We start from the raw sequence: 57,671 nt of genomic DNA, 5'->3' as shown, positions 1-57,671 counted from the left end.
GACCGCTGATGCGCAGGTAGGAGACGATCGACCAGCCGAAGTCCCAGATGCCCAGCGCACTCTGGCCGATAGTGTCGTCGATGATGCGCGGCATGATGAAGCCGGCGATGATGAAGACCAGATGGCCGGCCCAGCTGACCAGCGTATTCTTTAGCAGCGACTGGCGTCCGGTGACGTCGCTGCCCTTTTGGGAGTTGGATTCGCTCATCGGCGGCGGGCCCTTCCTTAATTCGATTGCGGGGGGGAGTGAGTGCTTATTTAGGGCGCCTAATCATGCCCCCTGTACCGGGCAAAATCTATAATTGTGAACGGCTACAGAGAACCTGGTTCCAGTTTGGCGAGGAGAGCGTCAGATCACCGGGGTTTTGCTTGGCGCACCGACCTCTTCTCGCACCAGTTTTGGCACCAGATATCCTGGCAGTGCGGCCAGCAGCGCCTGGTAGATCTGCTGACTCTTTGCCGCCGGGAGCTCGAAATGGGCCGCGCCATCGACCCGGTCGAGCAGGTGCAGATAGTAGGGCATCACGCCAGCATCAAACAGCTGTTCGCTCAACTCCGCCAGCGTCTCCGCCGAGTCGTTCACCCCCCTGAGCAGCACCGACTGGTTGAGCAGGCGGATGCCTTGTTCGCTCAGCTGCTGCAGGCCATCGGCCACCGCTGCGCTGATCTCCCGTGGATGATTGGCGTGGATCACCATTACCGTCTGCAGTCGGGAAGCGGTGAGCAGGTGGGCGAGCGATTCGCTGATCCGCTCCGGCAGCACCACCGGCAGGCGGCTGTGCAGACGCAAACGCCGCAGATGGGGGATCGCTGCGAGGTCATCAAGCCAGCCGGCGAGACGCCGGTCGTCCAGCAGCAGCGGGTCGCCGCCGCTGAGGATCACCTCGCTGAGTGATTCGTCCCGGCGTAGATGCTCGAGGATCTGTCGCTGCTGGCGCGGTGTGGCTGAACCCTGCTGGTAGGGGTAGTGGCGGCGGAAGCAGTAGCGGCAGTTGATGGCACAGGCGCCAGTGGCGATCAATAGCGCTCGTCCCCGGTACTTCTGCAGCAGACCGGGCAGTGCCTCGGCCTGCAGATCGCCCACCGGATTGGTATCGAAGCCCGCTTGGTCCTGCAGCTCCTGGGCCAGTGGCAGCACCTGGCGCAGCAGCGGGTCGGCGGGGTCGCCCTTGCGCATCAGCGCCGCGTAGCCCAGCGGTACTCGTAGCGGGAAGGTTGTGGCGGCCTGCAGCGCCGCCGGCAGCAGGGCCGGGTCGAGTTGTAGGAACTCAAACAGCGCCTGGGGGTGGGTAAAGGCCCCGGCAAGGGCTGTCTGCCAGGGCGTACCCTGCAAAGATGGCGCACTCTCAGGTATGATGTGCGCCGCGATTTCAAAGTTATTCGAGGATGTCATGGCAACCTACAGCACCAATGAGTTCAAGGGCGGTTTGAAGATTATGATGGACGGGGATCCCTGTTCCATTATTGAAAACGAATTCGTCAAGCCAGGCAAAGGTCAGGCCTTCAACCGGGTCAAGATCCGTAACCTGAAGACCGGTCGGGTGCTGGAGAAGACCTTCAAATCGGGGGAGTCGGTGGAGGCCGCCGATGTGCACGAGACAGATATGCAGTACCTCTACACCGACGGTGATTTCTGGTACTTCATGGACCCCGAATCCTTCGAACAGGTCAATGCTGACAAGACAGCGGTGGCCGATTCGATCAAATGGCTCAAAGAGCAGGATATGTGCACCGTGACCCTGTGGAACGGTAACCCGATCATCGTCACGCCGCCCAACTTTGTCGTGCTGGAGGTGACCGATACCGACCCCGGCCTGAAGGGCGACACCTCCGGCAGCGGCGGCAAGCCGGCCACACTTTCAACCGGTGCGGTGGTGCGGGTGCCGCTGTTCGTGCAGATCGGTGATGTGATCAAGGTCAGCACTGTCTCCGGCGAATACCAGGGCCGCGCCAAAGAGGATTGATCGCCTCCATGAGCGCGACGCATGAGTGGCGCCCGTTCGCCTCGCTAGCAATGCTGCAGGCGCGCGCGGAGCTGCTCGCTGCGATCCGTGACTTCTTTCGACAGGCTGGGGTTCTCGAGGTGGAGACCCCGGTCTGTTCCCGCTTCGCTGTTACCGATCTGGCCATCGAGAGCCTTACCAGTCGCTACACTGGACCGGGCGCCCCGGCGGGGCTCGGGCTGTTCCTGCATACTTCTCCTGAATTCCCTATGAAGCGGCTGCTCGCCGCCGGCAGCGGACCGATCTACGAGATCTGCAAGGTGTTTCGTGATGGCGAGCTGGGGCGACGCCACAACCCGGAGTTCACCCTGCTGGAGTGGTACCGGCCCGGCTTCGATCACCGGCAGCTGATGGGTGAGGTGGCCGAGCTGGTCAACCGGCTGCTGCCCGAACCAAGACCTGTAGAGCGACTCGCTTACGCAGAGGCCTTTCACCGCCATCTGGGGATCGATATCCAGGCTTTCGATGCGACTGGTCTGCAGCAGGTTGCGCAGCGTGAACAGATTTCCGGCGCAGAGTCGCTGCAGCTCGACTGGGACGGCTGGCTCGACCTGCTGCTGAGCCATGCCATTGAACCGCACCTGGGGCGCGGTACTCTCTGTTTTCTGTACGACTACCCGGCCAGCCAGGCGGCTTTGGCGAGAGTGCGGCCTGGTAATCCCCCCGTGGCGGAGCGTTTCGAGCTCTATCTGGAGGGGATGGAGATCGCCAATGGTTTTCACGAATTGAGCGATGCTGATGAGCAACGGCGGCGGTTTGAGGTGGATAATCAGAACCGCCGCGCTGCCGGACTGGTAGAACCACCGATGGATGAGTATCTGCTCGCTGCGCTGCAGGCCGGGCTGCCTGACTGCGCCGGCGTGGCGCTGGGCATCGACCGGTTGCTGATGCAGGTCAGCGGCGCCGAGCAGATCCGGCAGGTGCTCGCCTTCCCCTTTGAACGGGCCTGATCTGGCTGCCCGCACACTCTTTCTATACTTTGGTTGAAGAAGAGACTCGTTCTCGGTTGATCCACATAGGAAGGTGTGATGCGACACCATCTGCCTGTTGTCTGCCTCTGCTGCGCGCTGTTGAGTGTTGGTGGTGCGTTTGCCGATCTGTCAGCCCCGCCAGGGAGGGAGGTGGCTGCCGGGGGTGAGAACTCGCAGCCGCTGCCACCTCTGCTGCTCACTTTGGTCAGTGGGTTGCCCAACTGGAGCCATCTGGCCGATTTTTACCAGGCCAGAGAGGGCCGGCCAGTGTGGCATCAGCATGAGCGGCTCAATCCTTGGGGGCTGGTGCTGCTGGAGTGGATCGAGAATGCATCGACTGAAGGGCTCAACCCGGTGGAGTACCATCTGTCGACCCTGCAGCAGCTGGGTCATCGTCTCGACACGCCCGCGATCCTGTTGCGGGAGTTAGTGTTTACGGATGCCTTCCTGAAGCTGGCGCGGGATCTCAACAGCGGGCGTTTCAATGCGGCCCGGCTCGATCCGGCCTGGCACCATCCGGCTGAGAGCTTCGAGCCGTTGGACTATCTGCAGCAGCAGCTGAAAGCGGGGCAGCCGGAGCAGCTGTTTTCCTCGCTGCTACCCACCACCCCCGGCTATCTGCGTCTGAAACAGGCGCTCGACCGCTACCAGGGGATCGAACAGCAGGGAGGTTGGCCCGGCCTGGAAGGCGAACTGCTGTTGCATCTGGGGATGCGCCATCCCGATGTGGTACTGCTGCGGCAGCGGTTGCGGTTCGAGGAGCCGGCTGCCGTGGAAGAGGCTGATGATCCTGAATATTTCGATGCGCCGCTGCTGCTCGCCATCAAACGCTTTCAGCAGCGCCACGGCCTGCTGGATGATGGTCTGATGGGGCCGCAGACTCGCGCCGCTCTTAACCAACCGGTGGCGCAGCGCATCCTGCAGTTGCGTGCCAACCTGGAGCGCTGGCGCTGGCTGCCGCGCCAGCTCGACAATCCGCACCTGCTGGTCAATACCGCCGGTTTTGAACTGACCTTGATGGTGGATGGTCAGCCACAGCTGCAAAGCCGCTCGATCAACGGTCGCCTCAGTCGTCAGACCACCTCCTTCCAGGGGCGCATCACACAGTTGATCGTCAATCCTGCCTGGACCGTGCCACGACGCATCGCGGTGGAGGATCTGCTGCCGAAACAGCAGCAGGATGCCGACTATCTGGAGCGTAGGGGCTTCCAGGTGCTACAGCGCGTGCAGGGTGAGTGGCGGGAGGTCGACCCCTGGTTGGTGGAGTGGCAGCGCTTCGACAAGAACAACTTCCCCTATGTGCTGCGCCAGTTTCCTGGGGAGAACAACAGCCTGGGGCGGATCAAGTTCCAGATGCCCAACCCCTACGCGATCTATCTGCACGACACCCCGGCTGTTGGCCTGTTCGATAAGCCGCGTCGCGCCTTCAGCTCTGGTTGTGTGCGGGTGGAGAAGGCGCGGCAGCTGGCCGGGTTGCTGCTGCAGAACGAGAATGCCCCGCAGCACAATCTGCTGCTGGATATTGAATCTGGAGAGACCCGCATCCAACCGTTGTCACAGCCACTGACGGTCTATCTCACCTACTTCACCAGCTGGGTGGACGAAGCGGGCAGGGTGCAGTTTCGTCCCGATATCTATGCAAGGAACGGGCTGTTGCTGAGGCTGTTGCAACACACCGACCAGATTGCCAGAGATGGACGCTCAACCCGGCAGCTGGCAGAGGCAGATTGATCCTCGCTGACTTATCGACTCCTCACTAAGGAGCCTCTGATTAAGTCATGAACTCGTATCTTGTGCCCAGACTATCCAGCTTCTGCGTGGCAAATCTCGGCAACGGCTCCATGCGTTACTCTACCTCCTGCATCCATGTAGTCGTTCGCAAGAGCCAGCTATCCCCGACAGGGATGTAGGGGAGGAGCGTGAGCAGGGAGCAGTAACTTTACGTGTGATTTGCGCCTTGAGTCTGAACATTCTGAATCACAATCCACTTCGCCCAGACTTAATCAGAGGCTTATAAACCTGGAATTGTGAATGGAATCACAAGGATGGCGTACCCCGGTCATAATCTGATACTCTTTGCATGGTCTTTTTGGCGGCCCTGCCGAATCATCGGGCAGAGTAACCAGTTATCCGGATTAGCGAAGTATGTCAGAACAGATTCAAGTCCCGCAGATTGAGTGCCCAGATACCAGCCGGCGTCATTTTCTCAGCGGTTGTGTTGCCCTCGGCAGCGCCTTGACCGCCCCCTCCCTGTTCGCCTCGATCGGGCAGCAACAGGAACGCAGTATCGCCCTGCACCATCTGCACACCGGCGAACGGGAGAAGCTGGCCTACTGGGCGGACGGCGAGTATCTGGCAGAGAATCTGCGGCGCCTCAACCAGCTGCTGCGTGACCACCGCACTGGCGACAGCACCCTGATGGACCCGAAGCTGCTTGACCTGCTATATCGCCTGCAGAGCAGCGTCGGGCGGGTAGGGGAGTTTCAGGTGATCTCCGGCTATCGCTCACCTAAGAGCAATGCCATGCTGCGTGGCAAAAGCAATGGTGTCGCCAAGCGCAGTCTGCACATGCAGGGCAAGGCGATCGACGTCCGTCTGCCGGGAACTGAACTGAAAGAGCTGCGCAAGGCGGCCCTGGCGCTAAAGGCGGGTGGCGTCGGCTTCTACCCAAAATCCAACTTCATTCACGTCGACACCGGCCGCGTGCGTTTCTGGTAGCTCCGGCTTGGCCTCCATGGATGGAGGAAATGCAGGGGGATTGCTGAGAACAATCCCTGCCAGCCGGACATTGTGCATCACCCTGTAGGCGCGCCGCGAGCGACGCGCCTACAATCGAATTTACCCTTCTGGTTAGGCCAGCCGGTCGTCCGCCACGTGGTAGCGTGGATCCTCCAGCATATTGACCTCCACCAGATCCCCCGCCTTCACCAGCAGATTCTGACACTCCTGGCTCAGGTGCTTGATGTGCAGGCGCTTCTCGGCACGGGTGTAGCGTTCGGCGAGGGCATCGATCGCCTCCAGGCCTGAGTGATCGTAGACTCGCGCATTGGCAAAATCGACCATCACCTCGTCCGGGTCATCTTTCGGATTGAACAGATCGGCAAAGGTCTGCACTGAACCGAAGAAGAGCGGGCCGCTTATCTCATAGTGTTTGATGCCGTACTTGTCGACATAGGTCTTGGCGTAGATGTGTTTGGCATGCTCCCAGGCGAACACCAGTGCGGAGACGATGACACCGACGATCACGGCGATCGCCAAGTCGGTGAGCACCGTCACCACCGCCACCAGGATGCCGACGAAGGTGTCGGCCAGTGGGATCTTGCCGAGCAGGCGGAAGCTGGCCCACTCGAAGGTGCCGAGCACCACGATAAACATCACGCCGACCAGCGCTGCCACCGGGATCATTTCGATCAGGCTGGAGCCGACCAGGATGAAGGTGAGCAGGAACAGTGCGGCGGAGATGCCGGAGAGACGGCCACGACCGCCGGAGTTGATGTTGATCATGCTCTGGCCGATCATCGCGCAGCCGCCCATGCCGCCGAACAGACCATTTACCGTATTCGCCACGCCTTGGCCGATACACTCCTTGTTGCCACGGCCACGGGACTCGGTCAGCTCATCGATCAGGCTCAGGGTCAGCAGCGACTCGATCAGCCCTACCGCAGCGAGGATCACGGCATAGGGCAGGATGATGTAGAGGGTCTCGAAGCTGAACGGCACCATCGGGATATGGAATTCAGGCAGGCCGCCGGCGATGGTGGCCTGCGGATTGCCGGACATGTCGGCCAACACGCCCTGCACAGTGCGCGCGTCCAAATCCAGATAGAAGACCAGCAGGGTGACGCTGACGATCGCCACCAGCGAGGCAGGTAGCGCGCTGGTCAACTTTGGCAGAAAGTGGATGATCGCCATCGTCAGCACCACCAGCCCGAGCATGATCAGCAGCGGCTCGCCGCTCATCCAGACCAGGTTGCCGTCCGCGTCGGCTACCTGAAACTGCTGCAGTTGGGCGAGAAAGATCACGATCGCAAGGCCGTTGACGAAGCCCAGCATCACCGGGTGCGGCACCATGCGGATGAACTTGCCGAGCCGCAGCACCCCGGAGAGGATTTGGATCAGACCCGCCAGTAGCACCGCTGCGAACAGGTATTCGACGCCATGTTGCGCCACCAGCGAGACCATCACCACTGCCATCGCCCCGGTGGCGCCGGAGATCATGCCAGGCCGGCCGCCGATGATCGAGGTGATGATGCCCATCATGAAGGCGGCATAGAGGCCCACCAATGGCTCCACCCCGGCGACAAACGCGAAGGCGATGGCTTCTGGAACCAGCGCCAGCGCGACAGTCAGGCCGGAGAGAGTGTCGTTTTTCACGCACTGTCTGCCAGGGCAGGTGAGCTGAAACATGGAGTACCTCTAATGGGATAGAAAGAGGCGGAGAGTCTATCAGAAAACTCTTATATGTCTACAGATAGAGCCTGGCACGAGACCCTGTTTTCCTGCAAGTCTGTAGAGGCAGCGCTTGTGGTGCGAAGGCTCGGCAGATGGTGCGTTCGCGCCGCAAGCGACACTCCTACGATCGGATCCTTTGGGGATGGATTGAGTTGTAATTATAACTCAACCCCAGCTACCCTCCTCAGCGTCCAGGGCAGGCTGGGGCGGCCTAGGTCTACCGTTTCCAACTGGCAGTGATCTTCAGCCCGCCGCTCGTCGCGCCGGTGAGGATCACTGGGATCGGCTGGCTCTCGCCCTTGAAGCCGATGGTCAGCTCTACCTTCAACTCGTCGGGACGGTTGCTGACCAGCGCCTCCTGTACAGTATCGGCCACCGCGCTGATCTGGTTGCGCAGCAGACCGATGGCGCTGCTGATATTGTCGCTTAGTCCGGTGGCTTCGGCGCCTGCCGGTAGGTCGGTGGGGGCGGCCCCGCTGCCCGGCAGGGCGAGATCACCCTGCTCCATCTCCACCATGATGAGGCGGCCATCGGCCAGTCTGATCGGGGCGATCTTTTCCATTCCTAACTCCTTTTTGTGGATTCGGTGCCGATTATTCCATCTGCGCCTGCGGAATGAAATTCCTAATGGGGGCACCGCTTGCGGTGCGAATGTTCGGGGGTGGAGGGTTCGTGCCGCCAGCGGCGTTCCTACGCAAGGATCTCCAGTGTGTTCAGACCGGGGTGACGGTGGCGATCTGCTGCCCCATCTTCAGCGGCATGCCGGATTCTAGCTCCTCCATCCACTCTGTCGCATCTTTGCCAAACAGCAGGATCACTGTGGAGCCCATGTTGAAGCGGCCCATCTCCTCGCCCTTCTGCAGACTGATCGGCTCGGGTGTCTCTGACTCGGGGGTGTAGTTCCAATGGCTGACTTGGCGGGAGCGGGGGGTGACGGTGCCGGCCCAGACGGTGTCGATGCTGGCGACGTTGATTGCTCCCACCAGGATCATCGCCATCGGCCCGATCTCGGTCTCGAACAGACAGACCACCCGTTCGTTGCGGGCGAACAGCCGTGGCACCATGCGCGCGGTGGTGGCGTTGACGCTGAACAGCCGACCGGGGACGTGGATCATTCGCTGCAAGGTGCCGCTGAATGGCATGTGCACCCGGTGGTAGTCGCGTGGCGAGAGGTAGATGGTGGCAAAGTTGCCCTCTTCAAAGCGCTCGCTCCACTGGGGGTCGCCGCCGAGCAGCTCCAGCAGTGAGTAGTCGCGCCCCTTGGCCTGGAAGATGTAGCCCTCTTCGATGTCACCGCACTGGCTTAGCGCGCCGTCGGCAGGGCAGACGATCGCCTCCGGGGCCTCAGCCACCGGGCGGACATCGGGGCGCAGGACGCGGGTGAAAAAGTGGTTGAAGCTACGGTAGCGGCTTGGATCGGGCTCTAGTGCCTCCTCCATCTCGACCCGGTAGAGTTTGATGATGTTGCGGATCAGCCAATCCTTGAACGGTTTTATCTCGATGCGGGTGATGCGGTAGGTCAGCGCCGATATCAGGTGATGTGGCAGCAGGTATTGCAGGCTGATAAAGAGATAGTCGAGGGGGGTTTCAGTGAAGCGGCGGGAGGGTTCTTCGCGCATGAGGTTACCGGTAGTGGTTGATCAGGGTCTTGATATCCGCAGCGATGCTAGCCCCTTCCTGGAAGGAGGTAAACAGGGCGTGGATGCGGCCAGCCGGTCCGATCAGAAACAGTGGTGCCTCTTCCTCACCCTGGGTTGCGCCGAAGCGGGCGCGCATTTCCTGTAGGGTCGCCGGGTCGCCCTGCAGAGTGAGGAAGCGCTCTCCGATCTGTTCGAGCATCACATGTCGGGCCGGGTCGCTGCCATCGTCAATGTAAATGAAGCGGAGTTGCTGTTGCAGCTCCGGCTCGGCGCTGAAGCGATTGTGGACCTGGGTTAGGCGCAGCAGGGGGCTGGGCTGGGCTGTTTGCTCCGCGAAGCCGAGTAGGCTCCAGCTGCCTTCCAGTTGGCTTTGGTCGAAGCGTGTGTCGTCGCGGCTGGAGAGCTGAAACTCAGGCAGTGGATGGGGCGGTCGCAGTAGCACCCCGGCGATCGCCGGCAGGGTGTTGTCGGAGTAGCGGTTGCCGGTGTAGTAGGCCATGCCGAAGACGATCAGGCTCAGGGTAAGGAAGACAAAGCGGCGTTGTTTGGAACTTGGACGTTTTGGCATCGGCTGGGTGGATGTTTAACTGGGTCGGGGCAGTTTAATCCAAACCGGCTCGGATGTGATGATTCAGACTGCGGTCTGGCAGTTGGGGCAGAGGTAGCAGGGCTGCCCACCCTGGTTGATTTTGATGATGCGGCTAGAGCAACGGTAGCAGGCCAGGCCCTCGCGGCGGAAGAGCTGGAAACGGGCGCTCTCGAAGTTGCTGCCGGCTGCCATCAGCTGCTCTGCCCGCTCGAGGTCGTTAGTAATACCGCCGGTCTCATAAGATTGGCGAGGTAGGTGGATGATCGCCGCTGCCAGCCGGGCGAGTTGTTCGGGGCGGCACTGACTGGGTTTGCTGGTTGGGTGCAGAGCGGCGTGGAATAGGATCTCACAGCGCAGATAGTTGCCGATGCCGGCGAGAAAGCCCTGGTCGGTGAGAATGCTGCCCAGGCGGCGGTTGCGGAACTGGCGGGATTCGAGCCGCGCCAGCACGGTTTTGACGTCGAGTGTGGGGTCCAGCAGATCGGGCCCCAGCCGGCTGAGAAACGGGTGACTGAGCAGTTCCTGGTCGTTGAGTACGTCGATCTCCGAGGCGCTGTAGAGCAGCGCGTCGTGACTTTCGGTGGAGATGCGCAGGCGCAGCTGGCGGCGGGTCTCAGGGCGCTCGCCGCGCCGCACACAGTGCCAGCGGCCATAGAGCTGGTTGTGGCTGTAGAGGGTCAGGCCGTTGTCGAAGCGGGTCAGCATCGCCTTGCCGTGGGTGTCGATACGCAGCACACGTTGCCCTGTCAGTGTGGCAGCGAATGGTTGCAGGCGGGGCAGGCTGAACCAGACCTCACTGGCGATTCGGCCCTTGAGTATCGACTCAACGGCATCGGCGGCGCGGCGGATCTCTGGTCCCTCTGGCATGCCGGGTCAGCTTTCGATCGGCAGGTCGTCCCGGTTGCCCCAGTCGGACCAAGAGCCGGGATAGCCTTTCGCCTGCTTATAGCCCAGATGTTTCAGTACCAGCCAAGCGAGCGAGGAGCGGTGGTGGGTCTGGCAGTAAGTGACTACCTCCTTGTCGCTGCTGATGCCGAGGCCCTCCAGCATGCTCCGTAGCTCACTCTCCGGTCTGAGACGCAGGTTGCGGCTGCGGTCCATCAGCTCCAGCCAGTCCAGGTTGGCGGCTCCCGGGATGTGGCCGCCAAACTGGGAGAAGCGTTTGCGGCCGCTGTACTCGTCGCTGTTGCGGGCGTCCCACAGGGCGAGGTCTGGGTTGCCCAGGCGGCTGCTGATGTAGTCGGCCTCTGCTACCACTTCGGGGGTGGTGGTGGCTTTAAACAGGGCGGAGGGCGGTGTGACCGGATTTTGCTCAACCGGGTGTTGCTCGTTGCTCCAGGCGTGCAGACCACCGTTGAGCAGGGAGAATCGTTCGTGTCCCATCGCTGCCAAGGTCCAGAGTAGGCGTGAGGCGTTGCCACCCCCCTCGTCGTCGTAGGCCACCACATGGGTCTGGTTGCCGATGCCGTGGGCGCTGAAAACCTGTTCCAGCTGGGCCGTTTCCGGCAGCAGCCCGAAGGTTGGCTTGCGTCCGGCGACGAACCGCCCGTACTGCAGATGGATCGCGCCGGGGATGTGCATTTGCCGGTAGGTAGTCTCCTTGCAGACCGCGACTATCAGCAGCCCCTCGCTGCTGAGCTGCGGTTCGAGCTGGTCCGGTTCGCAGACCAGGGGCAGGTCGATGGCGTTCATCGGGCTGCCAGCACTTTCTGTACTGCAGAGAGTGCGACGCCGCTGTTGATCGGTGCGCCTCTTTCGTTGAGCACCGCCTCTAGGGCGCTGACGCAGAGGAGCACGTTCTCGGCTCGGGCGGCGTGGCCCATCAGGCCGATGCGCCAGACTTTGCCGGCCAGCGCGCCGAGCCCGGCGCCGATCTCCAGATTGAACTCGTTGAGCAGGCGGTTGCGCACTGCGGCGTCGTCCACCCCCTCGGGGATGGTGACGGCGTTCAGTTGTGGCAGCCGGTGAGCTTCATCGACCACGAATGAGAGCCCCATCGCCTCCAGCCCTGCCTTGAGGGCGTTGTGCATTCTGCGATGGCGTGCCCAGGCGTTCTCCAGACCCTCCGCTTCGAGAATGCGCAGTGCCTCATGTAGGCCGTAGAGGGCGTTGATCGGTGCGGTGTGGTGGTAGGCACGTTTGGTGCCGCTGCCCCAGTAGCCCATCACCAGGTTTAGGTCGAGGAACCAGCTTTGCACGGTGCTCTGGCGGTTGCGTACTTTCTCCAAGGCGCGCTTGTTAAAGCTGATTGGGGAGAGGCCGGGGGTGCAGGAGAGGCACTTCTGGGTGCCGGAGTAGATGGCGTCTATATCCCATTCGTCCACCTTCACCGGGGTGCCGCCCAGCGAGGTGACGGCGTCGACGATGGTTAGGCAGTCGTGTTGGTGGGCTAGGGCGACCAGCTCGGCGGCGTCTGACTGGGCGCCGGTGGAGGTCTCAGCGTGCACGAAGGCGACGATCTTCGCATCCGGATTGGCCTTCAGTGCATCCTCTAGCTTCTGCGGGTCGACTGCCCGGCCCCACTCATCCTCGATCATCAGCGGGGTGCCGCCGCAGCGCTCCACGTTCTCTTTCATGCGACCGCCGAATACGCCGTTCTGGCAGACGATCACCTTGTCACCAGGCTCCACCAGGTTGGCGAAGCAGGTCTCCATGCCGGCGGAACCGGGGGCGGAGACCGGCATGGTGAGGGGGTTTTCGGTCTGGAAGGCGTACTGCAGCATGCTCTTGGTCTGTTCCATCATCTCGATGAAGAGCGGGTCAAGATGACCGATGGTGGGGCGCGACATCGCCTCCAGGATGCGCGGGTGCACATCGGAGGGGCCGGGGCCCATCAGGGTACGTACGGGGGGGGTGAAAGCGGGTATGGCCATGGTGTGGATGCCTGGTGAAGTCAATGGAAAAGGGGTTGAGTCTATGGCGGCCGAGTATATGTGCGCGTTTTGTGTCGCTGCAAGGGATCACTCCCCTGTTGCCGGCGTGGTTAAGAGGCATCTGGGCGCGCCTTGAAAAAAAATGGGCGGGACCCAATTTTGGACACATCAGTGAATTACACCATCCAGGAGATGCGACGATGACTTACATGCACTATCAGCCTCTTGCCATGCTCAATCAGATGACCCGCGAGATGGAGCGCTTGGCCGCGGAGCACAAGCGGGCACAGGTTGCTACCGCCGGGACGGTATCCCGTTGGCAGCCGTCGGTGGATATCCTCGAACAGCAGGAACGCTTTGTCCTGAGCATGGATCTGCCCGGTGTCGATCCCAACACGCTGGAGATCCAGGTCGAGAAGGGGATTCTGACGGTTTCCGGAGAGCGCAGCCTGCGCAAGGTGGAAGACGAGGCGGCCAGTTACACTCGGCGCGAGCGGGTTGCAGGCAGCTTCAGCCGCAGCTTCAAACTGCCGGAGACGGCTGATGAGTCGACGATCAGTGCGGCCTCAGAGCATGGGGTGCTGGAGATCGTGATCGCCAAGAAGGCGGAGGCGCAGCCACGCCGGATCAAAATCACTCACTGACACGCCGCGCTGACAGAAAGCCACCCTGATTGGTGGTTTTCTGTCGGGCGGCGTTTGTCTATGGTGGGTTGAACCTCAAAAGCCTGGCCGGGAGGAGTTGAAGGTGTCAGAGAAGATCGCAAAATCGGATGCCGACTGGCAGCAACAGCTGAGCCCGGAGCAGTATCGGGTCTGCCGTTGTCAGGGGACGGAGGCGCCCTTTACCGGCAAATTCTACAATCATCATGAAGCGGGTGTTTACAGCTGCAGTTGCTGCGGCAATGAGCTGTTCGACGCCTCTGCCAAGTTTGATTCCGGCAGCGGCTGGCCGAGCTATTTTCAGCCGGTCTCTGCGGATGCGGTGACGGAGCATGCGGATAACAGCCATGGCATGCTGCGGGTGGAGGTGCTGTGTGGCCACTGCGATGCGCACTTGGGCCACGTCTTCTCCGACGGCCCGCCTCCCACCGGGTTGCGCTACTGCATCAACTCGGTTTCCCTCGACTTCAAGCCTGAGTCACCGCCATAAAAAACGGCCCCGAAGGGCCGTTGCTGAGGGGAGGGCGATGGTGGTTACTCTTGGATCTCGCCGCCGATTACCTTGGGTGCTGAAGTCACTGTCGGTACCGGCAGGTCGTTGAGCGTTCCGCTGACTGTACTTGGCAGGGCGGTGGCAGGCTCGGTCAGGCTGAGCGCGCTGCAGTTGCTGATATCGACCTCGACGAAGGTCTGCTCCACATCCCGCGCCTTGATCGCATATTCGGTGCCGTTTGGTCCCATCTGTACCCCGTCGGCGATGGCAAAGGCCCGTGTCCAGCGGTCCGGGTTGCCGTCGCCATCGGTGTCGAGCGATTCTTCCGGAATACCCCAGAAATCGCCGCTGCCACCATAGTTGAGGCGGAAGGTCTGACCCGCGTAGTCGGTGGTGTCGTGCACCGCGCTGCCGCTGCGGTCATTGGCGTCGCTGTGGGTGTAGGTGAACTCGATCGGCTTGTCGAAGCTCTGCACGACACCGAGTGAGTCAAACACCGTGGTGGTGCGGTTCCAATTGTTGGGGCCGGTCTCCCAGGTGTAGTAGACCGAGCCTTCCGGTAGCTCGTAGACATCCCAGACGTTGGCCAGTGCTGAGATGTCGGTGAGCATCGCGCCGGTGTCGATACCCCACTCGCTGCCGGCGGGCAGGTTGGCTGGGTCGGTACCGTCCACCGGGTTGCCGGAGGCATTGTGGACCAGGGTGAGGAAGTTGGCAGCGCTGCTGTCGTTGTTGATGCTGTAGGCCACCGCCTCGGCCACCGAGTTGGGGTTGCTGGTGCTCATCGGTGAACCCGGCACCAGACAGCGGTCGAGGCAGTAGAGGGTGGCGCTGCCGCCAGAGGCGAAGAGTTCGCCGGCGCCGGTCTCGCTGCCGTTCATGATGGTCTGCTCGTCATAGGTGATCTCGTTGTCGCCCTGCACAAAGCGTACGCTGCCGCCGAGCTGACTCGACCACATATGCAGGGTGTTCTGTCCAGGCGAGAAGCTGACTAAAACTGGTGTATCGAGGTTGCTGACAACGGGCGGTGCGTCCTGCTGCCAGATCTGGTAGCCGGTGCGGTAGAAGCCGTCGCTGGCTACCCCATCGCTGACGCTGAAATACTCCACCAGCCAGGCGCCATCGGCATTGTTTGGCAGTGGGTTTTGCTCGTCGTGGAACTCGAACTGGATGCCATCCAGGGCGCTGATGGCCAGACTCTTGACCTCGTTGCGAATCAACCGGCCGGGGGTCTGCTGCAGGGTATAATCGGTCTGGGTGTCGCTGCTGTAGTCGAATACAGAGACGGTCGCGCCATCCAGATTGGCCGATTCATCCTCATACCAGAGGCCCCAATAACCCACATGGCCGTACTTGCCATCGTAGGTGAAGGAGAGCCCCGAATTGAGACTAAGCGTGGCGCCGCTTGTGTAGTCGAACAGATCGTAGCTCCAGACTGTTTCGTCGATGTTGTTACGGTCGAGGCAGACCTGTGAGCCTTGGCTGTCTTGGCTGTCTTGGCTGCCGATGATGAAGTCGGCATCGTAGCTGAGGCGGTAGGTGGCGTTTTCGCCGCCGGGATCGGGGGTCATGGTGGTGCGGGTGATCGCCTGGCCGGTGGTCTCGCCCTGCATCTCCACCGAGGCGGCGTGTTCGATCTGCATCGGCCCGAAGCCAAAGTCATCCTCCATCGACTCGAAGAAGGTGAAGCCGTTGAGCCCGCTGCTCACTCCGGCGGTAGATATCTCGCCGCTACCGAAGCTGGTGCCTGATGAGTCTATCATCTGCCAGGTGAGCTGAAACTCACCCATCGGGTTGGTAGCGCTGGGCTCGGCGGTGACCTCGGCACGGGCCTTGATCAGCATGCTGCTGTTGCCTGGGCCCTCCATCTCCGGGATCCAGACGTTGACGATCATCGGGTCCTCATTGGAGGCGCGAGTTGAATCGATAATCACCTCGGTGTAGTTGGTAGCATTTTGCCCGCTGGACTGATTCTGGCTGCTGGCGCCCGATTCACCCTGGGAGCATTCATCATCATCCACCAGGGCGATGTAGGCCCCTTGGTCCACAAACTGGTCGGCGCGCATCTGCGAGATGAAGCAGAGGATCTCGTTGGCGGTATTCACCGGCTCGATGGCCGGGTGGTAGGTATGGATATCGGTACTGGCGTTGGCGTAGTCACTGCCGGCATCGTCAAATCTCAGGCCAAGCTCGCCGCGACCGGCGAAGCGCGCGGCGGCAGATCGGGCGCTGCTCGATTCAGCGGCCACCACGTCCACTCGTTCCGGCAGTTGAAGGCCGGAAATTGCTTCGCTGGTGGTGGTCTCTGTGCTCCCGCCACCGCCACAGGCTGTGAGTATCAGAGGCGTTGAGAGGGTAAACAACGCACCATATCGATGTAAAAACTGGTTCATTTGTCGTCTCCATTGGCAAACAAGAACATCTTTCCCATCTTCAGTTCGTGGACCCGAACTGATTGAGACATCGGCGCGTTGGAGAAAACCTGAAGCCGGGATTGAGTGAGGATTGTGATGGAGCAGCTGCGTTACGACAGAAGTCTATTTCAGCGCAGGGGTATACAGGTTGGTGAGTGCGGGGTCTAAGTCGATAGGTTTTTCGGGATGACAAGTGAGTGGATATTCGCGTGGCTGATCCCATCGAAGGCGACCAGCAGGTGGTAATCCTGCTCACTCTCATCGAGCAGAGCCAGGCCCTCGGCCTTGCCGCCGGCAGGCGGTTCGAGCTTGTGCAGCAGGCGGATCTTTCCCTGTCCACTCTGCGGTCGATCGGCGCCTGGCAGTGTGTCTCTGCCATCCCAGTGGAAGATCCGGTAATCCCCTGGTCCCTTGCCATTGGGACCGGCAAGGATCAGGAAGCCGTCGCTGACCCGGGTGATCTCGCGGCAGCCGAGGCCGCCCAGAGTGACGAAGCGCAGTTCATAGTCTGATTTCGGATCATCGAAACGAAACCGCAGGATCGGCACCAGCCCGTCGCGTAACACCGGCCCGCGGAAGGCGGCGTAAAGCCAGCCATCGTGCACTGCGATTCCCTCGATGTCGACACCGTTCTCTTTGCCGGGAATGGCGCTGAATGGCTGCAGCACTGGGTCCCGCCGCAGCAGTTTTCTGAGGCTGATACGCTGCTTCGATTCAATATCACCCTGGCTGTTGATGCGTAGCCGGAACAGCTGGTCGCGACTCTTTTCATGGATGATCGACTTTCCATGCAGTCGCTTCAGGTTCTTTTTATGGCTTTTGGCCGGGTTGAGTTGCTTGCGTTTCAGCGAGTGGGAGCCGATCACATAGATCGATTCACCATCGGAGGCGATGCCTTCGATGTCCAGCTCCCGGCCCTTTTTCCTGGAACCCTTATACAGCAGGATATTGCGGGCCAGCTGATAGTGGCCCTGGCCATCGGCACGAAACAGCTGCAGATAATTTTCGTTGCGTCGCTCGCCGCTGGCCTCATCGGAGCCGATCAGCAGCAGCCCTTGATGACGCCCGATGGCGCTGATGTCCGCCGGCGACTTGAGCTGATTGACCGCGATATTGAACATGCCGGATGCACCTCTGATACGGGGTCAGTCAGAGAGCTGCTTGAGCCGTTCGGACCAGAGCAGGGTGGCTCCCGCTACCGCCGCCGGCATCGCGACAAAGTTGAGGATCGGCACCATCATCAGCAGGGTCAGGCTGCCGCCAAACGCCAGCGAGGTAAAGCGCGCCTGCTTGAGGCGGCGATGCTGCTGTTTAAAACGCAGGCCGTGGTTGGCCATTGGATAGTCGCCATACTCCAGTGCCAGAAACCAGGAGGTGAAGGCGATCCACAGGAATGGCGCAGCAATGTTGATCACTGGGATCAGAAACAGGATTAGCAGTGGAATCGCGCGCAGCAGAAAGTAGCCCATCTTGCGCAGCTCGGAGGCGATGGAGGGGAGGATATCCTTCATCACCTGGCCGATGCCACCGGGCTCCTGGGGCAGCTCGCCGCCGATGAAACGCTCCACCTTTTCCGCGAGCAGCCCGTTGAAGGGGGCGGCTATCAGGTTGGCGATCACCGTGAAGGTGTAGAAGACTACCAGCACCAGGGTGATGGCAAACAGCGGCCAAAGCAGCCAGCGTAGCCAGAAGAGCCAGCTATCCTCCGCCGGCAAAAAGCGCTCCATCAATAGCTCGAACTGGTCGATGCCGAACCAGATCAGCAGGCTGAAGACCAGGATGTTGACCAGCAGCGGGATCAGCACAAACGGGCGCAGCCCCGGTTTGCTGATCAGACTGAGGCCGCGAAGCAGATAGCCGGCGCCGGAGAGGGGATTGTTTACCATGGTTGAGGATCTTCGATTGAAAACGCCTATGGTAGCAAATGCGACGGTTTCTGCCGTGTGCATGTAAACTTCCCGTCAGTTGTGCCGAATGTCCTTAAGGAGCCTCTGATAAAGTCTGGATGAAGTCGATTGTGATTCAGAATGTTCAGATTCAAGGCGCAAATCGCACGTAATAGCTGGCTATTGCGAACGACGGCATGGATGCAGGAGATAGAGCAACGCATGGAGCCGTTGCCGAGATTTGCCATGCAGAAGCTGGATATTCTGGGCGCAAAATACGAGTTCATGACTTGATCAGAGGCTCACTAATGGCGGATGACGCCAGATATGGCAGTAAGTGCCAATAAGGAGACCGCGCATGAAGGGCATTGTATTTTCCAAGTTCATCGAGTTCGTAGAGGAGCGTTTTTCGCCGGAGATGGCAGATGACATCATCGAATCCTCCGATCTCCCGTCAGGGGGGGCATATACCTCGGTGGGCACCTACGATCATAGGGAGATGCTGCAACTGGTGACCGCGTTGAGCGAAAAATCCGGCACACCAGTTCCGGACCTGGTTCGTTCCTTTGGCTGTCACCTGTTTGGCATCTTGGCTGGCGCCTATCCCCAGTTCCTGGAAGGAATCGACTCAAGCTTGGAATTTTTACAGCTGATTGAGAATTACATTCATGTCGAGGTGAGAAAACTCTACCCAGATGCCGAGCTGCCGACCTTCGAGCACTGCTCCCCGTCGGCAAACCAACTGGAACTGATCTATTACTCAAAGCGGCCGCTGGGGGATCTGGCGCACGGGCTGATTGAGGGATGCGCCGCCCACTTCGGCGATACCCTCTCCATTGAACGGGAAGAGCTGCTGGTGGAAGAGGGAACCTCCATCCGTTTTCTGCTGACCCGCCAGGTGTAGCGAATGGATGAACTGACTCGTCTGGAACACCGCTGGCAGCGTGAGCGCAAGGCCCGCCATGAGGCGGAGCGCCTGCTGGAGGAGAAGAGCCTAGAACTCTTCCAGATGAATAACGAATTGGTTGAGCTGGCGGCTAGCCTGACGCACAAGGAGGAGTGGAGTCGCTCCATCCTGGAGGCGGCCGCCGAGGGGGTTATCACCACCGATGAAGGCGGTGCAGTGCAGTTTCTCAACCGGGCGGCGCAATCGATGTTCGGTTACACGCCGGACGAGATCTCCGGAAAGTGCATAAACACACTGTTGCCCGAAGAGCTTCTGAACTGCCCTTTCGCCAAGTCCGATTTGGAGAAAACCGAACCGCTCCTGAGCCTGAGTCATGAGACGCAGGGGCGCAGGAAGGACGGATCGGTGTTTCCGGCCGAATTGACGGCCAGTATCGCTCACCCTGGAACCGAGCGAATCGTCATCGCCGTTGTACGTGACATTACGGAACGAAAACAGGCGGAGAAGAGACTGGAAATGACCAATCGGCAGATCCAGCTGATCCTGGAAACGGTGGTTGAGGGAATCTTTGGCGTAGACTGCGAGGGAAATTTTACCTTTATCAACTCCGCGGCCAGCAAGATGCTGGGATGGAGCCAGCAGGAGCTGATCGGGCAGCACAGTCACGAGCTGATGCACCATACCCACAACAACGGCTCACGCCACCTCGCTGAAGAATGCCCCATCTACACGACGTTCCGAGAAGGCAAGGGAAACACCATCCTGGAAGATCTGTTCTGGTGCAAGGACGGCACATCCCTTCCAGTGGAATACGTCAGCCGACCGATATGGGAAGAAGAGAGAATAGTGGGAGCAGTCATCTCCTTCCGTGACATCACGGAACGTATAGAGGCCGAACGGGAGCGGCAGAAGATGGAGATCCAACTGCACAACGCCCAGAAGTTGGAGGCCATCGGCCAGCTCGCCGCCGGCATCGCCCATGAGATCAATACCCCGACCCAGTATGCCAGCGACAACACCCGTTTTTTGCAGGATGCCTATGCGGACATCATCAAACTCGTCTCCCTGCAGGAGCGCAGCATCGCAGCACTGACTAGCGGTGACCCGCTAGCGGCGCAGCTGGCTGCCGAGGCCGCTGCGCAGGCTGAGACGATCGAAATCGATTACCTGAAAGAGGAGATCCCCCTGGCGGTTGAGCAGACCCTGGACGGGCTTGAACGCGTCACCAAGATTGTGCGGGCGATGAAGGAGTTCTCTCATCCCGGCGTAGAGGAGAAGACTTTTGTAGACCTCAATAGCGCCATTCAGAGCACTATCGATGTGTCTCGCAATGAGTGGAAATACCATGCCGAGCTGGAGACCGTGTTTGATCCTGAGCTTCCTGCGGTCCGCTGCCTTCCCGGGGAGATCAACCAGGCCATCCTGAACATTATCGTCAACGCTGCCCACGCCATCGCCGATAGGCGCAAGGAATGCCCAGATGAGAAAGGGATCATCCAGATCGCCACCCGCAAGAGGGGCGATTATGCCGAGATCAGTATCAATGATAATGGAGGGGGCATCCCGGAAGAGATACTGCCACGCATATTCGACCCCTTTTTCACGACCAAGGGGGTGGGTAAAGGAACGGGCCAGGGCTTGTCGATTACCTACTCCGCGGTGGTGGATAAACACAATGGAACCATAGAGGTGGATTCCAGCGTAGGGGAAGGCACCACCTTCATCATTCGTCTGCCCATCGACGGTGAAACTGGACAGACAAGCGATGCGCCGTGAACCCATCCCTGTGGGTTTGGCTGCGGCATTCCTGCCGCAGATACCCACGGATCGCTCCACCAACCCTGGCTCCAGGTGAATCTAACAAAGTAGAAGAGGCTCCTTAAGGCTTTCTCACACTTTTATGGTTAGAATGCGCGGCCATTTTTGCAGCAGAGAGCAGGATCAAAGATGAAATATGTCGGTGCCCATGTGAGTGCCTCTGGCGGTGTGCAGAATGCCCCGTTGAATGCTGGGAAGATCGGCGCCAGGGCGTTTGCCCTGTTCACCAAGAACCAACGCCAGTGGCGTGCCAAGCCGCTGACTGATGAGGTGATCGAGAGTTTTCAGCAGAACCTGCAGCAGGTCGGTATCAATCCGGCGCAGGTGCTACCCCACGACAGCTACCTGATCAACCTGGGCCACCCGGAGCCGGAGGGGCTGGAGAAGTCGCGCAACGCCTTTATCGATGAGATACAGCGTTGTCAGCAGCTTGGCCTCAAGCGACTCAACTTCCACCCAGGTGCGACCCTGCGCAAGATCGACGAGCCGGCGAGCCTGGAGCGGGTCGCCGAGTCGATCAATATCGCCCTGGCGCAGACTGAGGGGGTGACGGCGGTGATCGAAAATACCGCCGGCCAGGGCTCCACCCTGGGTTACCGCTTTGAGCATCTGGCGCAGATCATCGATAGGGTGGAGGATAAGTCCCGGGTTGGGGTCTGCCTCGATACCTGCCACAGCTTCGTCGCCGGCTACGATCTGCGCAGCGCTGAGGCCTGCGAGCAGACCTTCGCCGAGTTCGAGCGCATCGTCGGTTTTGATTACCTGTGCGGCATGCACCTCAATGACAGCAAGCCGGAACTGGGCCAGCGGGTCGATCGCCACCACAGCCTGGGGCAAGGCAAGATCGGCTGGGAGTGCTTCCGTTACATCATGAACGACCCGCGCTTCGATGATATTCCGATGGTGCTGGAGACCATCGACGATACCCTCTGGGCGGAGGAGATCCAGGCCCTCTATGGGCTGATTGCCTGATTGGGGTTTCTGCTTCCCGCTCTGCATCTATGCTTAGGGTTGATCGCCTTTTGTGGAGGCGATTATCACAGGCCCTTTTGTAAACGATAGATTGCAGACAGGTGATCATGGGTTGGGAAGCCCTCTTCAGTCTCGCTAGCGTGCTCTTCTGCTTTGGCATGATGGCGTTCACCCGGGTCTCTCCCGACCTGATCACCAGTGCCGCGTTGACCGTATTGTTGCTCGCCGGTGTGGTTAGCCCCGAGCAGGCGCTGGCGGGCTTTGCCAACCAAGGAATGCTGACGGTAGCGGTGCTCTACGTGGTGGTCAGCGGCCTGACTGAGACTGGCGCAGTGGGCTGGATCGGCCAGACCCTGCTGGGCCGGCCCCGCTCCATCCGCCATGCCCAGTGGCGGCTGATGCTGCCGGTGGCGGGGCTGAGTGCCTTTCTCAACAATACCCCAGTGGTGGCGGTGTTCATTCCGGCGCTGCAGGAGTGGGCACGTCGTCATCGCCTGCAGCTCTCCAAGCTATTGATTCCGCTCAGCTTCGCCAGCATCGCCGGTGGCACCTGCACCCTGATCGGCAGCAGTACCAATCTGCTGGTGAACGGTCTGATGCTGGAGCAGACCGGCAGCGGCCTGGCGCTATTCGATCTGCTCTGGATCGGTCTGCCGGTGAGCTTGGCGGTGTTGCTGTTTGTGCTGCTGATGGGGAGCTGGCTGCTGCCCAACCGCAGCTCGGCGATGGAGGAGTTTGCCGATGTGCGCGCCTACACGGTGGAGATGCAGGTAGAGGTCGGCTCGCCGCTGCCAGGTCGATCGATCGACGAGGCGGGGCTGCGACAGCTGCCGGGGCTGTTCCTGGCGGAGATTGAACGGGAGGGAGGCGTACTGCCCGCGGTCTCGTCGAAAGAGCGGCTGCAGGCGGGTGATCGTCTGCTGTTTGTCGGGGCACGGGATTCGGTGGTGGATCTGCAGCGAATCCACGGCCTGCTGCCCGCTACCAAGCAGCTCTTCAAGCTCAATGATGAGCGCCCGGAGCGCCGCTTCATCGAGGCGGTGGTCTCCAGCCGGCACCCTCTGGTGGGGCGTACGGTGCGCGAGGGACGCTTCCGCAATCGCTACAATGCGGTGATTATCGCCCTGGCGCGCAATGGTGAGCGGCTTGACGGCAAGCTCGGCGATCAGCGGCTGCAGGCGGGGGATACCCTGTTGCTGGAGGCGCGCCCCTCGTTTCTGGAACAGCAGCGCAATGCCCAGGATTGGCTGTTGATCAGCCCGGTGGGGGAGTCGCACCCGCTGCAACATGAGCGCGCCCCGCTCGCCCTGGGGATTGTGCTGTTGATGGTACTGCTGGTGGGGTTGGGCTGGCTCAGCATGTTGAAGGGGGCGCTGCTGGCGGCGGGGCTGATGATCCTGACCCGTTGCACCCGCGGCCAAGTGGCCCGGCGTTCCCCCGACTGGCAGGTGCTGGTGGTGATCGCCACCTCCTTCGGTATCGGTGCGGCGCTGCAGCAGAGCGGCGCGGCGCTGTTTGTCGCCCAGGGGCTGATGGGGCTGGCGGGTGGCGAGCCCTGGCTGGCACTGGCGCTGGTGTTTGGGGTCACCGCCCTGTTGACCGCCCTGGCCACCAACAATGTGGCGGCGGTGCTGATGTTCCCCATTGCCCTGGCGGCGGCCCAGCAGTTGGGGGTGAGCCTGCTGCCGTTTGCCATTACCATCATGGTGGCGGCCTCCGCCTCCTTCGCCACCCCGATCGGCTATCAGACCAACCTGATGGTCTACAATGCCGGCGGCTATCGCTTTCAGGACTTCCTGCGGATCGGATTGCCGCTGACCCTGTTGGTGGGGCTGGTGACGCTCTTGCTGGTGCCGCTGGTGTGGCCGTTCTGATTACTTTTTGCGTGCCTTGGTGAAGGCTGCAGCTATCGCGCCCCCTGCCTGCGGTTGCGGTTGGTTGTCACGCTTTGTGCGGCGCGGGGCGTTGGCCGGGGCCTTTTGCCGCCCATCCCGACGCGGCTCCCGCTCGGCCCGTTCCTGCAGCCGCATGCTCAAGCCGACCCGCTTGCGTTCCAGGTCCACCTCCATCACCTTGACCTTCACCAGATCTCCCGCCTTGACGACCTCCCGTGGGTCTTTAACAAAGCGGTCGGCGAGCTGGGAGATGTGCACCAGGCCGTCTTGATGCACGCCGATGTCGACGAAAGCACCGAAATTGGTGACGTTGGTAATCACTCCTTCCAGCACCATATCGGGCTGCAGGTCGTTGAGGGTTTCCACTCCCTCTTTGAAGCTAGCGGTCTTGAATTCGGGACGTGGGTCGCGGCCGGGTTTCTCCAGTTCACCGATGATGTCGGTCACTGTCGGCAGGCCGAAGCGCTCGTCGGTGAAGTCGGCCGGTTGCAGCTGCTTCAGTGCCTCATGGTTGCCGATTAGTGAGGTCACCGGCAGCTTGGTCTGCTCCAGGATGCGCTTGACGACCGGATAGGCCTCAGGATGCACCGCCGAGTTGTCGAGGGGATTGCTGCCGTTCATCACCCGCAGAAAGCCTGCCGCCTGCTCGAACGCCTTGGGGCCGAGGCGGGATACCTTCAGCAGTGTCTTGCGCTCGCTAAAGGCACCGTGTTGGTTGCGAAACTGTACGATGTTCTCCGCCAGCGTTGGACTTAGGCCGGAGACCTGGCTCAGCAGCGGCGCCGAGGCGGTATTGAGGTCGACCCCGACAGCGTTGACGCAATCCTCCACCACCGCATGCAGGGAGCGGGAGAGGCGGCTCTGGTTGACGTCGTGCTGGTACTGGCCGACGCCGATCGCTTTGGGTTCGATCTTCACCAGCTCGGCCAACGGATCCTGCAGGCGGCGGGCGATGGAGACTGCGCCACGTAGCGAGACATCCAGCTCCGGCATCTCTTTGGAGGCGAGCTCGGAAGCGGAGTAGACCGAGGCGCCGGCCTCGCTCACCATCAGCTTCTGCAGCTTCAGTTCCGGATGTTTTTTGATCAGTTCAGCGGTCAGTTTGTCGGTCTCTCGGGAAGCTGTGCCGTTGCCGATCGCCACCAGCTCTGCCGAATATTGTTTGGCCATCGCTGCCAGAGTGGCAATTGATCGATCCCACTGCTTTTTCGGCGCATGTGGGTAGATGGTGTCGGTGGCCACCACCTTGCCGGTGGTGTCGATCATCGCCACTTTGACCCCGGTGCGCAGCCCAGGATCGAGGCCGATGGTCGCCTTGGGGCCGGCGGGAGCGGCCAGCAGCAGGTCGTGTAGGTTGCTGGCGAAGACCCGGATTGCCTCCTCCTCGGCGCGCTCGCGCAGCTGCGCGAGCAGCTCCAGTTCCAGCTTCAGGGAGAGCTTGATCCGCCAGGCCCAGCGCACAGTCTCGGTGAGCCAGGCATCGGCGGCGCGCCCCTGCTGGGCGATGCCCTGGGAGGCGGCGATGATGCTTTCGCAGATGCTTGGTTCGCCCTCTGCCTCGCCGCTGCCGAGATGCAGGTTGAGCACCCCCTCGTTGCGGCCGCGGAATAGCGCCAGGGCGCGGTGGGAGGGGATCTTGCCGATCGCCTCCGCGTAGTCGAAGTAGTCGGAGAATTTCTTCCCCTCCTGCTGTTTGCCGCTGACCACCTGGGAGCTGAGTATGCCGTTATTCTGCATCTGTTCACGCAGCCGGCCAATCAATGTCGCATCTTCGGCACAGCGCTCTATCAGGATCTGGCGTGCGCCGTCCAACGCCGCCTTGCTGTCGACCACGCCCTTGTCGGCATCGATATAGTCGGCGGCGGTCGCTTCGGGATCGAGATTCGGGTCTTGCAGCAGCCCTAGAGCGAGGGGCTCCAGGCCGGCCTCGCGGGCAATCTGCGCCTTGGTGCGCCGTTTCGGCTTGTAGGGAAGGTAGAGATCCTCCAGGCGGGTCTTGGTCTCTGCCGCCCTGATCTCCTGTTCCAGCTCCGGGGTGAGTTTTTCTTGCTCGCTTATGCTCTTAAGGATGGTTTCTCGACGATCTTCCAGCTCCCGCAGATAACCGAGTCGCTCTTCCAGATGACGCAGCTGGATGTCGTCAAGTCCACCGGTGGCCTCTTTGCGGTAGCGTGCGATGAACGGCACGGTAGCGCCTTCGTCTAGGAGTTTAATGGCGGCATCAACCCGCTGAACTGTGACCTTTAACTCAGTGGCTATACGGCGAAAGATGGTATTCATATTGTCAGACACGCGGGAGTGGAAAGCGCGCAACTCTACCTCGCCGGACGGGGAGTGAAAAGCTTGTTAAGGAGCCTCTGAACGAATCGTGAACTTGCATATTGGATCTAGAATCCGCGCTTTGTCGTTGCTGATCTTCGCAATAGCCTGCTATTACGTGCGATCAGAGCCTCAAATCGATGAATTCTGAAACCCATTCTGCTTCGCTCAGATCATTCAGCGGCTCATTAACGATCAGAGTTGACGCGTGTGTTGGATGACAATGTCTAGTAAGGAAACGTCTCGTTGGGGGTGGCGGCCAGTTTGCTATGGTTGTTCACCAGCGTGATTACGAGTCGGGTTCGCCCGTTTGCAATAGAGAAAAATCACAATGTCTCTGCTCGATGAATTGAAACATGAGGCCACAAGGCTCAACTCAAGTACTTCCGAACAAGCCGCATCCCACTCCCCTTGGGAAGCACATTACCACAAAGAACTTCGGCCGCGGATGCTCAAGCTTCTGGCCTACCTGAACGATTTGACTAGTCAGCTCAAGTTGGTTGCTCCCGATGTGCGGGCCAATTACCGAATTCCCGGGCTGGGGCAGGTTAAAAGGCTGCGTCAGGGGAACTATCTGGTGAATGCGGACAGCGTGACCAATCCGCGCCGGATTCGACTGAAATTCAGCTGCGTGGCAGCTCAGGAGATGTCATTTTCGGTTAGCCCCAAGGGGCTAGCCGATGAGACCCGGGGTTTTCTGCACTCTCACCACATGCAGTTCAGCGAGTGGCCGATCCGGGATGCAGAACAACGTCTGAGTGGCGTCAACTTCCAGGTCACGCCCAAGGTGGAAGTGGTGTTTATGTTCCAGATCGCTCCTGAGCAGTATGAGATCGAGATGCTTACCTCGAACTTCGAGAAGTTCGGCATCCGTCGCTACACTTACGGACCAGAGCGAATCGATGATGAGTGGCTCGATAATCTCGGCAACTATGTGTTGCGCCGCCATGACAAGCTGCACAGTCTCGACATCTCCGACTCGACCCTGGTCAATTTGCGTGAGCGCCTGGCGGTAGACAAGCTCGAGCGTGAGACTGGAGGAGGTGCCGACAGGGTACACCGGCCGGGACAGAAGCGCGGTAAGGGGTTGTTTGGACGTTTTCTCCACTCTCCCAATCATTGAGTATTGACGAACCCCGTTCTTGCTTGGATGACGTAACTTCAATTTTCAGGAAAAGAACTAACGAGTTTTTTCGGCCAAAATGGGTTGCTGCGCCCCGGGTAACTCTCCCCGGGGGGCTAGTTAGGATGCTTGTTTTGGCCTCAGCAATCCCCTAGTCTTCAGGCAATGTTTCATTGCCGCTATCTCTGGTTGTGTCTATTGGCAGTGCTTGTCTCTCCTCTATCTGCCTTGGCGGATGGAGGGAAGTTGGTGCGCATCGGTGTACTTAGCCATCGCGGCGATCAGTTCACCCTCGACAAATGGTCGCCCACTGCGGAGTATCTGACCAGTCAGATTGCTGACCATCACTTCATCATCATGCCGCTCGACTTCGCTGAGGTGGAGCCGGCGGTGGTGGAGGGCAAGGTCGATTTTGTGCTGGTCAACTCCGGCATCTACGTCAATCTGGAGGTGCAGTTTCGCGTCTCACGCATTGCCACCCTGAACAACCGGCGCAGTGATGTGCCCTACAACATCTTTGGGGGGGTGATTTTCACCCGAGCCGACAATCCGCGGATCAACAGCCTGGAAGACCTGCCAGGTCACTCACTGATGGCGGTGGATGCAACCTCGCTGGGTGGCTTCCAGATGGCCTGGCGCGAGATGCGGGCCCAGGGGATCGATATCAATGATCTCTCCGAGTTGCGCTTTGCCGGCATTCACGACCGGGTGGTGATGGCGGTGCGCGGCGCTGAGGTGGATGTGGGTACGGTGCGTACCGACATCCTGGAACGCATGGCCAGCGCAGGCATGATCGACCTGGATGAGTTTCGCATTATCAACCCCCAGTCGGATCCGGAGTTTCCCTTCGCCCACAGCACCCGGCTCTATCCCGAGTGGCCCTTCAGTAAGGTAGCGCATACCTCCAACGCACTGGCGCAGCGGGTGGCGGTGGCCCTGCTCAACATGCCGCAGAACCATCCGGCAGCGATTCAGGGACGTTACTCCGGCTGGACCATTCCTCTCGACTACCAGCGGGTACGTGAGTTGCTGAAGGAGCTGCATCTGCGCCCGTTTGAGAAGCCCGCTCAGTTTACCCTCCTGGATGCCATCAAACGCTATTGGTACTGGTTGCTGAGCGGGTTGATCTTCCTGATCTTTATGGCGTTGATGACCCTCTGGGTACTGCGCCTGAATCGGGAGCTGCAGCGCGCCAAAAGCCGTCTGGAGCAGCAGCATGAGCTGATCCTCGACTCGGTGGCCGATGGCATCTACGGTGTCGACCTGCACGGCAACTGCACCTTTTTCAGCCGCGCCGCGGAGGCGATTACCGGCTGGTCGGCGGAGGATCTGATTGGCCTAAACCAGCATGAGATTCTGCACCACACCCGTCCGGATGGCACCCCTCATCCGGCGGAGAATTGCCCGGTCTACCAGACCTTTCGTGACAACCAGCCCCGCTTCGTCTCTGACGATGCCTTCTGGCACAAGGCTGGGCACAGTATTCCGGTGGAGTACAGTTGCACCCCGGTGAAGGATGAGTCGGAGCGGACCCTCGGTTCGGTGGTGGTGTTCCGTGATATCACCAAACGTAAACAGGCAGAGGATGAGGCGCGTCAGCACCAGAACGAACTCGCCCGGGTGGCACGTTTCAGCACCATGGGTGAGATGGCGTCGGGTATCGCCCATGAGTTGAATCAGCCGCTGACTGCCATCGCCACCAACGCCCATGCCAGCATTCGTCTACTCGAATCCGGTAAGGAGGGGCAGCAGGCCTGTGCCGATGTGATGGAGCGTATCGCCTCCCAGGCGGAGCGTGCCGGAGCGATCATTCGGCAGCTCCGACGTTTTGTGCGCAAAGAGCCGCTGGAGCGCTCCCGGGTCGATATCAATACCCTGGTGGATGCAGTGGCGGTGTTGATCCAGCCGGAAGCACGGCGGGCGGATGTGGCGGTACGGCTGGAGCTGATGCCGAATCCACCGCAGATGAGGGTGCAGCGGATTCAGGTGGAACAGGTGATTTTGAACCTGGCGCGCAACGCTATCGAGTCGATGGCCGGGGACGAAACGGAGCGTCAGTTGGTGATTACCACCGAGGCCAATGGCGTGGCTTCGGTGCAGGTGCGGGTCAGTGATACCGGGCCGGGTATCAAGCTCGAAATGATCGAAACGCTGTTCGCTCCCTTTGTCACCAGTAAGTCGGGTGGCATGGGGCTGGGGCTCTCTATCAGTCACGGGATCGTCGAGGCGCATGGTGGTAGACTCAGCGCACAGAATCTGCCCCAGGGTGGGGCCTGCTTTATATTTACCCTGCCGGTCTCAGCTACAACCTGAAAATTATGGAACAGAATTCCCCTACAATTTTTATCGTTGATGACGACGAAGAGGTACGTAATGCGCTGCAACTGCTGATGCAGTCGGTGGGGCTCACAGTGGCCTGTTATGCCTCTGCGCTGGAGTTTCTGCAGGCGTTTGACGCCTCCCGGCCCGGTTGTCTGGTGGCCGATATCCGCATGCCTGGAATGAGCGGCATCGAACTGCAGGAGCAGCTCAATGGCGAACCGATCCATCCGCCGATCATCTTCATCACTGGTCATGGCGATGTGCCGATGGCGGTGCGGGCGGTGAAGGCCGGCGCGATCGATTTCATCGAGAAACCGTTTAACGACCAAGTGCTGCTTGACAGTGTGCACCGGGCGATCCAAATGGACGCCAAACAGCGCGGCGAGGCCTCGCGGCTCTCCGATATCCGTGAGCGTTTCAATCAGCTGACGCCGCGCGAGCGCGAGGTACTCAACCTGGTGATTGCCGGCCGGCGCAACAAGAATATCTCCCAGGAACTGGGCATCACGCTCTCCACCGTGGAGGCGCACCGGGCACGGGTGATGGAGAAGATGGAGGCAGATAGCCTGTCGCATCTGATGCGCATGATGCTTTCCCTGGAGCAGGGTTAAGGAAAACCCTTACACAAACCGTTGTATGCTGGGATTTTCATTAAAAGACAATCGGTTAGATAATACTGACTCCCCGATAACTGCCCGGAACAAGCGTTTGGGGAACCTCCTGGAGGCTGGTCGGTGGACTGTTGGTTTTGGATAGCGAACAGGCATCCCGCAGTTTTCCGACCAGCCTTCCCCTTTTACTGATGGCCTTTCCGGTGGTCAGCAGCAACACAGAACAATAGGCACTCCATTGCTGGCAATTTTGCAGAGAGTGCTGCAACAAACCCTAGAACCAGCCATCGGCGGCAGACTCGACCAGCCTGTCGTCTAGGAGGATGAGGAAGAATGAGCATTTCACGACGTGAGTTTCTACGCCTGATGGGTATGGCTGGTGCGGCCGGCATGATGCCTGCTTCGATCTTTGCCGCGATGCGTCAGCCGACGGATCTCTATGAGGTGCCGAAGTTTGGCAACGTCTCGCTGCTGCATTTCACCGATACCCACGCCCAGCTCAACCCGATCTATTTTCGCGAGCCCAACGTCAACCTCGGCCTCGGCTACGCCTTCAACAAGGCACCGCATCTGGTGGGTGATAAGTTGTTGAAACACTTTGGTATCGCGCCGGGCGGTATCGAGGCCCACGCCTTCAGCTATCTCAACTTCGATTCGGCTGCCGGCAAATTCGGCAAGATTGGCGGCTTCGCCCATCTCAAGACCCTGGTGGACCGTCTGCGCACCGAGCGCGGCCCCGGCAACAGCCTGCTGCTCGACGGTGGTGATACCTGGCAGGGGTCCGGCACCGCCTACTGGACCCGCGGTAAAGACATGGTTGGCGCCTGCAACCGCCTCGGTGTGGATGTGATGACCGGCCACTGGGAGTTCACCTATCTGGATAACGAGGTGATCTCCAACATTGCCGACTTCAATGGTGACTTCGTGGCGCAGAACGTCAGGGTGAAGGATGACGCCCTGTTCGACTACAAGTTTGCCGACTTCGACGGCTTCAACGAGGACGAGGGGCTCGCCTTCAAGCCCTACGTAATGAAGGTCGTGGCTGGTGCCCGGGTCGCGGTGATCGGTCAGGCCTTCCCCTACACTCCGATCGCCAACCCGGGCCGCTTCATCCCCGACTGGACCTTCGGCATCCAGGATGAGCGCATGCAGACGGTGGTCGACGCGGTGCGCGAGAACGAAAAGCCCGATGTGGTGATAGTGCTCTCGCACAACGGCATGGACGTTGACCTGAAGATGGCCTCCCGAGTCAGTGGCATCGACGTGATCTTCGGCGGTCATACTCACGACGGCATGCCGGCCCCGACCATCGTCAAGAATGCTGGCGGCAAGACCTTGGTCACCAACGCCGGTTCCAACGGCAAGTTCCTCGGAGTGATGGACCTCGATGTGCGCGGCGGCAAGGTACGCGATTTTCGTTACCGTCTGCTGCCGATCTTCTCCAATCTGCTGCCGGCGGACAAAGAGATGCAGGCCTACATCGACGGCGTGCGCGCCCCCTATAAAGAGACCCTGGATGAGGAGTTGGCGGTGGCGGAGGAGACTCTCTACCGTCGCGGTAACTTCAACGGCACCTTCGATCAGGTGATCTGCGACGCCCTGACCACGGTCAATGATGCGCAGATCTCCCTCTCCCCAGGCTTTCGCTGGGGTACCACTGTGCTGCCAGGTCAGAAGATCATCATGGACAACGTGATGGATCAGACCTGCATCACCTACCCCGAGACCTACCGCCGCGAGATGAGTGGTGCTGACATCAAGAATATTCTGGAGGATGTCAGCGACAACCTCTTCAACAAGGACCCCTACTATCAGCAGGGCGGTGACATGGTGCGGGTGGGTGGACTCGACTACACTTGCGATCCCGGTCAGGGGTTTGGTAAGCGTATTACCGACATGCGCCTCAACGACGGCAGTAAGATCGAGGCGGGCAAGAATTACGTGGTCGCTGGCTGGGCGACAGTCGGTTCCAAGTCGCCGGGTCGGCCGATCTGGGATGTGGTGGCCGACTACCTGCGTGACCAGAAGACGATCAGGATCAAGAAGCTCAACACCCCCAAGCTGGTTGGAGTCGATAACAATCCGGGCATTGCTGAATATCGGGGTGCCTGATCAGGCATTGCGGCCCGCCGGGCAGGCCCACTCCCGGTGCGCTGCAGATTGATGGATATGGCGCAGAGAGGGAATACTCTCTGCGCCTTTTTTGCTTCTTAAGGCGTCGTTTGCACGCCTTGCAGGAGGGCGCCAAACGCGCGGCTCAGCTGCTCTGAGCGTGCCGGATCCCTGACCCCAGCGAGAACCTGCGGGCGGGTGTCGGGCAGAAACATCAGATCACTGAGTAGTTGATTGAACAACGCCTGTCCCTCCTGATTCTCTGCCAGACGTTCGAGAAACAGACGGCAGATGGCGGTCTCCTGCAGGCCCTCCCAGGCGCGCCCGGCGATTGCAGCAAGGATCTCGCTGTGTGTCGCGCAGGGGGCCTGCAGTACCCGTTCGATCAGTCGCTGTCGGATCTCCGGGGAACGCGCCTGGGAGCTGCCACGGATCGCCGCCGTAATCAGTTGGAGGTCGATCTCCTCTTCATTCAACGCCGACTCCATCCGCTCCAGCAGGGCTGTCGCGATCTCGTCCGTCACCCTTTCGTTCTCCAGACAGTGGCAGAGTGCCTCGAGTGGCGCGCCGGGGAGCTGTGGGATAGCGGCTGCCAGCTGTTGGCTTGTATCTTCAAGATCGAATCTGGCACCCAGATCGGCAATCCCCTGGTAACCGAGGAAGGGCCACTGGTCCCAGCCGATCTCACCGCAGAAGTAGGATCTGGCATGCGCATAAAAGCGTGAGGGCGGGCGATTCAACAGCCGGTTCACCTTGGCGTGAAACACCGCGAGCCGCTCCTGTTTTGGGGTGAAGGCGTAGGGGTTGTCCTGCAGTGCGGCCTGCAGCTGCTCCCCCTTCTCCGCTGCCTGCAGATTGCGGTCGGTGACCTCCAGCAGCTTGCACTGCTCGTCGAGGGGCAGGTGCAGAAACCAGATCGAGACCTCGCCCTGTGGATTGTCCGGTTCTGCAAGCAGGACAGCAAACCAGGCCTGCTGCTGCAAAGGTAGGGGATAGGGGCTGCGGGTACATTCAAAGTCGAGAAAGGCCGCTCTGTCGATCGGGTTCACACGACGTCCCATATCGAAATAACTGGGCTGGAAGCCGCTCGTTTCCAGCAGTTCGGCGAGAGTGGAGCCTGGTTTCATGCCTGCACCCAGTCGATCAGGTGATACTCCAGGTCATCCGCTTCCGCTTCAGGCACCACCCGGCCGCAGATGGTATGGCCCGCAGCGGCAACGCTGTGAGGGTCGTGGGAGCGCAATGGGTGCCAGCTGGGGAGTTCTGCACCTTCTGCCAGCAGCCGATAGGCGCAGGTAGAGGGCAGCCAGTAGGGGTCATCCAGGTCTTTGGGTGTGAGTGTGATGCAGCTTGGCACCAGGGTGGAGCGCTCCTGGTAGCGGCTGCAGCGGCAGCTGTCGAGGTCGAGCAGGTCACAGACCACGTTGGTGAAATAGATCTCCCGGGTCTCAGCATCCTCCAGCTTCTGCAGGCAGCATTTGGCGCAGCCGTCGCAGAGCAACTCCCATTCGCTGGCGGAGAGCTGTTCAAGTGGTTTCGATCTCCAGAATGGTATTGTCACTATCGATCCGGCGGCTGTTGATGGGGTGGCGCATTGTCCGGGTTCCATCGAGTCTGTGCAACGCTTGACAGGGAGGCGGGGGATTGTATGACCTGTGTCACATTATGCGGCCGCCTCTAACTCGAGGTTTTTTCAGTTTTTTTCACTTGTCAAATTCTTTATGCACACCCTAGTCGTTTGCTTCGCAATGCCTGGGTGCTGCCTGACAGATTTTTACTTGGTCTGTCAATATATTTGTAACTAGTTGAAATTAAAGGATATATCTAGATTGTATAAAAACTGATCAATCTAACAGGAGGGCTTGAGCGACAAGGGCTGCAGGCAAATACAATCACCTTACCCACAAAGTTATCCACAAGAACTGTGGAAAGATGAGGCGGCGGTTATCTATCTGTCTGAACTGCCTGGATTTCGGGGCTGGAGAGGGCGGTTTCGTTGTAGAGGCGACTCTGCTCTTGGATCTGTTGATCCAGTATCTGATTACGGCGCCACCCCTCCTGGAGATCTTGTGAGAGTGTTTGTAGGCGCTGCCTGGCTGCCAGGTTCTGCTCGCGTAGACGCTGACCTGCTGCGAGTAGTTCGCTGACTTGGCGGTTCAAGCTGTTGATGTCGGGCCGGTTGTCGTCCGCCAGTGCGCTGGGGACGGTTGGGAGGAGCAGTATCGTCAGCAGGGATAGGGGTAAGATAGACATATCTCGCTGGGGCCTGTGGCGCTGGCGGGTGAATTTTGTTCTGATTTGGTGTCGGTTATTTTTACACTTTTTATGACGAAAGATTATGGCGGATAGGCCCGACTATCAAGCGGTAATTGATGCCGCTTGTTGTCGTTTTGGCGTGCGCATGCGGGGGCATGAGCTCTTGTCCATCGATTTCCTGCCGCGAACCTGGCTCCTGATGGATGCGACAGAGAGGAACGTCTCTGCGATTGTCCAACAGATCGAGGCCTATCTGGTTGATCCGCAACAGTCGATTAGCTGCCGTCGTTTTTCGCAGGGCACACCCTTTCAGCAGCGGGTGTGGCAGCGCCTGCGCCAGATCCCGCCGGGTTCCACCCTTACCTATGGTGCATTGGCGGCTGAGTTGGGAACCAGCCCCAGGGCAGTGGGCAATGCTTGTCGTGCCAACCCCTGTCCATTGGTGGTGCCCTGCCATCGGGTGGTAGCCGCCACTGGGCTGGGGGGGTTTGCCGGCAGGCGGAGTGGGACAAAACTGGCGATAAAGGCCTGGCTGCTACGGCATGAGGGGGCATTGTGAGTGAAGCGGTGGTGGAGCAGGCGCTGATCGAGGCGTTTGCCGATGCGCTTTGGATGGAGCGGGGACTCAGCCAGAATACCCTGGTCGCCTACCAGAGCGATCTGTCGAAGCTCTCGCTGTGGCTGCAGCGCCAACGCGGCAAAAGATTGCTCGAGGCGGGACAGAAGGATCTGTTGGGCTATTTGGCGGTGCTGGCGCAGCAGGGTCGCCAGGCCCGCTCCAGTGCCCGGCTGCTCTCTTGTATGCGCCAGTTTTACCAATATGCGGTGCGGGAGAGTCTGCTCAGCGCCGACCCCAGTGCGCAGATCGAATCGCCGAAACTGCCTCGCCCGTTACCGGGCACCCTCACTGAGCGCGAGGTTGAGCAGCTATTGGCGGCCCCCGACGTGGGCGATCCTCAGGGGGTTCGTGATAGGACCATGCTGGAGCTGCTGTATGCTACCGGCCTGCGGGTCTCGGAGCTGATCGATCTGCGCCCAGAGCAGATCAGTCTGAGCCAGGGCGTGGTACGGGTCATCGGTAAGGGCGACAAGGAGCGGCTGGTGCCGATGGGGGATGAAGCTCAGTCGTGGATCGAGCGTTTTCTGCGCGGACCGCGCCAGGCGATCCTGGGTCAGCGGGTCTGTATCCACCTGTTTCCTACTCGACGCGGCAGCGGCATGACCCGACAGGCATTCTGGTATCTGATCAAGCGCCATGCCCGGCAGGCGGACATCGACAAACCAATCTCACCCCATACCCTGCGCCACGCCTTTGCCACCCATCTGCTGAATCACGGTGCAGATCTGCGCGTGGTGCAGCTGCTGCTTGGCCACAGCGATCTCTCCACCACCCAGATCTATACTCATGTGGCGCGGCAGCGGTTGAAAGCTCTCCATGCCAAACACCATCCGCGAGCCTGAAGCGGATGCTGCATGGGTCCTGTCAATGCCTGATGTGCAGCGGGAACTGTGCTACATTCCCGCGATTATTACATTCAGCTTTGCGGGGAGGTGAATATGTCTTCATTCGATATTGTCTCTGAGGTGGATCTGCAGGAGGTCCGTAACGCCGTGGATCAGGCCAATCGGGAGGTCAGCACCCGATTCGACTTCAAAAAGGTGGATGCCAGTTTCGAACAGAATGACTCCGAGATCACACTACGCGCCGAGCAGGAGTTTCAGCTGCAGCAGATGCGGGATATCCTGCGGCAAAAACTGGTCAAACGGAACGTTGATGTGGGCTGCATGGAGATCCGGGAGCCGGAGACTAGCCTCAACGCCGCTCGCCAGCTGGTGATCATCCGCCAGGGCATAGATACCGATACCGCGCGCAAGATAGTCAAGGCGATCAAGGCCACCAAGATCAAGGTGCAGGCGCAGATCCAGGGTGAGCAGGTGCGGGTGAACGGCAAGAAGCGGGACGACCTGCAGCAGATTATCGCCACGCTCAGAGAGGCGGACTACGGGCTGCCTCTACAGTTTCAAAACTTCAGGGATTAACTCATGCAATATTATCGTTTGCGAAATCGCCTCAGGCGGGTTGCGGCACCACTACTGGGTGGGATGCTGCTATTTTCCGGGCTGGTGGTTGCCGCTGACAGGGCGGAGATCGAGCTGGTCAGGCAGGGGGTCGGCAAACTGCTGGGAGGGGAGACGCCCGACAGTATCCAGCCTTCGGTGATACAGGGGGTCTACGAGGTGATGATCGGGCCGCGTCTGGTCTACGTCAGCGCCGATGGAAAATATCTGCTCAATGGCAAGCTGTTCGATATCGAGACCCGCGAGGATCTGACTACCCCCAAGGTTGCCAAAGCGAAGGCGCGGGCGATTGAGGCGGTGGGTGAAGAGAATATGGTGATCTTTGCGCCAGAGAAGTTTGAGCACACGGTGACGGTGTTCACCGACATCGATTGCGGCTACTGCCGCAAGCTGCACAGTGAGATAGGCCAGTACAATGATCTTGGCATCCGCGTGCGCTACATGATGTTCCCACGTGCCGGGGTGGGCAGTAGCTCCTTCGACAAGGCGGTCGCTGTCTGGTGTGCCGACGACCGTCAGAAGGCGATGACGCTCTCGAAAGCGGGCAAACAGGTTGAGCAAAAAAAGTGTGAAAACCCGATCATCCAGCACATGGAACTGGGGCAACTGCTGGGCGTGACCGGTACCCCCGCGATCTTCTTTGACGATGGCGAACTGCTACCGGGCTATGTGCCTGCAAAGCGCATGCTCTCCTATTTGAAGGCGAAACAATCCCAGTAGCAGCACGCAACGAATCGATGTCAGCTGAGAGGGGGCTTTGGCGCCCTCTTTGTATATTTGCAGCTGTGCAATAGAGATTAATATCATCGGATAGTTGCCGCTTAATGGGTGGCGCGGATCGAAACAGCCAAGTTTGGGACAGGGGGGACACGTGGAGTTAGCGGTTGTGATGCGTACTGATACGGGAGTGGTACGCCAACGCAATGAGGATGCGGTGGGAGCAGATCCTGATGCTGGCATCGTTATCCTCGCGGATGGTATGGGCGGCGCCAATGCCGGCGATGTGGCGAGCAACCTGGCGGTCAACCTGCTGCTCAACCGGCTGCTGGATACTCCCGGTGTCGCCAGTGGTCCGGTGGATTGTGATCAGTTGCGCCTGACGGTCCAGGAGGTCAACTCCGCGATCTATTCAGCGGCCCAGGAGATGCCCGAGTGCAAGGGTATGGGCACCACCCTGGTGTTGGGCATGTTTCGTGGAAACGATCTGATCTACGGCCATGTGGGTGACTCCCGTCTCTACCGCTTACGCGGAGGGGAGCTGGAGATGCTGACCCGTGACCACTCACTGGTCGAGGAGCTGGTTGCTCAGGAGGTCTTCTCCTCCACCGAAGAGGCGCGCAGGTCAGGGGTGCCGGGCAGCGTGCTCTCACGTGCCTATGGCATCTTCCCCTATGTCGAGGTGGATCTGGAGAAGACACGCCTGGAGACGGGCGATCTCTACCTGCTCTGCACCGACGGACTGAACGGTATGCTAAGCTCGAACGAGATTCACGAATATTTGATGGCAGGCGATGAAGATCTGGAACAGACGGCCGATCAGCTGATAGAGGCCGCCTGTGAGAAGGGTGGCATGGATAATGTCTCTGTCATCCTTGTCAGAGTTTGGGACGACAAGGAGGCCGAGCTTCTGCAGCAATAGTGGGGAACCGGTGATGGAAAAACTCGTGATGATCGATAAAGGAAGGGTCTTGAGAGAGGTCGATCTCAGTGGTAAGCGGGTGATGATTGGAAGGGATCCGATGAGTGATGTCTGCCTCAATGACACCTCGGTCAGCCGCCACCACGCCGCGGTGGTGCGCATCTTCAACGAATATTTTCTGGAAGACCTGCGTAGTACCAACGGCACCAAACTCAACGGCCACGAGATCCGCAAACACTTCCTCAAGCATGGCGACCGAATCAACTTGGGCGTCTTTGAGTTTGAATTTCAGGTGGGCGAGGACAGAGCACAAGAGCCTGAGCTGGATCGAACTGTGGTGCTTCATCCGGCGGATCAACGCCGCCCAGCCACTGTGGAAAAAACAGCGCATCAAGCGCTAGCGGCGCATGTACTCTATCTGGATGGTCCTGAACGAGGCAAGCAGCAGGCATTGCAGGATCAGTTCTTTACCATCGGCAAGCCGGGCAGCGATCTGGCGCTGATCAACCGCCGCCACCGCAACTATGTGCTGCTCAAGCTGGCTGGCGATACCCTTCCCAGAGTGAATGGCACGCTGGTGCGAGCGGGTGGCCATGAACTCCAGGATGGTGACCTGGTCGAGTTTGCCGAACACCGGCTGCGCTTCTTCGCCTCTCCGGTGAACTCGGGCGCCGCCTGACCTCAAGCGGCTGCTGCGGCTATTAACGCGGCCATCAAATATCTCCGTATTCCGGCGATGCCCCTGACCGGCAAAGACGTTGTAGATCCATCCTTGGAAGCTTGACGGCAGCATCCCCGCTGCCGACACCCCGCCGGTCAGGGGCATCGCCAATCGTGGGAAGCCCGACGTTAAATGTGGCCTGTGCTACTCATCTTCGAGTCGGAAGCCGATCTTCAGGGTGACCTGCCAGTGGGCCACTTCACCATCCTGAATATGACCGCGGCTCTCCACCACCTCAAACCAGTTCATGTTATGGATCGACTTTGCCGCACGCTTGATTGCATTGCGTACCGCATCGTCACTGCTCTCGCTGGATGAACCAACAATCTCGATCATCTTGTAGATATGCTCACTCACCTTTTTCTCCTCTGATTGGATCAATACACGACACCTGCCGAAGCCTCACGTCTGACAGAGTGTCTTCAGTCGGTAGATTTGCTCCAGCGCCTGCCTGGGGGTGAGGTTGTCTGGATTGATCTCCAGCAGCGCCTGTTCGACGACTGAATTCTGTGGTGTCTCCTGAAACAATAGCGGCAGCTGGTTCTGCTGCTGATCGGCGTGCTGCTGGGCCGCCTGTTCCAGCTCCTCCAGGCGCTGTCGCGCGCGCTGGATCACCGCTTTCGGCACCCCCGCCAGTGCTGCCACCTGCAGTCCATAGCTCTGATTCGCCGGCCCCTCCCTGACCGCATGCAGGAAGACGATGGAGTCGCCATGCTCCACCGCGTCGAGATGCACATTGACAATGCCGGGATACTCTTCGGGTAGGGTGGTCAGCTCGAAATAGTGGGTGGCGAACAGGGTGAAGGCGTGGATCTTGGTCGCCAGTTCTACCGCGCAGGACCAGGCCAGTGAGAGTCCGTCGAAGGTGGAGGTGCCACGGCCGATCTCGTCCATCAGCACCAGGCTCTGGTCGGTGGCATTGTGCAGAATGTTGGCGGTCTCCTCCATCTCCACCATGAAGGTGGAGCGTCCCCCCGCCAGATCGTCGGAGGCGCCGATGCGCGAGAAGATGCGGTCGATCGGCCCGATGCGCAGCGCGCTGGCTGGCACAAAACTGCCGCAGTAGGCGAGCAGGGCGATGATCGCGATCTGCCGCATGAAGGTCGACTTGCCGCCCATGTTGGGTCCGGTGATGATGAGGATGCGGCGCTGCTCGTCCAGCTCGATGCTGTTGGCGATAAACGGCTCGTGGCTGACCTGTTCCACCACCGGGTGACGGCCATCGCTGATCTGCATGCCGGATTCGTCGCTGAGTTCAGGGCGGCAGAGGTTGAGGCTCTCGGCGCGCTCCGCCAGATTGCAGAGAATATCCAGGCTGGCGAGCCCTTCGGCGCACTGCTGCAATGCAGCTAGCGACTCTGCCAGCTGTTCCAGTAGCTGCTCGTAGAGTGCCTTTTCCCGGGCCAAGGAGCGCTCGCGGGCGCTCAGCACCTGATCCTCGAACTTCTTCAGCTCGGGGGTGATGAAGCGCTCCGCCCCCTTCAGGGTCTGGCGGCGGATGTAGTCTTCCGGCGCATTCTCGGATTGGCTGCGGCTGATCTCGATGTAGTAGCCGTGGACCCGGTTATAGCTCACTTTGAGGCTAGTGATACCGGTACGCTCGCGCTCCCGCGCCTCCAGGTCGAGCAGGAACTGATCCGCGTTCTGTGACAGGTTGCGCAGCTCGTCGAGCTGTTCGTCGAAGCCTGCCGCGAGCACCCCGCCGTTGCGGATCAGCATTGGTGGCTGCTCGATGATCGTCCGTGCCAACAACGCATGCTCCTCTGGATGGGTGTCGATCTGCCTGGCCAGCTCAGTCAACAAGGGGCTTTGCAGCGGAGCGAGCTGTGACTGCAGCGCCGGTAGCACATCCAGGGTGTCGCGTAGTGTGGCCAGATCCCGCGGCCGGGCGCTCTTCAGGGCGACCCGGGTGAGGATGCGTTCGATGTCGCCGATCTCTTTCAGGCTCTCCCGCAGCTCGGGGAAGGCGCGCTGCTCAAGCAGCTCTTCGATGGCGGTGTGGCGCTGTGCCACCGCCTGCCGATTGCGCAGCGGACGGTTGATCCAGCGCCTTAGCATACGACTGCCCATGGCGGTGGCAGTGCGGTCCATGATCCCCGCTAGGGTGTGTTGCGGCTGGTTGGAGAGCGAGTGATCCAGCTCCAGATTGCGCCGGGTGGCGGCGTCGATGATGATCGCATCCTCGCGTCGCTCGGTGCGCAATGAGCGGATGTGGGGCAGGGCGCTACGCTGGGTCTCCGCCACGTATTGCAGCAGGCAGCCGGCGGCGGCCAGCGCCAGCGGCTGGTCGTTGCAGCCGAAGCCGCCCAGGTCGCGGGTGCCGAACTGGCGGGTCAGCAGCTGCTCGGCGGATGCCAGGTCGAAGTGCCAGGCGGGTCGGTGGGTGATGCCGCGTTTCAGACCGAGCCGCTCGGCGATCGGGTTATCCTCTTCCAGCAGTAGCTCCACCGGGCGCAGCCGCTCCAGCTCCCCCTGCAGCGCCTCCAGGCCGCTGAACTGCTGTACGATGAAGCGGCCGCTGGCCAGATCGAGGGTCGCCAGGCCAAACTTGTCATCGACCTGGTTGAGAGCGGCCAGCAGATTCTCCTGACGCTCCTCTAGCAGCGACTCATCGGTGAGGGTGCCGGGGGTGATGATGCGCACTACCTTGCGCTCAACCGGCCCCTTGCTGGCCGCCGGGTCGCCGATCTGCTCGCAGATTGCTACCGATTCTCCAAGCCGCACTAGCTTCGCCAGATAGTTCTCCGCCGCGTGGTAGGGCACCCCGGCCATCGGGATCGGTTTGCCGGCGGACTGGCCGCGTTTGGTGAGGGTGATGTCGAGCAGTTGCGCGGCGCGCTCCGCATCGTCGAAGAAGAGTTCGTAGAAGTCCCCCATGCGGTAGAACAGCAACATGTCGGGGAATTCACCCTTGATGCGTAAGTATTGCTGCATCATGGGTGTGTGTTTTGCCTTTTTTGGCCTGGTTTGTGGTGCGGAGCTGCTCTGTATTTTATCCATCGATTCCGGTGTTTGTGGGCAGTCTGGAATGTGTATGGTGGATCATACCCTCTCTCGCCTTGGCGAGAGGATGTTTGAGAGAAATCTATGCGGGAGGTGGGTGACAAAGGGGCCTGTTTGCCCCTTTCAGATTGTGCGTAACTTGTTTTGCTCGGGACTATTTCGGCGCCAGCATCTGGTCGACGATGTGCTCGCACTCGATCCAGTCATCCATCTCGTGGCCCGCTTCGAAGTTGCGATTCTCGGCCCGGTAGTAGGCCATGGTGGCGATCATCTCGTAGCGCTCGCGGGGGCTGACCTCGGGATGAGGTGTGGCGGCTTGTTGGGACGCTACTCTGGCCACCCTCTTTTTCCTGACCGGGCCCTTTGGGCTGGCGGCCTTGTTCGTCGCTTTCTTCTTGCTGACCTTCTTTTTCACCACCTTCTTCTTGGCCTTTTTCATCTTCTCGTCGTCTTTGCCGGATCTCTTGTTCACGTCCTTTGCCCTTTATTTACCGCTGAAATACCTTCGGCATTCTAGACAATATTGATGAAAAAACCATGATTGATCTGGGAGCCGGGGCGTGCCAGATTATTACTGGTGTTGCGCCAACCGATGCTGCGCCCCCTTGCACAATTTCTGGGAATTGGAAAGCAAAGTATCGTACGGCCAAGGCAGTGAAGACTGCTTTCGCGGATGGGCAGCAGCCCCATACCCCACACCATTCAGGAACCTTGTCCACAAATTTTGACATTGGACATGGGGCTGGATGCCGGGCAGAAGTTAGTGTTCGATCACATGGTGCATCGGTTGCGGGATAGACAGCGCAGAGGATCTGCCTAGCGCAAAGTCCGCCCCAATTCATCTACAAAATGCGTGAAGTTGATAGTCCTCACAGCGCCAGATCCCCCCCCAGAAATAAGCGTGATAGCAATCACAAAGCCACCTAAAAAGACGTTATGCCGCGTTGATCGGTGCCACAAAATCCAGAGAATGTACCATTCATTCTTGTTGTTATTTAGGGAATAGAGAACAGGGATCTGGTTTTTTCTGGAGGTTGGTACTGATTGCTTGCCCGATGGTTGCGGACAAGCGCCTCCCCTGCATCCCCTTGCATTAAAAATAACTGATAGCGAAACAGAATCGGGGGGTTTATCCATGTTGACCGAGAAGATCAAGCGACCATACTACCCATTGGCGCTCATTGCAGCGGCCCTGCTGTCAGGCTGTGTTGAGGAAGTGGTAGACAATCATACAATGACCACGGCCGCTGCCGGTGACGATACCGATCCCCCCATCATCACCCTGCTGGGCGCCAATGCCCTCACTGTTGAGGCGGGAACCGTCTACACTGATTCTGGCGCCAGCGCCAACGATGCGAAAGATGGCGATATCAGCGCCAACATCATGCAAAGCGGCGTGGTTGACACTTCCGCTCCCGGCAGTTACATCCTCACGTATAATGTTTCGGATGCCGCCGGTAATGCTGCTACCGCAGTGACTCGGAGCGTGCTGGTAGCCGATACGACCCCCCCGGCCATCAGCCTCATTGGCAGTAGCCCGCAGACCGTCATCCTCGGCGCAAGCTATAGCGATCAGGGTGCGACTGCCAACGATTCTTTCGATGGCGATATCTCGGCCAGCATCGTTGCCACAGGCAGCGTCAATACCGGTGTCGTCGGCAGCTACACTCTGACCTACAACGTTGTGGATAGCGCCGGCAACGCCGCTACCGCGATCACCCGCACGGTCAACGTGGTCGCCGTGACGCTCCCCGCAGACGTCACCCCCCCGGTCATCACCCTGACCGGCGCCAATCCCCAGACGGTCGCCCTCGGCTCCAGCTACAGTGAGCCCGGCGCGACTGCCAACGACGACAGGGATGGTGACATCAGCGCCAACATCATGATTGGTGGCAACGTCAATACCGCCTCGATCGGCAGCTATACCCGCACCTACAATGTCTCGGATGCGGCGGGGAATGCGGCGGCCCAGGTCACCCGCACCGTGACCGTGACCGAGGCAATACCCCCGGTGATCACCCTCTCCGGCGCCAATCCCCTGACCTTGGAGGCGGGACCGGCGGCCTATAGCGATCCGGGCGCCAGCGCCAACGACAATGTGGATGGTGATGTCAGCGCCAATATTGTGATGAGTGGTACGGTCGACCGCACCACCACCGGTAGCTACACCCTGACCTATAGCGTCTCCGACACGGCTGGTAACTCGGCTAGCGTGACGCGCACCGTGGATGTCTCTGCCGCTGCCGCCCCGGTGATCACCCTCTCCGGTGCCAATCCGATCGACTTGAAGGCGGGCGACAGCTTCAGCGACCCGGGGGCCTCCGCCAATGACAATTTCGACGGCGATGTCTCAGCCAGCATCACGGTCAGCGGCACGGTGGACAGCAATACTCCAGGCGACTACACCCTGACCTATACGGTCAGCGATGCCGCCGGCAACAGCGCCACACAGACCCGCAGGGTCAACGTGATCGAGTCAACGCCCCCGGTGATCACCCTCTCCGGAGACAACCCTCTGACCCTGGAGGCGGGGCCGGCGGCCTATAGCGATCCGGGCGCCAGCGCCAATGACAATGTGGATGGCGATGTCAGCGCCAATATTGTGATGAGTGGCACGGTCGACCGCACCACCGCCGGTAGCTACACCCTGACCTATAGCGTCTCCGACACAGCCGGTAACCCGGCCAGCGCGACGCGCACCGTGGAGGTCTCCTCCGCTGCCGCCCCGGTGATCACCCTGAGCGGAGCCAATCCCTTTAGCCTGGCCGTTGGCGCCGCCTTTTCCGACCCGGGTGCCAGCGCCAACGACAATTTCGACGGCGATGTCTCAGCCAGCATCACGGTCAGCGGCACGGTGGACAGCAATACTCCAGGCGACTACACCCTGACCTATACGGTCAGCGATGCCGCCGGCAACAGCGCCACACAGACCCGCAGGGTCAACGTGATCGAGTCAACGCCCCCGGTGATCACCCTCTCCGGAGACAACCCTCTGACCCTGGAGGCGGGGCCGGCGGCCTATAGCGATCCGGGCGCCAGCGCCAATGACAATGTGGATGGCGATGTCAGCGCCAATATTGTGATGAGTGGCACGGTCGACCGCACCACCGCCGGTAGCTACACCCTGACCTATAGCGTCTCCGACACAGCCGGTAACCCGGCCAGCGCGACGCGCACCGTGGAGGTCTCCTCCGCTGCCGCCCCGGTGATCACCCTGAGCGGAGCCAATCCCTTTAGCCTGGCCGTTGGCGCCGCCTTTTCCGACCCGGGTGCCAGCGCCAACGACAATTTCGACGGCGATGTCTCGGCCAGCATCACGGTCAGCGGCGCGGTGGACAGCAATACTCCAGGAGACTACACCCTGACCTATACGGTCAGCGATGCCGCCGGCAACAGCGCCACCCAAAGCCGCACCGTTTCGGTCACCGATCAGACCGCGCCACAGATCACCCTTAATGGCGACAATCCGCAGAGCGTTGAGGCAGGCTCTAGCTACAGCGATCCTGGGGCCGTCGCCAGCGACAACGTGGACGGAGATCTCTCCTCCAGCGTGGCGGTGAGCGGCAGTGTCAACGCTAGCGTGCTGGGTAGCTATACCCTTACCTACAACGTCTCGGATGCGGCCGGCAATGCCGCCACCGCGGTGACCCGCGCGGTCAACGTGGTGGATCAGACCGCACCCGTCATCACCCTGCTGGGCAGCGATCCGATGAGTGTGGAGGGGGGGGCTACCTTCAGCGATCCAGGCGCCACCGCTAGTGACAGCTTTGAAGGCGATCTCAGTGCCGGCATCGTCATCAGTGGCAGTGTCGATAGCGCTGTGCTGGGCAGCTATACCCTGACCTACAACGTCTCCGACAGCACCGGCAATGCCGCCACTGCAGTGACCCGCAGGGTCAACGTGGTGGATCAGACCGCACCCGTCATCACCCTGATTGGTGCCAACCCGTTGGAGGTGGCACTGGGCAGTAGCTTCACCGACCCGGGTGCCAGTGCCAGTGACGCGGTGGATGGTGATCTCTCGACCAGCATCACTGTGGCGGGTACGGTGGATACCAACACCCTGGGCAGCTACACCCTCACCTACAGTGTTTCCGATGCGGAGGGCAACGCTGCCACGCCAGTGCAGCGTAGCGTCTTGGTCACCGATCAGATCGCCCCGGTCATCACCCTGATCGGCGCCAATCCGCAGGCGGTGGAGGCGGGTTCGACCTATGGCGATCCCGGTGCCAGCGCCAGCGACAATGTCGACGGTGACCTTAGTGCGAGCATTAGCGTCAGCGGCAGTGTGGACACCGCGGTACCCGCCAGCTACACCCTCAGCTACGATGTCACCGACGCCGCTGGCAATGCGGCCACCACGGTGACCCGCAGTGTAGTCGTCTCCGATCAGACAGCCCCGGTCATCACCCTGAACGGTGCCAACCCGATGAGCGTGGAGGCCGGCTCTACCTTCACTGAGCCAGGGGCAAGCGCCAGCGACACCCTGGACGGCGATCTCAGTGCCAGCGTGGTGGTGAGCGGCAGCGTGAATACCGCAGCCCTAGGCGGTTATACCCTGACCTATGACGTTTCAGACGCGGCTGGCAATGCCGCCATCGCAGTCACCCGCACGGTGAATGTGGTGGACACCACCGCTCCGGTGATCTCCCTCACAGGAGACAACCCGTTGGTTGTCATTGTGGATAACAGCTACACTGAGCCTGGCGCCACGGCCACGGACAATCTGGATGGCGATATCTCCGCTAGCCTGGCTATCGACAGCAGTGCCGTCGACACCGCTACCATCGGCAGCTACAGCGTGACCTACGATGTCACCGATGCTAGCGGCAATGCCGCGACTCAACTGACCCGAACGGTTCAGGTGGTGTCAAGCGCCCCGAACGCACCTACCAATGTGACCATGAGCATCGGCTTCAAGCGGTTCCAGTTCAGCTGGGATGCGTCACTGGGGGCAGACCACTACCGTTTGATGGTGAACCCTGACGGCGTTTCTGGATACAGCGTGGTAGCAGGGGCCGACTCGATCACTCTCACCAGCCATACCATCGACATCCCGGTGCACCTGCACAATTGGCCCGCCGCCCGCTATATGGTGGAGGCTTGTGACGCCGCCGAGAGCGCCTGCGCTGGCTCTGCAGAGCAGACCACTGTGGCGATTGACTCGGTTGCTGCCATCGGCTATTTCAAGCCGGGCACAGCAAGCAACGATGACAACTTCGGCTACTCGGTCGCCATGAGCGCTGATGGTACCACCCTGGCGGTCGGTGCGCCGCAGATCGCCAACGGAGGAGCAGGTGCGGTCCATATCTTCTACTTCGCCGCTGGAAGCTGGAACCTGCAACAGGTGCTTACTGCATCCAATGCCGGCTCGGGCGATCAATTCGGTGCATCCGTCGCCCTGAACTCGGATGGCACCACTCTGGCGGTTGGTGCAAACGCCGAGGATAGTGACGATACCGGTAGCCACTTCTCCTCCAATGGGGCGGCACCCGACTCCGGTGCGGTCTACATCTTCACTCGCTCCGGCGCCACATGGAATGAGCAGACCCGCCTTAAGGCAGCTACCACCGAGGCTGGAGATGACTTCGGCTATGCCGTGGCCCTTAGCGCGGATGGCAACACCCTGGCGGTGGGTGCCGATCTTGAGGATGGTGGCAACGATGGTATCAATACCCCGACCAATAATACCGAGACCGAGGCCGGTGCCGCCTATGTCTTTAATCGCACCGGCACTAGCTGGAGCGAACAGGCCTATATCAAGTCAGATCACTCGGTGTGGTACGACCATGTTGGCATCTCGGTTGCACTGAGTGGCGATGGCAACACTCTGGCGGTCGGTGCTATCGGCGAGGATTCCGATGCCTTGGGTAACTGGCCTGCAGATGCAGGCAAAGGCTCCGGTGCGGTGTTTGTATACACTCGTAACTCGGGGAGTTGGTCCCAGCAGACGATGCTCAAGGCCGCAAATGCTGGCCGATTCCATCGATTTGGTTCTGCACTGGCCTTTAGTAGCGATGGCAACACTCTGGCGGTGGGTGCCAAGGAGGAAGACAGCAACACCACCGGGGTTGACTCAACCCCGAATCCAGGCATTCTGGCCGGTGTTGGTGCCGCCTACGTCTTTGGTCGTAGCGGAACAACTTGGAGCCAGCAGGCCTATATCAAAGCCTCGACGCGGACTAGCAATTATGATTACTTTGGTTTCGCCCTGGCACTGAGCAGTGACGGAAATCTGCTGGCGGTGGGGAGCCATGGTGAGAACAGTAGCACCCGAGGAGTCTACGCCAGCACAAATAGCACGGCATCTAATGCCGGTGCCGTCTTTGTCTATGAACGCAGTGGGGCCAGTTGGGCCAGCAAGACCTTCGTCAAATCCTCCAACACCGACAGTAAGGATAGCTTCGGCTGGGGGATGGCGATCAGCGGTGACGGTGGAACCCTGGCTGTTGGTGCGTACAGAGAGGACAGCAGCGCAACGGGCATCAACCCCACACCAGGGACTGATGCCACTGCCGACGAGAATGTCGGTGCGGTCTATCTCTACTAACCTTCATTGGCCTTACAGTGACAAGATGGCCTCCTCGGAGGCTGTCTCTGCTTCCGGGTTGGCTCAGCCCGTCCCGCTACATTCTCCACAGCCTCCCGTTACCCCGACGGCTTTTGGAATGGGTATTGCCTCAATGTGTGTATGATCGGGTAACCTACAAAGGAGCCTCTGAACACTAAGATTTGCGCCTTGATACGAAAGATTCTGACTCACAATTCGCTTCGCCCAGACTTATTCAGAGACCCCCAAGTGAAAACTCAGCCCAACTGTCGATCGCAAAACTGATAAGGGTGTCGCACAAGCGTCTTGGTCTAAGGTGATACCTTTCTTAGGTTTGGCCAGAATTGGCAATGCTTTTAGTCGAATGCGATTTGTTTACTAATTAACTCTACGAAAAAATAGCAATCGAGGAACGATTCAATGTCCACAATCACAACTGATCAGTTAACCGCCTTTGCGGTGGATATCTTGACCGCAGCAGGCGCAGATAGAGAGCAGGCGATGAGCGTTGCCGAAGTCCTTATTTGGGGCAACTCTGCCGGACGACCCAACCAGGGTGTTTGGCGTCTTCCGATCCTGTGCAAGCGCCTTTCGAAGGACTTATTCAATTCCCCGTGTAATCTAAAGATCGACAAACGTACACCTTCTGTTGCAGTTATCGATGGTGATAATGGCATAGGGCATTATGTGGGGCAGGTGGCTGCAGATACAGCCATTGATCTGGCGTCCAAAAATGGTGTGGGCGTGGTTACCGTATCTGACAGTAATTTTTTGGGATCGTTGGGCTACTATGTCGATAAAATTGCAAAAAATGGAATGCTGGCTGTTTTGTGGAATAATTCCTTTCCAAAAGTGGCTCCCTACGGTGGCGTAAAAGCAGTTCTTGGAACCAACCCGCTCGCATTTGCTGCGCCGCGCCGTAATGGAAGAAATGTCATTGCCGATCTCTCCACCGGTGCCAGTGCGGGCTCGACAATCACCAAGGCTGCGGAACTTGGACAGCCTATCCCGGAAGGTATTGCCATCGCCCGTGATGGTACTCCGATTACCGATCCAGCCAAGGTAAAGGATGGCGCCTTGTTGCCATTTGGTGGCGCTAAAGGTTACGCATTGGGCTTGATGGTGGAGATCATGGCCGGTGTTGTGACCGGCGCCGGCATTTCACATGGCGTACATTCGATGTATGGTGATTTTGAGAACCCGGGTAATAGTGGGCACTTTTTCATGGCCGTTGACATTAATACTCTGATGCCGATGAACACATATTATGAGCGGATGGAGATGTTGGTTGATGTTCTACGCGAGAGTGGAGAAGAAGTCATGTTGCCTGGCGAAGGGCGGTGGGGCGCGCTGGATAAAACCGAAGCGGCAGGTGGTATAACGTTGGACGAAAAGACTATCAAGGCCTTGACTGAGTTGGCAAATAGTCTGAGTGTTATTACGCCCTGGTAGGATGGTTTTTGTGAGGGGGTAAGGCACCCTGCGGTATCACTTGTTTTTTGGTGATACCGCAGGACAAGATCGAGGCTTTGGTTGAACTGCTATAAATAATTGATTTTCTTCGCTAGAGTACGAAAGATAGAGCGGCGTCCATGTAAGAGCTTTCCTAAGGAAGCGCTGATAAAATAATCGATTCCAGCAGCCCTCCCGGCATCGGGCGATTCCACCTATTCCCTAAGCGAGAGATCTTCGAGTATATTGAGGGCTTCTATAATCGCCAGCGCCGGCATTCATCGATCGGATGCCTGGCACCTGACACTGGCTAAGTACGATGCCCAGTATCAAGAGATTGCTTGATTTTGTGTCCGGAAAATCCTTGCTAGATCCGTTGCCACCCAAACTATGGAAAAGCTACCTCCCATCGGAACGATGGCGGCGTGGGTTTATTAATACCACGGTACCAATCGTCAGGTTACGAGCGCTTTTTCTTGAATATATACTCCAATATGGTTTCGCACACTCCTTGCTCGTGGGGACTCTTGTCTGCAAGAAGATAGTGATGATGGAGGCCAGGGGTGGTATTTACCTCGCCAATTATCCCACCGGTTGCATGCAACGGTTGGCCTATGTCGGTGGTGATTATATCGATGCCGGCGAGTTCACAGCCCATGATGCGAATAATATTTTGCGCCAGAGTAATGGTTTCCGGGTGAACCTGGTCCGTGACGGAATGACTCTCCCTTGAACAATTCTGATTGACTACCTGTTTGACTTTGATCGACTCATCTTTTTTTGGAACATAGTTGGGAGACAGGTTTTGTGCATTTAGGGTATTTTTACACTCCATATCGATCAGTAAAGGGCTGAGTGCGCGCGGCGTGTTCCCTGTCAGTCGATTTGATGTCTCTATTTCCATCAATTGCTTGATGCTGGAGCGCCCATCACCTCTAACTTCTGGTGGATCACGTCTTACCGCATGTATCAGATCTGAATTTAGGAATAACAAACGGTAAGAATGCCCTTTGACTTCCTCTTCGATTACAATATTCGAGCAAAATTTTCTGGCAAGTATGGTGGCGTTGATCAACTTTTGTTTGCTGTCAATGCCTGTAGTAACTCCACTTCCTCCACCGGTGCCGGATGCGGGTTTCACTACGCAAGCTTGTGTTGAGTCGCTAAGAAATTTTAAGGCATCGTCCAATTGGGAAAATCGGAACTCTAGATACCTGGGTGCTCGGTAACCTTCGATGGTTTCTAAAAGTTGGTGTGTAAGAGGTTTGTTGCCCGCAAGTCTTAACGTTAGATTGCTGTCCAGCATGACTTTGTCCATCTGTACAAAGGTATGCAGGTCATTTCGAGTGATGCATTGAAAATCAGAGCCGATTTCTTCAATCTTCGCACCTATCCTGGATGCGGATTCACGCCACAAATCGCGATAGAATCGCTTTCGAAGATCCCAAAAGCGCTGCTCAATAGCCCGTTTTTCTGGGGAGGTAAGCGTCAAGAATTTGCTGATTCTTGAGTAGTTCTCCAGTACAGTCAAAGTAACGTAATTCATAGTACAAATGTGATGCATCCAAGTGTGAATATTTCTTGGTTAGTTATTCCAATCAAGCCGGGCAGAAAATCTAATTTCTGCTAAAAGTTCGTCTAATCATCTCCAGTGCTACACAATTTAACATGCACGGCATGTTAAATTCTTATGTTGCTAGGAGAAACTCTGAGTCAGCCTCTCAACCTTTTGTCTTCTTTTCTTGAGTCCGGAAGTGCTTGAGGAAGTGATGTATCGACGGATACGGATCCAGTAGTCTAAAAAAGGGGAAGACCTGAGGATGGGCTAAGCTAGCAATCCACTGGGGAAAAGTTATCTCGCCTTTTTGCCTCATGGTGCGAAATGCGAGGTAATCATTTACAGGGTAGAGCAGTCTCATGTTGGAACGAAAACTGTCGGTATAGGGAACAAATTTACCGCTCATGTGTTGGTGGATTAAGTAGGCAATATCCATCCCGGATCTTACAAGCAGCTCATGAGCAGCAGTGAATCTTGGGTTGCATTCAATTACCTTTAGTTGGTTGTCACGGGGGTCTTTTTTGAATTCTATGTTGGCCATCCCGCGAAGGCCGATGCCTTGAAAAAACTTCATCCCTAATTCTGCGGTTTCCTGGTCCCAGTCGGTGATGTGATAGCAAGCACCTCCATGATTAGGCGGAAAGCGGCGCAATACTCTCTTGGTGAATTGAAAAAGTGGGGTTCCATCTGATTTGATGTAAGTATAGAAACTGCTTAGCAGAGTGTCGGGGCCTGGGATGAATTCTGAGATTATTACGTCACATTCCTTCTCGCTGGCGGCCTTCAGGTTGGCTATTAACTCGGCTTGATTGTCGGCTCGGAGATATTTTTTGCCGTTAAACCTAGTCCTAAAAACAAGGGAATTGACTGGCTTTGCGATGACAGGATATTCAATATTTTGGCTCGTTAATTCTTCGATTGAGGATCCAGCGTCCACTTTCCAGGTTCTCGGTGTTCCTATTCCAATCTTTTTGGCGAGCCGAAGGGTCTCTTTTTTGTCGAGCATAGCGAGATGAATTTCAGGTATAAATTCATCTAAAAGATAGTACTTCTCCAGCTCTTCGCGGTTCTCCGCGAGAAACTGAACAGCATCATCTCCGCAGCCGAATATCAAATGACCATTCAGTTCTGGATGAGGTCTTCCAAGTAGAAGCTCTGACCAGTAGTCAAATACATCGGCGCCTAAAGGAATAATATATTGCTTATTTCCATATCTGGAGAATGTGATGGGACGGCCTTCTGTTGCTGAAAAGCTAACAGGTATACCATGGCGACTCAGGCTACGAAGAATCGAAAGGGCATTTTCATGGCCGCCGAGAATCAATACAGGTATATTTGAACTATCCTTATCAACCATGGTTAACGTCGCTTAAATATGTTTGAGTGGGCTGAATCGTCAATCGGAGTTATTTGAAAAACTTTCACATGACGCTTGTTTACCGGTAGTTAGCAAACGATCCAAAATTATCTACTAGATCACGCAAACCGGGGTGGAAATTCTAATTATCTGGATCAGGCCGGGCTTGATCTGTCCCTGATGTTCAGTCACAAATTTTCCTTGAAGCTGACCGTAATTTGTTCGCCCAAAGTTATGCTAATCACTGGGGGCGGGCAAGAGAGAGAACTTTGTTTTGCGACACAAAGCAAGTTTGCTAACACCGCCTACTATATGTGCTTGAAACCCTGATCACTCCTTCTGTTTCGCGGCTTCCACCAAAATCGCCAAGCCATTTTTCCCACCCCCAGCACTCAGTGTCAACCAAGAAAGACGTTAGCATGTCACCAAATTTCGGACTCACGTTATCAAGCTGGCCTGATCTGCTATCGGGTGCTTAACCGGCGGATCAACAGGGTGCCATCCTTTTTGGGGTGACGCCAGCAACAATAAAAATCACCTTGCTTGGTATGAACGTCCTTTGCCAGTCCGCCGATAGACTATTGAGCGGAATCTTACTCGTTGGTCAGACACACTTGACGGCACCGCCCAAGGAGATAGTGGAGGATTGATCTCACTATATATATCGATGCAAGGCATGCATTTTGAGTCTCTATGGCGCAGTTAGGACGTGCACAGGCGCATGCTTTTGTAACAGAGCCAAACGCAATGGTACCTCGCTGTACAACCCCTCTTTTTTTGCCTCAGCGTATTTTGCGTGCTTTGCTGCACCGGAGAAAAGGAGGAACAGATTTTTTGTATTCAGGGCAAACGATGCTGTCAAGGACATACGTGGCAGCCGGGTTTTGGTCTCCGGTACTGCAACGCAGCGGCCTTCACGCACCTCAACAGCGGCATCACCGGGAAACAGTGAGAGAAAATGGCCATCTTCACCCATGCCAATATAAACGGCGTCGAATGGCCTATCGATGGTAGCCAGTCGGGCTTCACAAGCTGCTTGGCCCAACTCCGGTGTTGCTTCACCACCATAGAACGGGATAAAGGTTGCATCGGCAGCATCTCCCTGCAGTAGGTAGTTTCGCACTAGGCTTTCGTTGCTATCGGTATGGCCCACCGGAACCCAGCGTTCGTCAGTCAGTGTGATGGTTACACTGGCCCAGTCGATATTTTGCTTGCACAAATAGTTGAAGACAGTTTGTGGGGTACGCCCACCGGATACTGCGAGTAGCGCACGACCACGCTCGGTGATTGCATCCCGCATGGTGCAGGCTAGTTCATCCGCCAATGCATGCGCGGCAGCTTCCATCGATTCAAACCCGCGTTCTTCAATGGTCATCAATAATTTAATCCGGTTAACCTGCGGGAGGGTAATCTGCTGTTGGTATTTTGTTCTCATCCAGGCCCGCAATCGCAGCTCTGCCCATAGCAAGAATGGCCTCTTCAGAACTGCCACCTATATGCGGTGTGACCAGCAGATTGGGCAGTTGCAGCATCTCCAGATCATCCGGCGGTTCGACAGCAAATACGTCTAGTGCGGCCGCAGCGATCTTGCCTTCTTGCAGTATCTTCTTGAGGGCCGCATCGTCGACCAGGCCGCCCCGTGCAGCATTGATCAGCATTGCATCCGGCTTCATCAGTGCCAACCGTTCAGCATTGAGAATGTTGCGCGTGCTGTCGTCTAACGGAAGATGCAGTGTCACGATATCCGACCGCTGTAGCAACTCTTCTAGGCTCACCGCTTCAACATTATGCTGGGCGTAAAACTCGGGGAAGTCGAGAATATCGTGTGCCAGTACTTTGCAGCCAAAGGCATTCAGAATCGGCGTAAGATCTTTGCCGATATACCCGCAACCAATGATGCCAACGGTGCGGCCTGAGATCTCCTTGCCCATCCTGTTTTTCCAAACCCCTTCGCGTGCTTCACGCGATCCTGCCGGCACATGACGCAACAGCGATATGGCGCAGGAGATTACCAGTTCGGTCACTGAGCGTCGGTTAACGCCGCCGGTCCAACCCAGTTTGATTCCGTGTCGAATCAGCGCCTCCTTGTCCAGCATATCGGTGCCCACGCCGTATTTGCTGATAATTTCAAGCTCAGGTAGGGCCTTTAGAAAAGGTTCGTCAATCGTCTCCAAAGCGGAAATTATTTTGCGGCGCCCACGACAATATTCGATCAGATCCTCGCCGGCCAGCGACACCCCGTCGTCGTTGAACTTGACATCGGAATAACGTTCCAATAGTTCTGCCCGCAACACAGGGTGGCGGGAAAATGAACGTGATGTGACGGCAATAGGGGTGTTTTCTCTCATGCAAGCTCCGTGGAGATCTCTTCGTAACTATAATGATATGAGGCGCTGGCGTGTGTGCCCGTTTGCCCAAAGGCAGTCATGCTGATGGCAAGCAGCAGTGCTACCGATTCCTGCTCTGCAGCTTTTTTGCTTGTTCTTGCTTGAATTGTGGGTCGGCATCGTAGATGCCAAACACCATCTTCATCACCTCGTAGGTATCTTTTGTTGTGCCGTTGTGAATCGGCTTGCCGGTGCGGATGCAGTCAACAAATTCGGCCAACTCCAAGTCCCAAGACGGGTCGGTGTTGCAGAAAGTCTTTTCCTCAGGGGGATTGCCAATCGCGAAACCGACATGTTTGCGGCCTTGGATGATCCATTCGTCGCGATAACTGCGCGTTCCTGAGGGCATGCCATCCACTATGACATAGCCGTCCTGCATGAATATCTCCAGCGTAAAACGGTGTTTCCACTGGGTGAATGAGCTGTGCAGCTGTGCGATACGGCCTTTTTTGTCCCGCAGTAGGGCAAAGGCGTTGTCTTCAAGGGCGATATCCCAGAATGCAGTGGTGCACATGCTCTTGATTTCGACAAAATCACCACAAAAATAGCGAAAGAGGTCTAGCATGTGAATGCCCTGATCGAACAGTATGCCTCCACCAGCAACCTCTGGGTCGTCGCGCCACTCATTGGGATTACCTGACCCCTCCGCCTTGCCATAGACCCCTCTCATCCAGAGAATCTCGCCGTATTTGCCACTCTCAACGATTTTCTTGGCTTCCATGATGCCGTAATGGTAGCGGTGGTTGAATCCTACCTTTAGCGCCAGACCCGGGTTACGCTTTTCGGCCTCCATAATGCGCTCGATATCTGCCAGGTTGCGACCCGGTGGCTTTTCACAAAAGACATGTTTCCCTGCATCCAGGGCTGATTCTACGACCTCTGGAATGAATCGGTTGGGGGCGCAGACGATGACAGCGTCAACATCGGAATCGATGACAGCCCGATAGTCGGGGAGGATCTTAATGTCTTGGAATCCTTGCGCTGGTGGGTTGGGATCCGTACCGGATACTAAGACTGTGTCATCGCAATCCCGCACGGTCTTGGCGCGGATGCCTCCCATCTTTCCAAGGCCGACAATTCCTATCTTCAGTGGTGCACTCATATGCTTCAAGCTCACAGGTGTTGTAAAAAGATGTCCCTAAGTCCAGTCGATCAACCAGGCGCGTTCAGAAGGATTGGTTAATATACTAAAGTAGCGTGTGAGGAGATGATGTCTTGCCAGGTTTGCAATGTAATGGTAACCGTGCCTTTGGTTGTCGGCTCCACATGATATTTCTTTATATTTGTGATGGAACTCTATGGGCTGGCTATGCTGTTTGCAAGCCCATTCCGGCAAAGGTGTGAAGCAGATCAATCTGGCCGACAGTTTGACCAAGTCCAATTTTGGCGTGTATGTTGTGACGGCAGTCGTGGTGAGACCATGCCAAAGTCGGTAGTATCGCCGTCGGCAGTCTGTCGGGTGGTAGGAAGCGATCAGACAGATGAGCATCCATAATCCTACCTGACTTCCCAATCCCGTTTTTCAATCCTGATATTCGGCCGTGCGAGGGCCCGAATTGCTACATTGAGGAGTTTCTGGTGAGAAAAAATACAATTAAAGAGATCTGGGCCAATGGTGGAGCGGTCGTCAATGGTTGGTGCTCTATCCCCAGCTCATTTTCTGCCGAAGTGATGGCGCACCAAGGGTTCGACTCCATCACAATCGATATGCAGCATGGTGTTGTCGATTACCAGATGGCAATAACCATGCTGCAGGCCATATCAACTACATCAGTCATCCCGCTCACCCGGGTGCCGTGGAACGATCCCGCCCGATTGATGAAGATATTGGATGCGGGTTCGTATGGTGTAATCTGTCCCATGATCAATAATCCAGACCAAGCGGAGTCACTGGTTGCTGCATGTAAATATCCGCCAATGGGTATGCGCAGTTTCGGACCGATCCGGGCAAAATACTATGCGGGCGGCGCCACACACGGTGGCGGGGATTATCACGTATACGCTAACGATGAAACTCTCGTTATACCGCAGATTGAGACTCGGGAAGCAATCGAAAACCTTGACGAGATCCTGGACGTGCCTGGCATCAGTGCCATCTACGTTGGTCCATCGGACCTAGCCATGGCACTGGGCTGCCAACCACGTGGTGGGCAAAATGATCCGAAAGTGATCGAGGCAAGGCAAAAAATCATTGAAACGTGCAAACGTCATGGTATACCCGCTGGCATTCATACCAACTCGCCGGAGGTTGCAGTGCAAATGATCAAGGATGGATTCCAGTTGACATCGCTCGCCAGTGATGACCGATTTCTGATGCAGGCGGCAAAAGATACGGTAAACGCGGTAAGAAGTGGTATTGAACAAGGTTAGATTCACCGTTACTACTTTAACCGCAAGTAGCCTCGATGGATTGTAGTTAATAATTAGGAAACCCCGGCTTATGCCGGGGGCATATGAGTTTGATTGATGCAGTCAGTCTGACTGACCTTTGAATCTCAACCAAGATAATGATTACCCAGTCAGAAAAATCCGCAGGGGAAAGGAATGTGCAAAGGTATTAAGGTCACGGGTTGTAATTTGCTATTTGTATTCCTACACTCGGTTCCA

General features: G+C 58.3%; 48 protein-coding genes (1 of these 48 running past the window's edge). 24 read left to right on the top strand and 24 right to left on the bottom strand.

What is annotated here, in order from left to right:
• Positions 1-208: the beginning of a lipopolysaccharide biosynthesis protein gene (locus L0Y14_RS12910; RefSeq protein ID WP_005966343.1), read on the bottom strand. 1,343 nt of this gene lie to the left of the window's left edge; 208 of the gene's 1,551 nt are visible here — the first part of the coding sequence; its start codon is at positions 206-208; its stop codon lies beyond the left edge, outside the window.
• 141 nt (positions 209-349) lie between these two features.
• A complete protein-coding gene (gene epmB / locus L0Y14_RS12905; RefSeq protein ID WP_005966341.1) occupies positions 350-1,393 on the bottom strand; it encodes an EF-P beta-lysylation protein EpmB in 1,044 nt (347 codons plus the stop codon).
• Between epmB and efp the strand changes: the two genes are divergently transcribed.
• The 4 genes from efp to mepK all read left to right on the top strand — a co-directional run bounded on the left by efp (position 1,392) and on the right by mepK (position 5,692).
• Entirely contained in the window at positions 1,392-1,964 is a 573-nt protein-coding gene (gene efp / locus L0Y14_RS12900) for an elongation factor P (RefSeq protein WP_006474810.1), read from the top strand. The two genes, epmB and efp, sit on opposite strands and share 2 nt — an antisense overlap.
• Positions 1,965-1,972: 8 nt before the next feature.
• On the top strand, positions 1,973-2,953 hold the full coding sequence (gene epmA / locus L0Y14_RS12895) for an EF-P lysine aminoacylase EpmA (protein ID WP_039960681.1): 981 nt from the start codon (positions 1,973-1,975) through the stop codon (positions 2,951-2,953).
• Between the two features lie 78 nt (positions 2,954-3,031).
• On the top strand, positions 3,032-4,705 hold the full coding sequence (locus L0Y14_RS12890; RefSeq protein WP_006474807.1) for a L,D-transpeptidase family protein: 1,674 nt from the start codon (positions 3,032-3,034) through the stop codon (positions 4,703-4,705).
• Positions 4,706-5,119: 414 nt separating this feature from the next.
• Positions 5,120-5,692: a peptidoglycan L,D-endopeptidase MepK gene (gene mepK, locus L0Y14_RS12885; protein WP_006474806.1), complete on the top strand. Its 573-nt coding sequence runs from the start codon at positions 5,120-5,122 to the stop codon at positions 5,690-5,692.
• Positions 5,693-5,824: 132 nt separating this feature from the next.
• On the opposite strand, the gene L0Y14_RS12880 is transcribed toward mepK, so the two are convergent.
• From L0Y14_RS12880 to L0Y14_RS12850, 7 genes are all read right to left on the bottom strand, one after another.
• Entirely contained in the window at positions 5,825-7,348 is a 1,524-nt protein-coding gene (locus L0Y14_RS12880; RefSeq protein WP_305790607.1) for a SulP family inorganic anion transporter, read from the bottom strand.
• Between the two features lie 295 nt (positions 7,349-7,643).
• Complete coding sequence (locus tag L0Y14_RS12875) at positions 7,644-7,988, bottom strand: CU044_2847 family protein (RefSeq protein WP_006474805.1); 345 nt, start codon at positions 7,986-7,988, stop codon at positions 7,644-7,646.
• Positions 7,989-8,139: 151 nt separating this feature from the next.
• Positions 8,140-9,045 (bottom strand): archaetidylserine decarboxylase, encoded by a 906-nt coding sequence (gene asd / locus L0Y14_RS12870; protein ID WP_006474804.1) that lies wholly within the window; start codon positions 9,043-9,045, stop codon positions 8,140-8,142.
• A gap of 4 nt (positions 9,046-9,049) precedes the next feature.
• The gene (locus L0Y14_RS12865; RefSeq protein ID WP_006474803.1) at positions 9,050-9,634 is read right to left on the bottom strand and encodes an SCO family protein; all 585 of its coding nucleotides are present in this window, start codon (positions 9,632-9,634) and stop codon (positions 9,050-9,052) included.
• Between the two features lie 63 nt (positions 9,635-9,697).
• Positions 9,698-10,522 carry an endonuclease VIII gene (gene nei / locus L0Y14_RS12860; protein ID WP_005963288.1) on the bottom strand — a complete coding sequence of 275 codons (825 nt, stop codon included), beginning with the start codon at positions 10,520-10,522 and terminating at the stop codon, positions 9,698-9,700.
• A 6-nt stretch (positions 10,523-10,528) separates the two neighbouring features.
• The gene (locus L0Y14_RS12855; protein ID WP_005963286.1) at positions 10,529-11,347 is read right to left on the bottom strand and encodes a sulfurtransferase; all 819 of its coding nucleotides are present in this window, start codon (positions 11,345-11,347) and stop codon (positions 10,529-10,531) included.
• Complete coding sequence (locus tag L0Y14_RS12850) at positions 11,344-12,528, bottom strand: pyridoxal-phosphate-dependent aminotransferase family protein (RefSeq protein WP_251859206.1); 1,185 nt, start codon at positions 12,526-12,528, stop codon at positions 11,344-11,346. The genes L0Y14_RS12855 and L0Y14_RS12850 overlap by 4 nt, the downstream gene beginning before the upstream one ends.
• A gap of 200 nt (positions 12,529-12,728) precedes the next feature.
• Between L0Y14_RS12850 and L0Y14_RS12845 the strand changes: the two genes are divergently transcribed.
• Together L0Y14_RS12845 and msrB are read left to right on the top strand one after the other, a co-directional pair.
• Positions 12,729-13,172 (top strand): Hsp20/alpha crystallin family protein, encoded by a 444-nt coding sequence (locus L0Y14_RS12845; RefSeq protein WP_005963280.1) that lies wholly within the window; start codon positions 12,729-12,731, stop codon positions 13,170-13,172.
• A 103-nt stretch (positions 13,173-13,275) separates the two neighbouring features.
• Entirely contained in the window at positions 13,276-13,680 is a 405-nt protein-coding gene (gene msrB, locus L0Y14_RS12840) for a peptide-methionine (R)-S-oxide reductase MsrB (RefSeq protein WP_006474801.1), read from the top strand.
• 44 nt (positions 13,681-13,724) lie between these two features.
• Here msrB and L0Y14_RS12835 read toward each other — a convergent pair whose 3' ends face one another.
• From L0Y14_RS12835 to cysZ, 3 genes are all read right to left on the bottom strand, one after another.
• Positions 13,725-16,076, bottom strand: coding sequence for a hypothetical protein (locus L0Y14_RS12835; protein WP_006474800.1), 2,352 nt, complete (start codon positions 16,074-16,076; stop codon positions 13,725-13,727).
• Positions 16,077-16,261: 185 nt separating this feature from the next.
• Complete coding sequence (locus tag L0Y14_RS12830) at positions 16,262-17,218, bottom strand: DUF3616 domain-containing protein (protein WP_006474799.1); 957 nt, start codon at positions 17,216-17,218, stop codon at positions 16,262-16,264.
• 24 nt (positions 17,219-17,242) lie between these two features.
• Complete coding sequence (gene cysZ, locus L0Y14_RS12825; RefSeq protein ID WP_006474798.1) at positions 17,243-17,983, bottom strand: sulfate transporter CysZ; 741 nt, start codon at positions 17,981-17,983, stop codon at positions 17,243-17,245.
• 141 nt (positions 17,984-18,124) lie between these two features.
• Here cysZ and L0Y14_RS12820 point away from each other — a divergent pair, with 141 nt between their 5' ends.
• The 5 genes from L0Y14_RS12820 (at position 18,125) to L0Y14_RS12800 (ending at position 23,554) form a co-directional block, all read left to right on the top strand.
• The gene (locus L0Y14_RS12820; RefSeq protein WP_005963268.1) at positions 18,125-18,277 is read left to right on the top strand and encodes a hypothetical protein; all 153 of its coding nucleotides are present in this window, start codon (positions 18,125-18,127) and stop codon (positions 18,275-18,277) included.
• 64 nt (positions 18,278-18,341) lie between these two features.
• Positions 18,342-18,887 (top strand): heme NO-binding domain-containing protein, encoded by a 546-nt coding sequence (locus tag L0Y14_RS12815; protein WP_006474797.1) that lies wholly within the window; start codon positions 18,342-18,344, stop codon positions 18,885-18,887.
• 3 nt (positions 18,888-18,890) lie between these two features.
• Complete coding sequence (locus L0Y14_RS12810; protein WP_006474796.1) at positions 18,891-20,666, top strand: PAS domain S-box protein; 1,776 nt, start codon at positions 18,891-18,893, stop codon at positions 20,664-20,666.
• Between the two features lie 171 nt (positions 20,667-20,837).
• Positions 20,838-21,680, top strand: a complete 843-nt coding sequence (gene nfo / locus L0Y14_RS12805; RefSeq protein ID WP_006474795.1) for a deoxyribonuclease IV — start codon at positions 20,838-20,840, stop codon at positions 21,678-21,680.
• Between the two features lie 107 nt (positions 21,681-21,787).
• Positions 21,788-23,554, top strand: coding sequence for an SLC13 family permease (locus L0Y14_RS12800; protein ID WP_006474794.1), 1,767 nt, complete (start codon positions 21,788-21,790; stop codon positions 23,552-23,554).
• Here L0Y14_RS12800 and L0Y14_RS12795 read toward each other — a convergent pair whose 3' ends face one another.
• Positions 23,555-25,855: a Tex family protein gene (locus L0Y14_RS12795; RefSeq protein WP_039960231.1), complete on the bottom strand. Its 2,301-nt coding sequence runs from the start codon at positions 25,853-25,855 to the stop codon at positions 23,555-23,557.
• Between the two features lie 487 nt (positions 25,856-26,342).
• Between L0Y14_RS12795 and L0Y14_RS12790 the strand changes: the two genes are divergently transcribed.
• The 4 genes from L0Y14_RS12790 (at position 26,343) to soxB (ending at position 32,062) form a co-directional block, all read left to right on the top strand.
• Positions 26,343-27,017 carry a hypothetical protein gene (locus L0Y14_RS12790; RefSeq protein ID WP_006474792.1) on the top strand — a complete coding sequence of 225 codons (675 nt, stop codon included), beginning with the start codon at positions 26,343-26,345 and terminating at the stop codon, positions 27,015-27,017.
• Positions 27,018-27,266: 249 nt separating this feature from the next.
• Positions 27,267-29,330, top strand: coding sequence for a PhnD/SsuA/transferrin family substrate-binding protein (locus tag L0Y14_RS12785; RefSeq protein ID WP_006474791.1), 2,064 nt, complete (start codon positions 27,267-27,269; stop codon positions 29,328-29,330).
• Positions 29,331-29,335: 5 nt separating this feature from the next.
• Positions 29,336-29,950 carry a response regulator transcription factor gene (locus L0Y14_RS12780; RefSeq protein ID WP_006474790.1) on the top strand — a complete coding sequence of 205 codons (615 nt, stop codon included), beginning with the start codon at positions 29,336-29,338 and terminating at the stop codon, positions 29,948-29,950.
• Positions 29,951-30,283: 333 nt separating this feature from the next.
• On the top strand, positions 30,284-32,062 hold the full coding sequence (gene soxB / locus L0Y14_RS12775) for a thiosulfohydrolase SoxB (protein ID WP_006474789.1): 1,779 nt from the start codon (positions 30,284-30,286) through the stop codon (positions 32,060-32,062).
• Between the two features lie 98 nt (positions 32,063-32,160).
• Here soxB and L0Y14_RS12770 read toward each other — a convergent pair whose 3' ends face one another.
• From L0Y14_RS12770 to L0Y14_RS12760, 3 genes are all read right to left on the bottom strand, one after another.
• Positions 32,161-33,189: a DUF3549 family protein gene (locus L0Y14_RS12770; protein ID WP_006474788.1), complete on the bottom strand. Its 1,029-nt coding sequence runs from the start codon at positions 33,187-33,189 to the stop codon at positions 32,161-32,163.
• Positions 33,186-33,623: a YcgN family cysteine cluster protein gene (locus L0Y14_RS12765; RefSeq protein WP_305790606.1), complete on the bottom strand. Its 438-nt coding sequence runs from the start codon at positions 33,621-33,623 to the stop codon at positions 33,186-33,188. The genes L0Y14_RS12770 and L0Y14_RS12765 overlap by 4 nt, the downstream gene beginning before the upstream one ends.
• A gap of 383 nt (positions 33,624-34,006) precedes the next feature.
• Complete coding sequence (locus tag L0Y14_RS12760; protein ID WP_039960721.1) at positions 34,007-34,315, bottom strand: hypothetical protein; 309 nt, start codon at positions 34,313-34,315, stop codon at positions 34,007-34,009.
• Positions 34,316-34,400: 85 nt separating this feature from the next.
• Here L0Y14_RS12760 and L0Y14_RS12755 point away from each other — a divergent pair, with 85 nt between their 5' ends.
• The 6 genes from L0Y14_RS12755 to L0Y14_RS12730 all read left to right on the top strand — a co-directional run bounded on the left by L0Y14_RS12755 (position 34,401) and on the right by L0Y14_RS12730 (position 38,715).
• Positions 34,401-34,877 (top strand): methylated-DNA--[protein]-cysteine S-methyltransferase, encoded by a 477-nt coding sequence (locus L0Y14_RS12755; RefSeq protein WP_005966483.1) that lies wholly within the window; start codon positions 34,401-34,403, stop codon positions 34,875-34,877.
• A 53-nt stretch (positions 34,878-34,930) separates the two neighbouring features.
• Entirely contained in the window at positions 34,931-35,779 is an 849-nt protein-coding gene (xerD, locus tag L0Y14_RS12750) for a site-specific tyrosine recombinase XerD (RefSeq protein WP_305790649.1), read from the top strand.
• Positions 35,780-35,875: 96 nt separating this feature from the next.
• Positions 35,876-36,358: a YajQ family cyclic di-GMP-binding protein gene (locus L0Y14_RS12745; protein WP_006475850.1), complete on the top strand. Its 483-nt coding sequence runs from the start codon at positions 35,876-35,878 to the stop codon at positions 36,356-36,358.
• 3 nt (positions 36,359-36,361) lie between these two features.
• A complete protein-coding gene (locus L0Y14_RS12740; RefSeq protein ID WP_005966477.1) occupies positions 36,362-37,117 on the top strand; it encodes a DsbC family protein in 756 nt (251 codons plus the stop codon).
• Positions 37,118-37,286: 169 nt separating this feature from the next.
• Positions 37,287-38,036, top strand: coding sequence for a PP2C family protein-serine/threonine phosphatase (locus tag L0Y14_RS12735; protein ID WP_006475851.1), 750 nt, complete (start codon positions 37,287-37,289; stop codon positions 38,034-38,036).
• 13 nt (positions 38,037-38,049) lie between these two features.
• Positions 38,050-38,715, top strand: a complete 666-nt coding sequence (locus tag L0Y14_RS12730) for an FHA domain-containing protein (RefSeq protein WP_040820305.1) — start codon at positions 38,050-38,052, stop codon at positions 38,713-38,715.
• A gap of 186 nt (positions 38,716-38,901) precedes the next feature.
• Here the strand turns inward: L0Y14_RS12730 and L0Y14_RS12725 are convergent, their stop codons facing one another.
• The 3 genes from L0Y14_RS12725 to L0Y14_RS12715 form a co-directional block, all read right to left on the bottom strand.
• Positions 38,902-39,114 (bottom strand): dodecin, encoded by a 213-nt coding sequence (locus L0Y14_RS12725; RefSeq protein ID WP_006475853.1) that lies wholly within the window; start codon positions 39,112-39,114, stop codon positions 38,902-38,904.
• A gap of 45 nt (positions 39,115-39,159) precedes the next feature.
• Complete coding sequence (gene mutS, locus L0Y14_RS12720; protein WP_251859205.1) at positions 39,160-41,694, bottom strand: DNA mismatch repair protein MutS; 2,535 nt, start codon at positions 41,692-41,694, stop codon at positions 39,160-39,162.
• Positions 41,695-41,914: 220 nt separating this feature from the next.
• A complete protein-coding gene (locus L0Y14_RS12715; RefSeq protein ID WP_006475856.1) occupies positions 41,915-42,232 on the bottom strand; it encodes a DUF2934 domain-containing protein in 318 nt (105 codons plus the stop codon).
• A 663-nt stretch (positions 42,233-42,895) separates the two neighbouring features.
• Here L0Y14_RS12715 and L0Y14_RS12710 point away from each other — a divergent pair.
• Both L0Y14_RS12710 and L0Y14_RS12705 read left to right on the top strand, forming a co-directional pair.
• Entirely contained in the window at positions 42,896-48,310 is a 5,415-nt protein-coding gene (locus L0Y14_RS12710) for an immunoglobulin-like domain-containing protein (protein ID WP_251859204.1), read from the top strand.
• 420 nt (positions 48,311-48,730) lie between these two features.
• The gene (locus L0Y14_RS12705) at positions 48,731-49,762 is read left to right on the top strand and encodes an Ldh family oxidoreductase (protein WP_005959000.1); all 1,032 of its coding nucleotides are present in this window, start codon (positions 48,731-48,733) and stop codon (positions 49,760-49,762) included.
• A gap of 460 nt (positions 49,763-50,222) precedes the next feature.
• On the opposite strand, the gene L0Y14_RS12700 is transcribed toward L0Y14_RS12705, so the two are convergent.
• The 5 genes from L0Y14_RS12700 to L0Y14_RS12680 form a co-directional block, all read right to left on the bottom strand.
• Entirely contained in the window at positions 50,223-51,308 is a 1,086-nt protein-coding gene (locus L0Y14_RS12700) for a cyanophycin synthetase (protein WP_251859203.1), read from the bottom strand.
• A 175-nt stretch (positions 51,309-51,483) separates the two neighbouring features.
• Positions 51,484-52,677, bottom strand: a complete 1,194-nt coding sequence (locus L0Y14_RS12695) for a carboxylate--amine ligase (RefSeq protein ID WP_005959002.1) — start codon at positions 52,675-52,677, stop codon at positions 51,484-51,486.
• A gap of 691 nt (positions 52,678-53,368) precedes the next feature.
• Positions 53,369-54,052, bottom strand: a complete 684-nt coding sequence (gene pgl, locus L0Y14_RS12690) for a 6-phosphogluconolactonase (protein ID WP_006475346.1) — start codon at positions 54,050-54,052, stop codon at positions 53,369-53,371.
• A gap of 16 nt (positions 54,053-54,068) precedes the next feature.
• Positions 54,069-55,025 carry a phosphoglycerate dehydrogenase gene (locus L0Y14_RS12685; RefSeq protein WP_005959004.1) on the bottom strand — a complete coding sequence of 319 codons (957 nt, stop codon included), beginning with the start codon at positions 55,023-55,025 and terminating at the stop codon, positions 54,069-54,071.
• Positions 55,026-55,125: 100 nt separating this feature from the next.
• On the bottom strand, positions 55,126-56,166 hold the full coding sequence (locus tag L0Y14_RS12680; protein ID WP_039959590.1) for a Gfo/Idh/MocA family protein: 1,041 nt from the start codon (positions 56,164-56,166) through the stop codon (positions 55,126-55,128).
• Between the two features lie 476 nt (positions 56,167-56,642).
• On the opposite strand from L0Y14_RS12680, the gene L0Y14_RS12675 reads away from it, so the two are divergent.
• Positions 56,643-57,434, top strand: a complete 792-nt coding sequence (locus L0Y14_RS12675; RefSeq protein WP_005959006.1) for an HpcH/HpaI aldolase family protein — start codon at positions 56,643-56,645, stop codon at positions 57,432-57,434.
• Positions 57,435-57,671: the final 237 nt, after the last annotated feature.

It is taken from the genome of Candidatus Endoriftia persephonae, from assembly GCF_023733635.1.
Taxonomy (GTDB): Bacteria; Pseudomonadota; Gammaproteobacteria; order Chromatiales; family Chromatiaceae; genus Endoriftia; species Endoriftia persephonae.
This window is presented reverse-complemented; position numbering and strand designations above follow the sequence as displayed.

Excerpts from the sequence above, each read along its gene's own strand:
- efp (WP_006474810.1), top strand. The coding sequence starts at position 1,392 with ATGGCAACCTACAGCACCAATGAGTTCAAGGGCGGTTTGAAGATTATG.
- epmB (WP_005966341.1), bottom strand. The coding sequence starts at position 1,393 with ATGACATCCTCGAATAACTTTGAAATCGCGGCGCACATCATACCTGAG.
- epmA (WP_039960681.1), top strand. The coding sequence starts at position 1,973 with ATGAGCGCGACGCATGAGTGGCGCCCGTTCGCCTCGCTAGCAATGCTG.
- L0Y14_RS12890 (WP_006474807.1), top strand. The coding sequence starts at position 3,032 with ATGCGACACCATCTGCCTGTTGTCTGCCTCTGCTGCGCGCTGTTGAGT.
- mepK (WP_006474806.1), top strand. The coding sequence starts at position 5,120 with ATGTCAGAACAGATTCAAGTCCCGCAGATTGAGTGCCCAGATACCAGC.
- L0Y14_RS12875 (WP_006474805.1), bottom strand. The coding sequence starts at position 7,988 with ATGGAAAAGATCGCCCCGATCAGACTGGCCGATGGCCGCCTCATCATG.
- asd (WP_006474804.1), bottom strand. The coding sequence starts at position 9,045 with ATGCGCGAAGAACCCTCCCGCCGCTTCACTGAAACCCCCCTCGACTAT.
- L0Y14_RS12865 (WP_006474803.1), bottom strand. The coding sequence starts at position 9,634 with ATGCCAAAACGTCCAAGTTCCAAACAACGCCGCTTTGTCTTCCTTACC.
- nei (WP_005963288.1), bottom strand. The coding sequence starts at position 10,522 with ATGCCAGAGGGACCAGAGATCCGCCGCGCCGCCGATGCCGTTGAGTCG.
- L0Y14_RS12855 (WP_005963286.1), bottom strand. The coding sequence starts at position 11,347 with ATGAACGCCATCGACCTGCCCCTGGTCTGCGAACCGGACCAGCTCGAA.
- L0Y14_RS12850 (WP_251859206.1), bottom strand. The coding sequence starts at position 12,528 with ATGGCCATACCCGCTTTCACCCCCCCCGTACGTACCCTGATGGGCCCC.
- L0Y14_RS12845 (WP_005963280.1), top strand. The coding sequence starts at position 12,729 with ATGACTTACATGCACTATCAGCCTCTTGCCATGCTCAATCAGATGACC.
- L0Y14_RS12835 (WP_006474800.1), bottom strand. The coding sequence starts at position 16,076 with ATGAACCAGTTTTTACATCGATATGGTGCGTTGTTTACCCTCTCAACG.
- L0Y14_RS12830 (WP_006474799.1), bottom strand. The coding sequence starts at position 17,218 with ATGTTCAATATCGCGGTCAATCAGCTCAAGTCGCCGGCGGACATCAGC.
- cysZ (WP_006474798.1), bottom strand. The coding sequence starts at position 17,983 with ATGGTAAACAATCCCCTCTCCGGCGCCGGCTATCTGCTTCGCGGCCTC.
- L0Y14_RS12820 (WP_005963268.1), top strand. The coding sequence starts at position 18,125 with ATGTTCAGATTCAAGGCGCAAATCGCACGTAATAGCTGGCTATTGCGA.
- L0Y14_RS12815 (WP_006474797.1), top strand. The coding sequence starts at position 18,342 with ATGAAGGGCATTGTATTTTCCAAGTTCATCGAGTTCGTAGAGGAGCGT.
- L0Y14_RS12810 (WP_006474796.1), top strand. The coding sequence starts at position 18,891 with ATGGATGAACTGACTCGTCTGGAACACCGCTGGCAGCGTGAGCGCAAG.
- nfo (WP_006474795.1), top strand. The coding sequence starts at position 20,838 with ATGAAATATGTCGGTGCCCATGTGAGTGCCTCTGGCGGTGTGCAGAAT.
- L0Y14_RS12800 (WP_006474794.1), top strand. The coding sequence starts at position 21,788 with ATGGGTTGGGAAGCCCTCTTCAGTCTCGCTAGCGTGCTCTTCTGCTTT.
- L0Y14_RS12795 (WP_039960231.1), bottom strand. The coding sequence starts at position 25,855 with ATGAATACCATCTTTCGCCGTATAGCCACTGAGTTAAAGGTCACAGTT.
- L0Y14_RS12790 (WP_006474792.1), top strand. The coding sequence starts at position 26,343 with ATGCTCAAGCTTCTGGCCTACCTGAACGATTTGACTAGTCAGCTCAAG.
- L0Y14_RS12780 (WP_006474790.1), top strand. The coding sequence starts at position 29,336 with ATGGAACAGAATTCCCCTACAATTTTTATCGTTGATGACGACGAAGAG.
- soxB (WP_006474789.1), top strand. The coding sequence starts at position 30,284 with ATGAGCATTTCACGACGTGAGTTTCTACGCCTGATGGGTATGGCTGGT.
- L0Y14_RS12770 (WP_006474788.1), bottom strand. The coding sequence starts at position 33,189 with ATGAAACCAGGCTCCACTCTCGCCGAACTGCTGGAAACGAGCGGCTTC.
- L0Y14_RS12760 (WP_039960721.1), bottom strand. The coding sequence starts at position 34,315 with ATGTCTATCTTACCCCTATCCCTGCTGACGATACTGCTCCTCCCAACC.
- L0Y14_RS12755 (WP_005966483.1), top strand. The coding sequence starts at position 34,401 with ATGGCGGATAGGCCCGACTATCAAGCGGTAATTGATGCCGCTTGTTGT.
- xerD (WP_305790649.1), top strand. The coding sequence starts at position 34,931 with ATGGAGCGGGGACTCAGCCAGAATACCCTGGTCGCCTACCAGAGCGAT.
- L0Y14_RS12745 (WP_006475850.1), top strand. The coding sequence starts at position 35,876 with ATGTCTTCATTCGATATTGTCTCTGAGGTGGATCTGCAGGAGGTCCGT.
- L0Y14_RS12740 (WP_005966477.1), top strand. The coding sequence starts at position 36,362 with ATGCAATATTATCGTTTGCGAAATCGCCTCAGGCGGGTTGCGGCACCA.
- L0Y14_RS12735 (WP_006475851.1), top strand. The coding sequence starts at position 37,287 with ATGCGTACTGATACGGGAGTGGTACGCCAACGCAATGAGGATGCGGTG.
- L0Y14_RS12730 (WP_040820305.1), top strand. The coding sequence starts at position 38,050 with ATGGAAAAACTCGTGATGATCGATAAAGGAAGGGTCTTGAGAGAGGTC.
- mutS (WP_251859205.1), bottom strand. The coding sequence starts at position 41,694 with ATGATGCAGCAATACTTACGCATCAAGGGTGAATTCCCCGACATGTTG.
- L0Y14_RS12710 (WP_251859204.1), top strand. The coding sequence starts at position 42,896 with ATGTTGACCGAGAAGATCAAGCGACCATACTACCCATTGGCGCTCATT.
- L0Y14_RS12705 (WP_005959000.1), top strand. The coding sequence starts at position 48,731 with ATGTCCACAATCACAACTGATCAGTTAACCGCCTTTGCGGTGGATATC.
- L0Y14_RS12700 (WP_251859203.1), bottom strand. The coding sequence starts at position 51,308 with ATGAATTACGTTACTTTGACTGTACTGGAGAACTACTCAAGAATCAGC.
- L0Y14_RS12695 (WP_005959002.1), bottom strand. The coding sequence starts at position 52,677 with ATGGTTGATAAGGATAGTTCAAATATACCTGTATTGATTCTCGGCGGC.
- pgl (WP_006475346.1), bottom strand. The coding sequence starts at position 54,052 with ATGACCATTGAAGAACGCGGGTTTGAATCGATGGAAGCTGCCGCGCAT.
- L0Y14_RS12685 (WP_005959004.1), bottom strand. The coding sequence starts at position 55,025 with ATGAGAGAAAACACCCCTATTGCCGTCACATCACGTTCATTTTCCCGC.
- L0Y14_RS12680 (WP_039959590.1), bottom strand. The coding sequence starts at position 56,166 with ATGAGTGCACCACTGAAGATAGGAATTGTCGGCCTTGGAAAGATGGGA.